This is a genomic window from Bacillus capparidis (assembly GCF_017832095.1).
In the GTDB taxonomy this organism is placed as follows: Bacteria; Bacillota; Bacilli; order Bacillales; family Bacillaceae; genus Bacillus; species Bacillus gobiensis.
On the sequence record NZ_JAFDST010000003.1, the window covers coordinates 56,894 to 114,564 of the forward strand.

The window sequence follows — 57,671 nt, forward strand, 5'->3', positions numbered from 1 at the left end:
ATTAAACTAAAGAATTTTATTGATGATAGCTATTTAAGAGAAGCCATTAAACAACAAGAAACGCCATACTTAACAGATGAAGAGCTTCAAGGAGAGTGGATTAAGGAGAGGGTGTATTAATGGTTGCACTTACAAAACGTATAACAGCATTAAAACAAAATGCCGGCCATTATCTTGTTCGAAGCTTAGCTGTTATAGTATTACTTCTTGTGTGGCATTTCTTGGTGATTAAAAACACCAATTGGCCCCTGCAATTCGGAAATCTTCCACAACCTATAGATGTATTAACTGTGTGGTATCAGAAATTATTTGAAGCTGCATACTACCGGGATATCGCAGCCAGCACCTTACGTGTATTAGCTGGTGTTGTCCTAGGAATAGTAAGCGGGGTGCCGTTAGGACTTTGGATTGGCCTTTCGCGCACGAAAATAAGCGAAGCGCTTTTTACGAATCTCGAATTGTTTCGTCCAATTCCGCTTATTGCCTATTTGCCGATTGCGATGATTTTGTTTAGTACAATAGAAAGCAGTATTATTTTCATTACATTTATTGGGGCTTTTTTTCCTATTTTTATTAATACGATGGATGCGGTAAAACGCGTGCCATCATCATTTGTAGATGTTTCAAAGTGTTTAGGTTGTGGTCCAATTCGATCCATTTGGAGAATTTACCTTCCAGCTGTTTTGCCGCAAATGTTTACCGGGCTTTCAGTCGGAATTGGGGCATCATGGATGGGAGTTATTACAGCTGAAATGATGTCTGGGCAAAAAGGGATCGGTTATGCAACGTGGTATGCTTATAACTTAATGGATTATAATCTTTCAATTATTGGGATGTTCACAATTGGTATTCTGGGGTTTACTTCTGTAGTTCTTATTAGAAGTATCGAAAGGTACATCATTAAATGGAAATAACATTCAAATGTTGGGAGAGATCATTATGCTTGTTACACTCGAGAATGTTACAAAGGCATATCATGCAGGCGGGCAAAATGTAGAAGTACTTAGTAATCTATCAATGTCTATTCAAGAAAAGGAATTTGTTTGCATAGTAGGGCCATCAGGAAGTGGAAAAAGCACAATCTTAAAAATGATAGCCGGAATTGAAGAGACAACGAGCGGGAATATTCGTTTTGAAGGTCAAAAGATTGCCGGTCCTTCTCTAGAAAAGGGATTTGTCTTTCAAGATTATGCGCTGTTTCCGTGGTTAACGGTCAGAAAAAACATTTTATTTGGCCTGGAAATGGCCAATGCAAATTCAGTATTAAAGAAAAAACGTTTAGAAGAATATTTGGATTTACTTGATCTGGAGAAAGCTGTTGATCTTTATCCATCTCAATTATCAGGAGGGATGAAGCAGCGAGTAGCGATAGCGAGAGCTCTATGTTTAAAACCGAAATTGTTACTAATGGATGAACCTTTTGCAGCCCTGGATCCGTTTTTGCGTCAGAAATTACAGCTAGAGCTTTTACGTATTTGGAACGCTGAAAATATAACATTTGTTCTTGTTACACATGATATAGAAGAAGCAATTTATCTCGCTGATCGAATCATTGTTCTAACACCATCACCAGGCAAAATTAATGAAATAATATCAGTCTCTTTACCGCGTCCCCGTCTTCGAACAAGTCAGGAATTTATTCAAGTTCGAAATAAAATTCTAGATTTAATTACGCCGCTAAATTTATTAGTATCATCTTATATTTAAAGGTGGGAAACTCAAATGTTAATCGAGCGTTTAAATCTAATGGATATGCAACAAGCAATGAATTATTTAGGTGTGAGTCGTGCGACAATTGACCGTTGGAGAAAGGATAAAGATCTACCATTTTTTAAAATCGGTAAAGAAGTGTTATTTAATAAGAATGAACTTGAAGAATGGATATATGCACATTCTATTAAGAAACAAAATGAGGTAACTACGGTAACAATCGGATATCAAAGCGGAACCGCACACATGTGGACTGCTTTATTAATGAAAGAATTAAAATATTTTGAAGAAGAATTGTATGTTCACTTCCCAAGTCAACGAGTCTTGATAAAATGGTGCAACGCGTCAAGCGGGTTGGAGTTAGTAGAATTAATGATAAAAGGAGAAGTGCAAATTGCATCGTTAGGTGATTATCCTATGACAATTTGTAATGAGCTTAGTAAATTACTGCCAAATTTTAATTCAGTTATTTTAGGTTTTGATGGAAAGACAAGAAATGGGAGCGGTATTTCTTTTGTTACTCCAAAAGACAAGAAAAACAATTTAGAAGTATTGCTGCAATCTCCTATATCAACGGTTTCTAATTCAAGTGCTTATATCAGGCTGCAGTCGTTTCTATCAACACTAGGAGAAGAAGTTCATCCAAAAGTCGTTTACAAGCCAATGAATGAAAGTATGGAAAGTATTGTACAGCAACAGATTGGTTGTAGTGTCATGTGGGAACCCTATCCTAGCTTGATCAGCTATTATGGGACAGGAGAAATATTCGTTGACGAAGCAAAAGGAGGAGATTATTTAACTGGAATTGTTTCTGAAGAGAGCTGGATACGTAATCATGAAGGAGTGACAATTTCATATTTAAAAGCTCATTTACGTACACATCAACTAATACGAAATAATCCTGAAAAAGCTGCTCAAATATTGTCTGTATGTACGAACATACCTTTTGATGTCGTTTTTCAAATCATATCAAAAGTGCGTTGGGATTCTACTATATATAACCGTGATTTAGAGACATTAAATAAAATTAGTTCAAATACAATGAAGCACGTAAACGATAGTAATCCTTTTTTAGTGAAAGCCGAATATTTACAGTCGGCCATCGAAGAATTGAATTTACCAGTGATACAGCAACCTATAATACAAGGGGAATGGTCGATAGATATTTTGTATTAAACATTCGAACAATTAAATCCAAAACTAATTTGGTTTTTTTTAATATGCTTTTCGGTGAATTAAAGGGAGCGATACTTTAAGCTGTCCAAGGAAAGTCTTTGGAAAACAGTACTTTTCCCCGTTTTTTTGTTGAGCCTGTATTCTTCAAACATGCCATCTTTACCAATGATACGAAGGTCTATATACGAGTGTAAATCGGAGTTTTTTTTCTAATGAATCTCCGTAAAAAATCAGCTAATACATATCATCATTTAATAATTCCTTTTGATCAATATTGTACGTAAAGTAGTAAACGATTGAACTGAGTTTCCCTCCTATAACCAAGCTGGCCTTCAACTGCAACGTCCAATTTTTTCTCCGTTTAAACAGTTCTTCATAAAACAGAAGAGATTTTTCCAGTTCATTCACATAAATTGGTGTCGAGATTTTATAAAGCTGCATAATCGTTTTCTCCTTTTCTTTGGGCAATTAATCTATTTTAATAATTTAAAAAAATTTGGAACTATTGTACAAATTGTGTAACGAAAAATCAAATCAAAAGTATTTATCTCGGGCACTGCTCGACTGGATTAAACTAAATTTAAACTTCAGGTCATCTTAATTTTCCTTTCGGGATATAGAATTAGGTTATCAAATGAAGGGGAGGAAGATTTATGAAAAATCAAAAATGGTTGTTGTGGCATTTGCAGTTACGTTGTTAGTCCCTTCTTCTACATTTGCAAGCAGCACGTTTGCTGCAGGGGAATGAGATTATCTAGGGAGTGATGTCTTTACAAATCAAAGCAAAAACTTTAAATCAGGTGGAGGCAATTTTGCGATTTGTCTTAGCGCAGATAGTAAATCAGGTTATTATCAGTTATTTGAAGAAGATCCGTTTAATCCAGACGATAAGGTAGGATCTGGCCTCTATTTTAAGACAGCAGGTAGTAATGATTTCGATGCGGAAGGCTGTCATATCTTCAGAGATATCGGTGGATTTGTCGATGGCACTGATGATCAAGCCGAATTTTCTTTAGCAAAATACTCTAGTGGAAATTCAAGTGTACGTGCTTGGGATTGATTCGTAAAAGCCAGAATGAATGATGGTGAAAGGCGAACCGATTGGCTGTGAGGTAAAGCATTGATTTATAGAGAAAACTCGATACTTACCGTGCAGCTTCTTGGTTTGTTTATGCAGTGAACAAAAAACGTGATAGAGGGGTCTACATGAGAAAAGCGATATTAATGGTCACTATTGCCATTTTTCTTATTGGAGTGATTCATATTGCGGTGACTCCAATGACTTTTAATTCGTATATAATCGATGCTCTTTGGTTTGCGAGTGCTGGTTTTACGCTCATTTTTCTTGCTTTTTTAAATTATATTGTTATTAACATCAGGCAAAGGCAGACAAGAGTTTTTGTTGTGTGCCATATAGCGAATATTCTGTGTGCAATTTTGGTCGCGTTGATCCTTACGATTGCAGTTGCACCTCATATAATCTTCTTGTTTGTTTTATTAGTTTCTGAAACCTTGCTTGTCATGAGGTTTCAATTCTCTTCATAACCACTATTACTCTTTTTATTTGCTCTTGTATCAAGGTGCGCTATTTGTTGGATAATACTTTATTTTAAAGCTGCACTTACAATTAAGATTGATAGCATTGTAATAATACCATGGCAGGATCTACTGTAACTTTAAGAAGGTATAAAGACCTATAAACGCATGCGAAAAAATGGAGCTTCAAGAAATGAAGCTCCATAGCACCATCCTTGCTATATTTTCAACTCTGGCATAAATGCTGCAGGATTTAAAGCTGGGCTTTCGAGTATGATAGCAACCATACCTGTATCTGTTCCTACTTCATGCCATTCACCAGTCGCCCAAAAAGGTGCATGCCCTGCTGAAATCGAAACTTTCTCTCCATTATCTTTAGACACCCATCCTTCTCCTTGAACAACAAGAAAAAGCTGACTGATCATAACTTGCTGACGTCCTGTAGAATCTCCTGAATCAAAATGAGCACTTACAAGATTCAGTGTTTCAGGACTCTCGTCAACAATGATCCTAGATAAAATGTAATTATCATTCTCTAAACCTTCTACCGGTTTTCCAACTTCCCTATCAAATCTAAAAATTCTCATTTTTTGAACGCTCCTTCATCATTTGAAATAAAACGTAGAAATGATCCATCCTCAAAATACAATGAATGTTAGTAAGATACTCCCCCATCGGCAGCGTCTTTTCTATTAACTTCCTCAAGTAAATCCCAAATGAATTTGCCAACTTCTATAGCAATCCCAATCATTTGTGCAATATTAACCTTTGGAGTCCACGCATGTATGACTGCCAATCTTACTGTCCGGTTAGCAATAGATGGATCAATGTGTTCACTCCATGGTTCAAGACGATCACTTCTTCCAATCTTTGTCCCATCGACCCCATACCTGCGCTGGGCTGTCGTACCAATCACAACACCATTTTCATCTACCATTAATACCTGTACGCCTCCTGTGTAACCACCAAACCAAGTTACACTTCTTGTGCGCGTAAATGCATTGATAACCCCTTCTGCATTTAACGTTGCATCTGTGGTCATATAATGACCTGCACCTAGATACGAATCTACATGAACACTAGCTTCCATAAGAGTTTCATACCTCCTTTTGTAAATGACACACAAGGATATGATTATGTGCGGGTCTATAGAAAGGTGCCTAAAGCACTATGGTGTTTTGAAATTTTTTACAGGGAAGCAATTAGATTATTCAAATTTTATACAACATTAATAAGCCTCCCTATATTAATAGATAGGAAGGCTCTAGGTTTATTAGTTCAAAATTGAGGCTGCACCGTTTTATCTTTTTAGATTTTTTTTCTAGAATAGTATTTTTATGGCAATTAAGAATAATATCTGGAGAGATGATAAAACGTGTTTTCATTGTTGGTTATAGATATTATTTAGTGTGCTGATATTCACTGCAATCGTTACATAATTTATCGAGTGGTCGAAGGCACAGGCTTTTTGTTTACCCCAGAAAACGAGTTTTGCAACACTAGCTGCAAATATTATTTCTTTCAAATAATTTCCACGTGTGCTCTGCCATGAATTGAGGTGAACGCGGCATATGGTTCAGAATCCACCACTCTACGGTTCCAACGAAGGCTGAGGCCGTATATTGTGTAATCAATTCGTTATCCATGCCCTGATTGATGCCCTGCATATCGAGCTTCTCCTGAATGGTAGTAGTAATGATTTTCAACATGCATTCCCGGAATGTCGAAGTTTTTGGATTGGAGAGCATAGAAGAAAAGAATAGAAAATTCTCCTCGAAATAAATAAATAAAGACTTCATCGCTTCAATTGCCTCAACCTGATTACCTTTTTTCTGCATAAACTTGGTGAACGTGCATGAAAGGATCATTTTGTCCAAATGGTCCTTTATACATTTATTGAGCAGGTCATATTTATCCGTGTAGTGAAGATAAACGGTTCCCCGATTTACATCGGCTCGTTCAGAAATATCATTAATTGTGATTCGATCGAATTCTTTCTCGGAAAACAGTTCTAGAAACGCCTTGTTAATGGCTGCTTTTGTTTTTAGGATTCGTCTATCAGTTTTGGTTGCGGTCCCCATTATTCAAATTCCTCCTTTAGTTAATCAACAATTTTCATACAGTTGTTGTATATCAAACAAAAGCGTATATATTAACGATTGAATTCACTTCTTTTCTTTCTATAATAATAATCAACGGCAGTTAAATATTCAACAAATGTTTAAAAATATTGCATGAAAAAACGCTGTCGAATAATGAGATATACAGTAAGGAAACAACCAACAAATCTCTTTAAGGAGCGATGGCAATTGGAAAATTTGAAGTCTAAGGTGATCATTATAACGGGAGCATCTAGCGGAATTGGAGAAGCAGCAGCTAAGTTATTGGCCAAAAACGGAGCAAAACTTGTTTTAGGTGCAAGAAGAGAAGAACGTCTAAAAACCATCGTGAACGAAATTGAACAGGAAGGCGGTGAAGCTGTTTATTTACAAACCAATGTGACTTCTGCAGAAGACATGCAAAAGCTGGCACAGTTTGCATTGAAACAGTATAGCCGAATCGATGTTCTTGTAAATAATGCTGGAATAATGCCAAATTCTGCGTTGAGTGAACTGAAAATCCATGACTGGGATCAAATGATTGATGTGAACATCAAGGGAGTCCTGTACGGTATAGCTTCGGTTTTGCCGACAATGAGGGAACAGAAATCAGGACATGTTATCAACATTTCCTCGCTTATGGGTTATAAGGTCATTCCAACTACAACTGTATACAGCGCCACCAAATTTGCCGTTCGCGCCATTACGGAAGGGCTGCGCCAGGAAGAATCGCCGACCTCTCGTATCCGGACGACCAATATCTCACCGGGAATGACAGCGACTGGGGCGGTTAGTGAACCTCAATTCCAAGATTATCCGAGCATTTCTCCAATCAGTGTCGCAAGAGCAATTGCACATGCAATTAATGAACCTGAGGATGTCGGAGTTAACGAAATTGTGATTCGACCGACGTTGCAATCAATATAAACCTCTCTTTTGACTAAATGCAGTTAGAATGAGCCAATCCGCTGTTTTCATGTAAGTTGCGAATCTCTTCTTAATAAAAAATAAAGCGCACCACTTATTCTTAAAAGTGATGCGCTTTTACTACAATTATTTAAAATTCTTCATAAGTAGCAGGATCTTGATCGTTAATTCTGCCATCTGGGCGAGTTAATTCAGCGATAATTTTCATTTCTGTTTCATCTAGGGAGAAGTCAAAGATTGATATATTTTCGAGTTGTCGTTTAGGAGATGCAGATTTAGGAATTGAAATGGCCCCGATTTGATAATGCCAACGTAAAATAACTTGAGAAATCGTCTTGTTGTGATTGTTAGCTATCTGTTGAATCGTGTCATTGCGCAAGACTTCACTTGCTCGAGCCAATGGACTCCAAGATTCTGTCGCAATGTTTTTCTCTTCATGGAACTTTCTTTGCTCTTCTTGGTTGAAAAATGGATGTAATTCGATTTGATTAATACTTGGCAAAACGCCAGTTTCCTTTTCTAAATGCTCAATATGTTCAGGTAAGAAATTGCAAACACCAATAGAACGAATAAATCCCCATTTTTTAGCATCAATTAATGCTTGCCAAGCTTCCACGTAGTGATCTTGCTTAGCGTTAGGCCAATGAATAAGATATAAATCATAATAATCTAGATTTGCGCGGTATAAGGATTCTTGAATGGTCGTCACAGCTTTATCATAAGTATGATAGCGACCTGGTAATTTTGATGTAATTCTTAATTCTTCTCTTGGAGTAGAACTGCGTCGAACGGCTTCACCTACGGTTCCTTCGTTTTCGTAATTATAAGCAGTATCAATTAGTCGATAGCCTACGTCAATTGCACTTGTTATCCCATTGGCACCTTCATTTCCATTCAGTTTATATGTACCAAAACCGATAGCTGGCACGGTAAGACCATCATTAAGTGTGATCTCTGGAATTGATTTACTCATAACTGCTCACTCCTTTCAATAATATTTTAAGATTTGGGACATATATGAATCAAAGTATTTGCTTGAATAAGAAAGAGTAGAAGCTTTCAAAACCAGCTAAAGCTTGAAATTGAAAAACTCTCCTCAGAACATGGATATAGAAAAGTGGTAGAAAACGGATGCGACTCAATTTGCTCGAAATAAGAAAATTTCCGATAGTTTTTGATTACCAAGAAGGTACTCAAAAAAAGGAGAAGGCCCGGAAAAGTGATAATTTTAAAAATTTAGATGATTCTTTTTTTATATCATGATAAATTTTGGAATGTAGTAAATATTGATATAAAAGGAGAAAAGAATATGAATATCAAGATTGAAAACTTACCGAAATACCGAATTGCATATGTGCGACAAGTTGGTCCATACGGTCCCGATAATGTCCAAGCGATGAAAAAATTAAAAAACTGGGCTAAGGAGAACAATCTTCTTGCCAAAACAGCAATAATACTTGGAATTTCGCAAGACAACCCTGAAACAACTTCTCCTGAAAACTGTCGCTATGATGCCTGCATCGTTATTTCAAACGATTATCAAATTAATGATTCCGTTAGTGAAAGTGAACTTCCTGGCGGGAAATATGCTATTTACAAAGTCAAACATACAGCTGAAGACATTCAAAAAGCGTGGACTGAAATTTTTTCCGAACTACTAAACAGTGGCTATCAAATTGATACCAAGCCGATTTTTGAAAGATACATTGATGATATGGTTTATAGTGATTATTGTGAAATCTGCGTTCCTGTAAAAGTCGTTTAGAGCTCGTCAACCCTGATTGAAAATTATTTAGTCTGAAATGGTAAACTTTCACAACTTGATGGCCTGAACGTCTGCAGTGAACTCATTCACATCAGACGGATTCAGGTGAAGGTAACCCATGAGTACAATCATTTTTGTTCATCTTTTTTGCTTAATTAAATTGGAAAACTTCTTCAAAGCTCATTCGCGGTACTCGCTCGTCGGCTCGTGGAACGTCGAAACTTTGCGACGTTCCACGAGGAGTGCGATGATCATTCGATCTGTCGTCCTCACGCGACCGTGAGCACGATCTTGCCTTGGATGTGCCCACGGGCGGCTCGTTCGTGCGCCTTGCGAGCATCGGCAAGTGGAAACGTGCTGTCGATGGCGACGCGAACCATCCCGGCATCGAGCAAGCGCCCGAATTCCGCCAGCTGCGGGCCGTTCGAGCGCACTTGGGTCATCGAGACCGTAACGCCTAGCTTCGCGGCCTCCTCGGCGTCGGAGAAGCCTAAGAACACCGGGAACAAAGCGCTGCCACGCTTGAGCGTACGCAAGAAACGACCGGTGGTGGGACCACCGAGGGTATCGAGGACGAGATCAACGTCATGCGCGACGTCCTCGGGAGGGCTCTTGGTGTAGTCGATGAATTCGTCGGCACCGAGCTCGCGCAGGAACGACTCATGCGTGCCCGATGCCACCGCGATGACGTGCGCACCCTTCCATTTAGCCAGCTGCACCGCGAAGTGCCCCACGCCGCCCGCGGCACCATTGACGAGCACCGTCTTGCCGTTGAGCGGCACCGGACGATGCATCTCCGGTTGAAGCGGGTTCGGTTCATTGTGCCCCAGCTCGATCAGGAACTGCCACGCGGTGAGGCCTGCCATCGGCGCCCCTGCGGCGTGCACGTGATCGATGCCAGCCGGCTTGAGTGCAAGGTCAGACGCTGGCGCGGCGACGTACTCGGCATAAGCAGCGCTCTCCCCAAAGCTAGGAAAGCGAACCATGCCGAAAACTTCATCGCCGACGGAGAATCCCTGCACATCCGTGGCTACCGCCTCGACGACGCCCGACACGTCCGACCCCAGAATGACGGGAAAGGGCACCGGCGGCCGCCACTCAGGAGGAAGCATCTTATACCCGTCGCGCAGGTACCAGTCGGGGGGATTGATGCCAACCGCGTGAACGCGGACAAGCACTTCACCCGGCTTCAGCTCGGGAAGCGGCGCCTCCTCATAACGCAGTACCTCAGGGCCGCCGAATTCGTGCAGCCGAATCGTCTTCATCGTGTCTGTAGACATCGCTTTTCTCCTTTCACGCAGATGTGTTATCCTTACTAGAGCAGTGCTCCACATAAACAGATCACTGCTCCGTTTATAATTATACGGAGCGCCGCTCCGATTGTCAAGGAGGAGGCACATGAGAGCCGATGCGAAGAAAAACTATGAGAACATACTTGAAGTCGCGAGCGTCGTTGTAGCCAAGCATGGCGCCGATGCATCGCTGCGCGACATCGCTCGCAGAGCTGGCGTCGGGCTCGGCACATTGTATCGTCATTTCCCGACGAGAGAGGCGCTGCTCGAAGCTTTGCTCCGCGCAGGCTTCGACGAGCTGACGGCAAAGGCACGTGAGCTCGAAACTGCGAGTTCACCCGATGATGCACTCGTGTCGTGGCTACGCGACGTCATTGCATGCGCGGGCAACTATCAAGGTGTTGTGGCGGCGATGATGGCAGCCATGGAGGACACGAAGTCCGCACTCCACGCTTCGTGCGTCACGATGCGCACGGCAGGCACGCGGCTTCTCACTCGCGCTCAGGCCGAGGGTCTAGCGCGTACCGACATGGATGGTGATGACCTGTTCTCGCTAGCTGCTGCGCTCGCGTGGCTCGGCGACCAGCCCTCGTCCGCGCCACGAGCTGAGCATCTCTTCAGTATTATCGCGAGCGCGATCTTGACGAATCGGGCGAGCAGCGATTTCAGGGCGCAGCCGCCACTCTAAAGCAGGTCGCACGCGTGGCGGAGGTCGGCATCGGCACTCTCTACCGTCACTTCCCGACGCGCGACGCACTGATCGAGGCGGTGTACCGACAGGAGACCGATACGCTGATTGATGCGGCCGCACAACTGATGATGGAGCGGGAGCCGGTGGCGGCGCTCCGCGAATGGCTGCTGCTATTCGTGGATTTTCTTGACACCAAGAAGGGCATGGCGGAGGCACTTAGTACGTTGATCCGCGGCCCAGATCCCTCTACAGCGGAACTCCGGCCCGCCTCGCCGCTCCTATCGCGGCTCTGATCGACCGTGCAGTCAAAACGGGCCCCAAAATTGCATTAGTAACTTACAGGTTTATCTTACCGTTTTATCCGCAATAATAACGCTTTCATTACTTTTTTTAATAGTACTTTCACGAATTCCTCAGGTCTCCAACGTTATGGGTGGGCAGCGGATCGGACTTGCCGTTCATGATAGTGTTTAGTACCTAAACGCTATTAGCGAAACCGATCCCATACAGTAAGTTCGATTATGTATATGTCTTGCAATAATTCGTAAATTTTCGCCGCAGGACATGCAGACTCGACCACTGAGAGTTCCGATGGAGTATCTCTTAAATCTCTTTGTTATTAATAATGCTCTAGTGAAAGTTTTGAAGATTAGGTTCTGTAAACTGCAGGCAAAAAGATTCAATAAAATTTCGAATGATAGGAGGTATTTCGATGGCACCGCTTATCGTGCTTGTCGTTGTCACGCTGGCGCTCCTCGGCGCAGGAGCAATGGGGGTGAGCCGTCTGCGGCAATGGCCGGTTGCTCTTCGAGGCGGATTAGCTGCTATGTTTGTGCTGACCGGCGTGATTCACTTCGTCGGGATGCGTGAGGAACTCATCAGTATGGTTCCGCCAACCTTGCCAAACCCCGGCTTGATCGTTACCATCACAGGTCTGCTGGAGTTGGCCGGCGCTGTAGGATTGCTGTTGCGGCCGACTGTCTCATGGGCAGCCGGCGGGCTTACTGTCCTGCTTGTTGTGATGTTCCCGGCCAATATCTACATACCCCTCGAAGGACTCACAACTAATCCGGCAGATGCTCTGGTTCCTCGCATCCTGATGCTGCTTGTCTTCCTGACAGCGACCATTGCAATCTTGGCAACCCACAAGCGACCTCGGTCTAAAACGAAGTCACCGGTTGTAACGGATAACTCACTAAACTGACTGCAGGATTCCTGGTGTAGATTTTGGAAAGAAATTTTGTCTTGCTAGTTTGAGTTGCTAAATGATACGATTGCTTAGTAAATTTTGATGGGTAAAACGTTAGAGAGAAGCCGGTTGAAAGTAAATTAATTGAATATTTGTATTTCCCTATATCATTCTTCGTCCCTCTGTGAAAAAGTTTTGCCTATTGAAGGTGAAATAAAATGAGAACATTACATTTGGGTAGTTTTTTAATTCAATAATATTCGGGATCGGATACAGGTGAGAATTCGGTCTTTTTTTTATGGAAATCATTATTCTCTTTTGCCAATAGGGTGAAGCTAAGAGGTGAAGGGTTTGGGGAAATCGGAGGAAGTAGTTTTTTGTTTTTATATATTAATTCATATACATTTATTTCTGTGTGTTTCCTGAAAAGAATATCCTTCAGGGTGTTTATTATTAATAAATAGGTGTTTGGAGATAATAATGAAAGCAAGAACCTTTCTAATAGATAGAAATGCTTAATAAAGATGTGAAGAATGTTTTTAGGAGTAAACTTTTAAGGTAAATTGAAAAAAGTAACGCCTGCTTCTTCATTTCGAGACCGAACCTGAGAGCGTATTGCAGTATGCTTGAATTTGGTCTGTTAAACGTGTAAGAGGAGGAAATGAAGTGGGAAATCAAGAACTGAAAAGAGGACTGGAAGCACGTCATATTCAGATGATTGCATTAGGTGGTACGATTGGTGTCGGATTATTTATGGGTTCGGCCAGCACAATCGGGTGGACGGGTCCGTCTGTCCTGCTTGCTTATGCGATCTGCGGAATATTTATATTCTTCATAATGCGCGCAATGGGAGAAATGTTATATGTAGAGCCAAGTACAGGTTCGTTTGCGACCTTTGGTCATAAGTACATACATCCATTAGCAGGTTATATGACTGCGTGGAGTAACTGGTTCCAGTGGGTTATCGTTGGAATGGCTGAAATAATTGCAGTTGGAACATATATGAAGTACTGGTTCCCAGATATGCCTGCTTGGATACCAAGTATCATTGCAATGGTTATTCTTGGAGCAGCGAACTTAATTTCCGTTAAATCATTTGGTGAATTTGAATTTTGGTTCGCGATGATTAAAATCGTTACGATTGTATTAATGATAATTGCTGGGATTGGCCTTATTTTCTTCGGATTTGGAAACGAAGGCGGCGCAATCGGTTTATCAAACCTTTGGTCACATGGCGGCTTCTTTACAGGCGGCTGGTCAGGATTTTTCTTTGCTCTATCTCTTGTTATTGCAGCCTATCAAGGGGTTGAACTAATTGGGATTACAGCCGGCGAAGCAAAAGAGCCTCAAAAAACATTAACAAGCGCGATTCAAAGTATTATTTGGCGTATTTTAATCTTTTATATAGGTGCTATTTTTGTTATTGTCACAGTTTATCCTTGGAACCAGCTTGATTCACTTGGCAGTCCGTTTGTTTCGACCTTTGCAAAAGTAGGAATTACAGCAGCCGCCGGTATTATTAATTTTGTCGTCATTACAGCAGCAATGTCCGGCTGCAATAGCGGTATCTTCAGTGCAACGCGTATGCTTTATACATTGGGAGTGAATGGACAAGCGCCTAAATTTTTTAAGAAAATCTCCGGTAATGGTGTCCCGTTATTTGGTACGATTGCTGTTCTTATTGGTTTAGCAATCGGCGTTGTTTTAAGTTATATTTCGCCGCCGAATATATTTGTGTACGTGTACAGTGCAAGTGTGCTGCCGGGAATGATGCCTTGGTTTGTCATCCTTATTAGTCAAATTCGGTTCAGAAAAGTAAAAGGAGCCGAAATGGCAAAACATCCATTCAAAATGCCTTTTGCGCCTTTTACCAACTATTTGACGATTGCCTTTTTAATTATGGTATTAATCGGTATGTGGTTTAATGAGGACACACGTATATCGCTTGTTGTAGGAGTTGTGTTCCTAGCTCTCGTTGTCATTAGCTACTATGCTTTTGGAATAGGCAAGCGTGTTCCAGTAGAAACTCAAATAGATGATGAGCAGAGTAAGTAATATCCAGCTTTTTAAAACACATAAGAATGTTTTTTCTATTAATTATGTTTTACAACAAGCGTGCGAAACTACGGTTTCGCACGCTTTAGTTAAAAATAAATTAAAAGAATTGAACTGCGACAGGACGCGCCCAACCAGCGGATGCCTTATCAATTTTAACTGGGAAAGCAAAGACATAAAAACCAGTAGCAGGCAATTGCTCAAGATTAGCGAGCTTTTCAATTTGACAATAAGGAATTTTACTTCCAGCAAAGTGTCCTTCCCAAATGATGGAGGGATCTTTTTTATTCTCGTAGCGCTTGGCGGTATGATTAAATGGTGCGTCCCAGCTCCAAGCGTCTGTTCCAACCAGTCGCACACCATGCTCAGTTAAATACAGCGTTGCTTCGCGACCCATTCCACAACCACTTTCTAAGAAATCTTTTTCCCCATATTTTGCACCAGCAGATGTATTCACAAGCACAATGTCACCAGGGATCAATTTATGGTTAATGCGGCTAAGTTCTTCTCTAATTTCTTTCGCAGAGATGACATGTCCATCTTCAAAATGTCTAAAATCTAATTTAACACCAGGGCCATGAAACCAATCAAGAGGAACCTCATCTATAGTCAACATTGGCTTGCCATCATCTGAAACAGAACGATAGTGATAAGGTGCATCAATATGAGTTCCAGCATGCGTCGTCATATTAACTTTTTCTACTGCCCAACCTTCATTACCAGGAAGATCATTGGAAGAAAGTCCAGGAAAGCTTTCTATAAGTTGTTCAGCTCCTTGTTTATGATCGAAATAGTCAATTTTGGGTAGGGCACCTGGTGGGTCAGATGGAATACCGGCTTTTAAAGGTACTGACAGATCTACAATTTGACGAATATTCATAAAATTTTCTCCTTTGCTACATAATAGGATATTTTATGGGACATCTAAAGTTTAATTAAGATCCGAACCATGAACAAGTTGCATTTGGTATATAAATATAATAAATGCCGCCTTTTAAAAAAGACGGTCATCCAGTGCTGTATTATTTAAAAAGTTTCCCTTATTACTATTTAAGTCGGGAGAAAAAAAGCAGAGAGTGTTCAGCTATTCATCTTACTAATTAAATTATTAGTAAGATAGAATGCATTGCATATGTACGCATGAAATTCTTGGTATCGGGAAGAGATGGCCCACGCCAAAAACGCTTCTAAAAAGCAAGAAAAGGATAAGATCAAGCGGGAAAAAGGAGAAGGAGGAATTTATTGATTTATGAAATTGGAAGCGGAAGTCCTCGTTTTAATAAAAAAGTCAGCCTATTCCTTAAAAAAACGAGTGCGCTTAATTTCTTCCAAATGGATCCCGGATAGAGTTTGCAGTATTTCAAGACCCTGATCGGTTACTTCGATCAATACACTCCGGCCATCCTCCGGATTTGGCCTCCGTTTTACTAGGCCAAGCTGTTCGCATCGATCAATTAGACCTACACAGGCGTGGTGAGTAATTTGCAAACGTTCCGCTAATTCACGGGGTGTGACATAATCCCGTCCGGGAAATCCTTTAACGGCCAATAACAGCTGATGTTGTTTGGGAGTGAGACCATGACTTCGTGCAGCAGCTTCACTAAAGTGAAGAAATTTTCTTATTTGATATCTAAATTCCGCTAAGTATTCATAAACGTCCTTTGACAAGGGTGCTTTCACAAAAGTCATACCTTCCTATTAAACATGATGCTTCTATCTTATCATAACCATAAAATACTAGTAAACTGCGATAATATTCCATGTTAGAAAACCTGACACGTTTATAGAGGTATTCTTGACTTCTATATAAAATAGAACAGAACTAAAAGTGTCAGGAGGAGAGAATCGTGAGTAAAAGAAAACTAGTGTTAGTCGGGAATGGAATGGCAGGGGTCAACTGCATTGAGCATATATTGAAGATTTCAGATGAATCATTCGATATTACTATTTTTGGAACTGAGCCCCACCCAAACTATAATCGGATTCAACTCTCTTATGTACTTGGAGGAGACTCGAAATTTGAGGATATCATCATTAATAACTGGGATTGGTATAAGGACAACAACATTCAGCTGCATACCGGCCAAACGGTAACGAAGATTGATACTGAAAATCAATGTGTTTATACCGATGGAGGCATCGAGCAGAAGTACGATGATTTGATTTTGGCTACCGGTTCAAACCCTTTTATGCTTCCTTTGCCAGGTGTTAATTTACCTGGAGTTATATCGTACCGAGATATAAAAGATTGCGAGATGATGGTAGAAGCTTCTAAAAAATATAAGAAGGCAGCTGTCATCGGAGGCGGCTTATTGGGATTGGAAGCGGCTCGCGGCCTATTGAATCTTTCAATGGACGTCACGGTCATCCACGTTTTTGATACGTTAATGGAACGCCAGCTCGATCCAACTGCTAGTAAATTACTTCAGGCTGAGTTGGAAGATCAGGGCATGAAGTTCTTGATGAGTAAGCAAACCGAGGAGTTATACGGTGCCGATCGTGTGGAAGGACTTCGTTTTAAAGATGGAAGCGAGTTGGATGTAGACTTGGTGGTTATGGCTGTGGGGATCCGCCCGAATGTCGCTTTGGCTAAAGAGCATGGCGTTGAAGTGAACCGCGGGATCGTCGTCAATGACTATCTAGAAACCAATGTTAAGAATGTTTACTCGGTTGGAGAGTGTGCGGAGCATCGCGGTACAGTATATGGCTTGGTCGCCCCGCTGTATGAACAAGGTGCAGTGCTTGCCAAACGTATTAGCGGAGTGGAAACGAATCCGTACGAAGGATCGGTCTTATCTACGAAATTGAAAGTGTCAGGCGTCGACGTATTCTCAGCTGGCGAATTTGTCGATCAAGAAGATACGCGGGCTTATCGTTATCAAGATGATTTCAGCGGAGTCTATAAAAAGGTTCTCGTCAGGGACGATAAGGTGATCGGTGCGGTGCTCTTTGGAGATACAAGCGACGGATCACGTTTGTTCCAGATGATTCGAAATGGAGCAGATGCTGCAGAATTGAAGCCTTTGCTTAGCAGAGAAAGCGACGGCGAGAAGAGCGGTTCTTCCAATTTAGTAGCTGACATGGCGAACGATGAATTGATCTGCGGCTGTAACGGTGTGACCAAAGGAACTATTGTCCAAGCGATCGAAGAGCAGGGATTGGATTCTGTAGAAGCAATTAAGGGTTGTACAGGAGCTTCCCGATCCTGCGGAGGATGTAAGCCGTTGGTTCAGGAGTTGCTGCAGTGCACGCTGGGAGATAGTTTTGAAGCGGACGAAAAAGAACCAATCTGTTCCTGCACCACGTTAAGTCGAGATGAAGTCGTGGAGGCAATTCGTTCGATAAATCTGACCACTAGTAAAGAGGTTATGAATGTTCTGGAATGGAAAAACGAAGGTGGATGCTCGAAATGTCGTCCAGCTCTGAATTACTACTTGGGTATGGTTTGGCCGGAAGATCATGAGGATGAGCGCCATTCTCGGTTTGTCAATGAGCGGCTTCATGCCAACATCCAAAATGACGGAACGTATTCCGTTGTTCCACGGATCTATGGAGGAGTTACTAATCCTGAACAACTGCGGAAAATTGCCGATGCTGCCGATAAGTATCGTGTTCCGATGGTAAAAATTACAGGAGGTCAGCGAATCGACTTATTAGGCGTGAAGAAAGAGGATCTTCCTAATATGTGGGCCGATTTAGATATGCCTTCTGGTCATGCTTACGCGAAAGCCTTACGTACGGTAAAGACTTGTGTCGGAGAAAACTTTTGCCGATTTGGCACACAGGATTCGATCCAAATGGGGATTGATATGGAAAAACGTTTCGAACGCCTATGGACTCCTCACAAGGTAAAAATGGCTGTATCAGCTTGCCCGCGTAATTGTGCCGAATCTGGCATCAAGGATATAGGTGTCGTGGGAGTAGATGGCGGCTGGGAGCTTTATGTCGGCGGAAACGGCGGTGTCCATTTGCGTGGCGGTGACCTGTTCGTAAAGGTCAAAACGAAAGAAGAGGTCTTGGAATGGTCTGCGGCATTTATGCAGTATTACCGAGAAACGGCGAAGTATTTGGAAAGAACGTCTCACTGGGTGGAACGTGTCGGCTTAGAAGAGATTAAGAAGGTTCTTGCAGATGCGGATATGCGTCAAGAACTAATTGAGCGGATGGATAAAGCGTTGGCTGTAACCAAAGATCCGTGGAAAGAAGCCATTGAGGAACAAGAAGTACGCAAAATGTTTGATACTGTAAATGTCAAATAGGAGGGGGAAGTCTGATGGGTGTTAAAACACAAGTGAAGGTTGGAGTAGTTAACGACTTCGTAGTAGATGTAGGCAAGGTTGTAGAAGTACAGGGAATTGCTTTGGCGGTTTTTAGACTTTCCAATGGTCGTTTCAAGGCAGTAGAAAACCGCTGTCCTCATAAGGAAGGTCCGCTGGCAGAGGGAATCGTTTCAGGGGAATTTGTATTCTGTCCGCTCCATGATTGGAAAATTGATTTGGAAGGCGGCCAGGTCCAAGCTCCGGATCACGGATGTGTGAAAACGTATAAAGTAGCAGTTGAAGGTGACGACGTTTATATTCTGACATAATATGGTGAAATAAAAAGAAAAGAGGTGCTCGTATATGGGGGAACAAGGCAAAGTTTTTTTTGTAGGGGCTGGACCTGGAGATCCGAAGTTAATCACGGTTAAAGGGATGGAGGTACTTGGCATAGCAGATGTGGTGGTTTATGATCGATTGCTTAGCATGGAGCTTCTGGCATATGCACCAAAAGAGGCGGTGCGAATCGATTGCGGAAAACGAAAGGACCATCACACCATTCCACAAGAGCAAATTAATGACATCTTAGTCGATTACGCTAGGCAGGGAAAGACCGTTGTCCGATTAAAGGGCGGGGATCCGAGCATATTTGGCCGTGTCGGGGAAGAGGCGGAGTATTGCGCTGATCACCACATTCCTTTTGAAATCGTGCCTGGTGTTACATCAGGCATTGCAGCCCCCATATACGCTGGCATTCCTCTAACCCACCGGAATCACGCAGCTTCTGTGACGTTTGTTACCGGACACCGCAGAACGGACAAAGATGCACCGGATATCCCTTGGGAGCATTTGGCTAAGGGTGTCGATACTGTCGTTTTCTACATGGGAATGAGCAATCTGCCCAGAATCCAGGAGCAATTAATGATGTACGGCAGACAGGCCGATACCCCTGTAGCTCTCATTCGATGGGGAACGATGGACAAGCAAGAGGTACTTAGCGGCCAATTGTGGAATATTGCTCAAGAAGCCGAGCAAGTACAATTTAAGTCTCCGGTGATTATTGTGGTGGGAGAAGTGGTGAAATTAAGAGAAAAGCTGGATTGGTTTCAATCAAGCGGCTGTATAAAAGAACTTCAATACTTTTAATTGATTAGCATATAAATAGCGATTTTGTTCTGGGTGATTGTGGAATACTTTCTTTGAAAATAATAGATGTGATTATGAGAATTTTTATTAAAAGCACTGTACGTGTTCTGAAGGACAAAAAAAGCAGGGAAGCCAAGGAAAAGTCCTTCATAGGAGTTCTGAAGGACAAAAAGGAGCAGGAAAGCCAAGGAAAAGTCCTTCATAAGGGTTCTGAAGGACAAAAAGGAGCAGGAAATCCAAGGAAAAGTCCTTCATAAGGGTTCTGAAGGACAAAAAAGAGCAGGAAATCCAAGGAAAAGTCCTTCATAAGGGTTCTGAAGGACAAAAAGGAGCAGGGAAGCCAAGGAAAAGTCCTTCATAAGGAATCTAAAGGACAAAGTGCAACTTAATAACTTAGAAGCTTCTTTTTCTGGTGAATCTCTTTCCTTTGAAGGTAACTTTATTTTTACATCTATACAGCATTATGGATAGGAGTTCGAATATGTATAAGGAAACGCTAGAAACAATGGGGAATTTAGCAGAACAAAAAACAAAGATGATTCTGGAATATCCTATGCGTTATTTATTATCATCCAGTCTTGCAGGTGCCTATGTGGGATTTGGCATTGTCCTTATTTTTATCTTAGGCGGGCAATTTTCGGCTGTGAAGTCTCCGTTCACTACAATGATCATGGGTGTGTCTTTCGCGTTAGCTTTGCTTTTGGTGGTGTTTTCTGGAGCTGAACTATTTACTGGAAATCATATGATTTATACAATCAGCACGTTATCCGGTAAGTCAACCATAATAGATACACTTAGGAATTGGGTATACTGTTATGCTGGAAATGCTTTTGGTGCTCTCGTATTGTGCTTATTAATTATCGGATCAGGAATTTTTTCTAACCTTCCGATGGATCATTTTCTGTATGAAGCTGCCAACAAAAAAATGCACTTATCTACTTCTAATCTATTTTTTCGGGGAATCCTTTGTAACTGGCTGGTATGTTTAGCCATTTGGATGGCGATGAAAACCAAAAGTGAATCGGCTAAAATCATTCTTATTTTTTGGTGCCTATTTGCTTTTGTTTCCTCCGGATATGAACATAGTATCGCGAATATGACCGTGCTTTTATTGGCGTTGCTATTGCCACATCCCGAGACCATTACTTGGGCTGGACTCGTGCATAATCTAATACCGGTAACACTCGGAAATATTGTTGGCGGTGCATTGTTTGTTGGTGCTGCATACTGGTTTATCGGGCAGCCGAAAAGAAATCTGGCAATCAGAAAATCAAAAGGTAAAATTAGCATGGTGAAATAAAATGAGGGAAAGAGTCTTCTTGTGAAAGAGGACTCTTTTTGTTAAAATATGAAATTTTTAAACGATCTTCTGAATCTATAAATTGAATGGGTGAATTGTGATTGAGATTAATACCTTAAAACGTTAACGGAAGTTTCTCTTTTAAAAGCCATACATAATGGAAATCTCCATGGATATCAGCTTGCATACTTAATCCCACATATGTTAGTTCATCGTCGCCATATGCTTTATCAGAGCCTGTAACTTGATAATTCTATGTTGTATCAATTCCTTTTAACTTTAAAACATTAAAGGAGTAGCAGGTTCAGCTAATACAAATGTATTCTTGTATTGCGGATATTCTTGAGGCAATGTATCTAATGAGAAAGTTCGAACCTCCGTATACGGATTTCCGGAAAATTCTCGCTCTAATAATTGAATAGGAATTAGAATGATTGTATTCTTGAATTTTTCTTACCCGGTATAAATCCCATCCCCATTCATTAGGCTGCAAGCAATTATCCTTCGCTTTAATTCATATTTTTTTAAATGATATACGAGAATAAACAAGGCTTATCTACTAAAGTATTAATAACTAAACGCCGTTTATGACATGGTATATCATCTATGATGAATTATTGTTTGTTGAATTGAATTCTATATTTCCATTTCTGACTTTGGAAAAAGTTTACAGTTACATCAATAGGTTTTAATAAACTGTCGAAAGAAACTCTAGTACTATTTAATACAGGTATACCTGCCTCAATCTTTAAGGTTTCAGCCACATCTTTATTTGCTGATACTGCTTCAATCTCTTCTTTTATCGATGTGAATTCAATGTTCTGTTCCTCATTCAATAACTGGTCTATAGAAATAAATGTAGAATCCTTTTTAAATATCTCTAGTGGAAGCTCTGGGGTTAAAAAATGTTCTAAATAAATAATAGGTTCTCCATTAAAAAAACGTACCCTTTTTAAGTGGATAATTTCCTCGTCGCTATTTATCTCAAGAAGATTCGCGTAATAAGGGGACTGGATTTTATTTACTTCAATGGTTCTTGCTGAAATCTTTTTCCACTCTTCTTTATATAATTCTTTAAATCCAGTCATAGTGGTCCATTGACCGATGGGCTTATAGTTTGCTACAAAGGACCCTTTTCCTTGATAACGGTAAATGAATCCATCCATTTCAAGCTGTTTTAATGCCTGCCTAACAGGAGTACGACTAGCTTTAAATAACTTTTCCATTTCCGATTCTGAAGGCAATATATCTCCGACTTTATAGAATTGATTTTCAATTTTATCAACTATCTCATCATAAATGATTTTATGAAGAGGTTTTTTACTCATTATTTCACGCATAAAAGGTCTCTCACTTTCGTTTAATGTAAGATATATATGATAATTTTGAATGAAAAAATCAAATTGTATTGCTGTGATATATTAATGTAAGTATAGCATATACCTAATAATACAATGGAACGCTGAATTTAGCTTAAATTAATAAAACTTATAATTGATGCAATTGTAATACTAATTATAATAAGCTTATGAAGGTGTAACTATATAAAGAGGTTCATAGTTAGATATTCTAACAGTAACTATGACACCACTTGTAATACTAAGTATAATAAGTTCATCAACTAATAAGATCAAATATTTATTTTAAGGATGTGATTCAACTGAATTTTAATTGAAATTGTGAAAGTATGACTGATATTTTCTGATTAGTTTTAAAATTCAATCGAAAATATGCTACAGGAGGTTTTTATGGAAAGGTTAGATACGGGATTTTTGTTTAGTAATGAAATTCTAAACGAAGTTAGAAAGAAGTTTAATTATATTGAAGAAGACCCTATACAGCAAAAAAAGAGAATATTTTTTGATAACGCAGGGGGATCTTTTCGATTAAAGAGAGCGACAGAGATTTTTACGAAGCTCGATTCAATTCCTGATTGTCCTGAGAGAGAACATGAAACCGCAAAATATTTAATTGATATTCAAGAAAAGGGAACAAATGATATACGTACTATAATCAATGCTAAAGATGGAAGTATTGCAACGTATCTTACTGCCTCTCAAGCAATATTCGAAATCACAGGGATTATTGCGGAAAATATTGAGGGAACAAACATTGTTACGACAGCATTGGAGCATCCTTCAGCGTTTGACTCAGCGAAGTTTTATGCAGATAAGTTAGGTAAGGAATTTCGTGTTGCCAAGACAAACCCTGTTACAGGTGGGGTAGATGTAGAAGAAATAATGAAACTTATAGACAAGGACACCAGTCTGCTAAGTGTTATTTATGCATCAAATATTTCTGGTGCTATTTTAGACATCGAAACGATTGTTACAGAAGCAAGAAAGATCAATCCAGATTTGTTTATTATTGTGGATGCCGTACAACATGCGCCACATGGTGTGATAGATCTTAAAAAAACACCTGTTGATGCGATGAACTTTGCTCCTTACAAATTTTTTGGTGTCAGAGGTTGTGGAATTTCTTATCTATCTAATAGAGCTGCCCGTCTACCCCATCACAAGCTTACTGGGAAAGAAAAGGGTGAATGGGAACTTGGAAGTCCAGCACCGGCCCATTTTGCTGTCGTAAGCGAAATTGTTGACTACGTGTGTTGGATTGGGTCCCAATTTATTACAAGTCAAGATAGAAGAGATTTGTTTGTTGAAGGAATGAGTAAGATCTCCTTACAAGAAAGGACTTTGCTCGATATCCTGTTAAATGGAACAGCTAACCTTAGAGGATTAAGAGATATAACTGGAGTAACCGTTCATCTTGATTATAAAGATTTATCAAAAAGAGACTTCATTGTCGCAATTAGTTTAGAAGGTTTAGATTATAAAGAAGCTGTCCGCCAATATGAAGAGGAAGGAGTAATCTTATATGCGCGCGTGGCAACAAGTATTTATTCAAAAAGGATACTCGAATCCTTTGGAATGAAAGGTGCGCTAAGAATATCTCCATTACACTGCAATAGTGTTGAAGAAGTGGAGAAATTTTTATCAATAACTAAGAGGATTGTAGAAAAGAACAGAGCCTAGTATAAACAAGGTTATTTCAAGACAAATCAAAATATTATATTTAAGGGAGGCAATCATGAAAAAAATTCCTTTATGGCTTCAAATCGCAATTGCTCTGGTATTAGGCCTAATTTTAGGATCTATAAATAAAACGTTGGGTGCAGAGGCGAAAATTTTAGGGGATGCTTTTATCCACATGATTAAAATGACGATAGTGCCATTAATTTTCCCTTTAATTGTATTAGGTATCGCGCAAATTAAATCGTCGAGAGCACTAGGGCGACTTTCTATTAAAGCTATTATCTATTTTGAAATTGTTACAACTTTAATTATTATTATGTCATTATTACTTGCAAACTTCACGCACATTGGAATGGGAGCAGATCTTTCAGATGGAAATAAAGATGCTCTGGATGGTATTGTTGGAAAAGAAATTGATTTTAGAGAATTTTTACTTCATATAATACCTTCTAATATATTTGTTGCCTTTTCTGAAGGGAATTTATTAGCCATAGTCTATTTTGGTGTTTTCTTTGGACTTGCTCTTCGATCATTAAAGGGGAAGGCGCAGGCAATTGAAGATGTACTTGAAGCTCTTTCTAAAGTAATGTTTAAAGTTTTAGAATATGTTATTAAATTTTCTCCTATTGGCGTTTTTGGTGCTATTGCTTATAGTATGGCTACCTATGGATTTGATAAATTAAGTACCCTGCTTGATTTAATCCTTGTTACATATGCCGGGCTAGCTATTGTTTTGTTGGTTATCTTTCCAATTATAGCCCGCATCTACCGTATTCGTTATTTAGAATTAATTAAAGAGATTAAAGATTTATTATTGATAGCATTTACCACTAGAAGTTCAGAGTCAGTATTTGCTCCTCTTACGGCACGTTTAGAACAATATGGAGCAAAAAATTCAGTCGTCTCATTTATATTACCTCTTGGTTATTCATTTAATCTAGATGGAGGAATGGTGTATATGGCGCCTGCTATCATATTTTTAGCTAATGCTTATGGCATTGATCTCTCAGTAGTAGAACAGATTCACATTGTTCTATTGCTTGTGTTACTTACGAAGGGAGTGGCAGCTGTCCCTTCAGGAGCTATCGTTATCCTAACAAGTGTTTCTGCCATTATAGGTTTACCACTTGAAGGTATTGCTTTACTGATGGCTGTTGATTTTATTATGGATATGGCTAGAACTGCAACTAATGTAGTAGGAAATGCCTTGGCGACAGTAGCTATGGCAAAATCGGAGGGAATGTTTCGTGAAAAACAAACGATAACTTCAACTTCCAATCAAGATGCTGCAACGGGGCAAACGTGAAGATAGCCTTTTTCGCAGAAGGTTTAGCTCAGGATATTCGATTTGATTTTTCTAATTGTTCCTTCAAGAAGCCAGTGATTAACTTATCAAGCTGATTTTGTAATCATAGTGGGGTATCCTCTCTTTCTGGAATCTCGTCAATTCCTAGAGTATCCTGCTTTTCTTCGTTTGAGAAAGCCTTCTTAATCCTAAGCCAACCATATGAACAATTTTTTCTTCCGAAAGCGGTTTTGATTAGCCTCAATTAACGCTGCACATTAGGAGAATAAGTGTTATTGACTTTTCAAAAAGGAACTCTATAAATACTGTGTGTTAAAATCTTAAGGAGGATTATTAAAATATGTATTCAATGAGACTTCGATTCCAATCTTTGAACCAGTAATTTAATACGTTCAAAGACTCTGTTTGTGTATGCAGAGTAAACGGGATTAGTCTGCCCTTTTTTAATAATCTTCATTTCAAATACAAATATGTAAAGTGAAGAAAGGTGGATCATTCTGCCTTTCTTTTTTGTATAATTTTCTTAGCAAAAGAAATATTTACGATTCTGTGAGAAAGAAATTAGGCAGCTTTAAAAAGTTATTGGAGAGATTTTACATGATGATGTTACTTTTCTATTAATACGAGCTTAGCAAGAAAAGCTCGTATCGGTGAAGAATCGATACGTAAATTTAGGAGGTATCGATTACTAATGGAAAATCAAAATTGGAAAAGGATATTTTTTGCGTTATATACAGGGCAGTTCTTTTCATTACTGAGTAGTGCTGCTGTTCAATTTAGTATCATTTGGTGGTTAACAGATACAGCAGGCTCACCACTTTTATTAGCTTTGGCAGGGGTAGCAGGCTTTTTACCACAAGCATTAGTTGGCCCGTTAGCTGGAACAATTATAGATCGTCACTCTCGTAAAATGATAATGATACTTGCAGATATGATTGTTGCATTAGGCAGTTTACTATTATTTACATCGATGTATTTTAGTGAACCCAGTATCGTGTTAGTAATACTCGTGTTAGTCGTTCGTTCACTTGCAACTGCCTTTCATATGCCGGCAATGCAAGCCTCTGTGCCGCTGCTTGCACCTGAAAAGCACCTGACAAAGGTTGCAGGCTGGGGACAGATGATAAGTTCGGTGTCCAATATCAGGACCGGCAGTGGGAATGTCATTACTTGCAGTTAGCTCGCTTGAATGGGTGTTATTGTTCGATGTATTAGGTGCTGTTATTGCTTGTAGCGTTTTACTGTTTATTCACATCCCAAGAGTACCGAGAACGACAGAAGAGGTGTCAGGCAGTTTTATTGGTGAAATGAAAGAAGGATATCGTGTGATTGTGAAACATCGCCTTTTACTGAGGTTAACAATAGTAATGACAGTTGTAGCTGTCCTATACATTCCTATAGGCACTTACTTTCCGCTTATGGTACGTAATCATTTTGCAAAAGGTGTAGTAGAAGCAGGAATTGTTGAGATTGCATTTGCGATTGGATTAATTGTAGGAGCTTCATTGTTAGGTGTATTAGGGGATCGTTTTGATAAAATTAAAACAATGGCAGCCGGGATGATGCTGATAGGCGTTGCATTATTTATTTCTGGTTTGCTATCACCGTCCATTTTCTATGTGTTTGTTGTACTGAGTTGTTTGGTTGGATTATCTGGTCCATTATTTTCAGCTCCATTCTATTCGTATATCCAGTCGGAAATTGAACCTCATTTACTTGGGCGAGTATTTAGTTTTGTTACAAGTTTATCGTTACTTACGGTTGGATTGGGGTTAGCTGGAGTATTTACGGAATTAACGAGTGTTGCCGCACTATTTACTATAACCGGTGTTCTGATTAGTCTAAATGCAGTGATGGCTATGAAGCTTAAGTGAGGAGAGGGGGAAAGAAAGATGCAATTCTTATTATTCTATTAATACGAGCTTGAAATAGAAGCTCGTATCGATCCTAGCTATCGATACGAAATAATAAATTTCGGAGGTAGCGAATATGGAACAAATATGTTTTGAATTAGAAAATGTCGAAGTGACATATTTAGATAAAGAAGTATTAAAGATTGAACGATTAGCTGTACATCAATTTGACCGGATTGGCATCGTCGGGAAAAACGGTGCAGGGAAAAGCACGTTATTAAAGCTGCTTGCTGGTAAAATTCAACCGACAAGTGGAAAAGTTAATTGTTACGTAGAGCAAGGTTATTTTGAGCAGCTTGAAGCTCCTGCAGTTGCAGAAGCTGATGCGGCGTTACTCGGAAGACTGGGAGTTCCGAAAAATTCTGATCAGTTAAGCGGCGGGGAGCAAACAAGGCTGAAGCTTGCACAATTGTTTACGCATTATTACGAGGCGTTACTAATCGATGAGCCGACAACACACTTGGATCAAGGCGGTATTACTTTCTTACTTGATGAATTACGATATTACTACGGAGCACTTGTGTTGATTAGTCATGACCGCGCTGTCCTAGATGAGCTCGTCACAACGATTTGGGAAGTACGTGACGGCAAAATTCAGGTTTATACCGGCAATTACAGCGAATACATGAAACAGAAGCAGCTAGAACGTGATCAACAGAGCCAAGCTCATGAACAATTCATCAAAGAAAAAAGCCGACTTGAAAAAGCAGTACAAGAAAAAATGAAAAAAGCTGAAAAAATCACTCAAGCAGGAAGTATGTCGAAAAAAGAAGCGAATGCAAAACCGTACAAGTCGTTTATGACGAAATCGAAAGGCACGAGCCAAAAAGCCGTACAGCGCGCCGCAAAAGCGATTGAACAGCGAATGGAAAAACTCCAGGAAGTCGAAGCCGTACAGGCGGAAAAGAAAATCATGTTTCGCCAATCAAAAGCATTGGAATTGCATAATAAGTTTCCGGTTATGGCGGACCGATTAACTCTTCAAGTTGAGGATAAAGTGTTATTGGACGAAGTGAGCTTCCAGCTGCTTGGCAAAAAAATAGCGATTTCAGGTGCAAATGGCAGTGGTAAAAGTACATTGCTTCACCATATTGCAAATGGCGAGGCTGGTTTAACCATTTCACCAAAAGCAAAAATCGGTTATTTCCGCCAAATGAGCTATCAATTTTCAAGTGATGAATCGGTACTGCAATTTGTAAAAAATCGCTCAGAATATGATGAAGGATTTCTAAGAAGTGTTTTACATTCGATGCAGTTTGTCGGTACTGATTTGCAAAAAAGTGTAAAGTCATTGAGTGGTGGAGAAGCGATACGCCTCCAACTTTGTCACCTGTTCTTAGGGGAATATAACATTCTATTGTTAGACGAACCTACCAATTTCTTGGATATTCATGCGATTGAAGCATTAGAGCGGTTTATCGCTGCATATGAAGGAACGATTGTATTTGTCTCTCATGATCAAGCGTTCATAAAAAATGTTGCAGACCTGCAGTATCGTATTTTTGCGGAAACATTGAATCAAGTGTGATTGAAGTTGTCTGAATCAATTAAAAGCTAAAGCATACCTAAAGGGAGATTAATAAGAAATAAAAGCGAAGGCCGCCTTTGACAAGGCGGTCTTCTTGCTTGATATAAACTTAAGATAAATGTAAACGCTTTAAAAATATTCGTAATATTTTCAATTTGCTTTTATATTCCATTGACTTACTTTTGCATTGCGTTATATTATATATCGTATAATGTTAGAAATCCTTACAAGGAGTTGCGTTATTATGAAAAAGATTGAAGTGATAATAAGACCCGAAAAGCTCACTGAGACGATTAAAGGGCTAAAAAATATAGGTATTACTGGTTTTACAGTATCTCAGGTAGTCGGACGAGGAAAACAAAAGGATACCCAGGGAGTTTACCGTGAAACTGGAGATTGTCCTTTCGGATCATATGGTCAAGCCAACGATTGATACCATTATTGATTCTGCCCAAACAGAAGAAGCGGGCGACGGTAAAATTTATGTTTATCCGATATTTGAAGCCTATAACATTCGAACAGGCACAAAAGACTTTGATATTGATGACGTAGTTAATCTGGGAGGGTAACTTTTATGGAACTTATCTATTTAAACACCGTATGGATTGTTATCGCTGCGGCAATGGTATTGTTCATGGAGGGTGGCTTTAGTTTACTGGAGGCTGGTTTTGTTCGAACGAAAAATGCAGTCAATGTAACTATGAAAATATTTGTCGATTTGACAGTGGGAGTCTTAGCATTTTGGTTAGTTGGATTTGGAATTATGTATGGGCAAGATGCTTTTGGATTGATTGGTACGACTTTATTTGGAAGTCCGGAAAAGATTGCTCTTTCGATTGAATTACCAAGTGCTGCTTATGTATTGTTTCAAATCGGATTTGCAGTAGCTTGTATTTCTATTGTGTCAGGTGCCGTTGCTGAACGTATGAATTTTAAAGCTTATGTATTAACAGCAGCACTTATTTGTCTCATCATTTATCCTCTATCAGGTCATTGGATCTGGAACAGTGATGGTTGGTTAGCGCAATTAGGAATGAAGGATTTTGCTGGTTCGGCTACGATTCATGCGGTAGGTGGATTTATTGCTTTTGCAATGGCAAAACTGCTGGGACCGAGAAATGGAAGATTTAATTCAGATGGCAGTGCCAATGTATTTGCACCCAGCAACATTCCATTAGCTTCTGCAGGAGCGTTTATTTTATGGTTCGGCTGGTTTGCCTTTAATGCAGGAAGCACATTAGATGCTTCTAACACTAGTCTTGCATCGATTGCCCTGAACACAATGCTGGCAGGAGCAAGTGGAGGAACGGCTGCCCTGTTTATGACGTTGAAGAAATTCGGGAAAGCTGATCCGAGTATGACCATTAATGGCGTGTTAGCAGGCTTGGTGGCGATAACTGCCGGATGTGCTTTCGTCTCTCATTTGAGTGCGATTGTCATCGGTGCAATCGGCGGTCTAATTGTGATCTTTGCGACTTTATTAGTAGATCAGCTCAAAGTGGATGATCCAGTGGGAGCAGTCGCTGTACATGGATTTACTGGCGTATTCGGAACCATTGCAGTTGGATTGTTCGATACATCTGAAGGTCTTTTCATGACGGGGAATGCTTCTCTTCTATTAATACAAGTATTAGGTGCAGCCGTAGTAGTTGTTTGGGGTCTTGTCGGCGGTACGATTGTTGCGAAAGTATGTGAAAAGACAGTCGGTTTCCGAGCAAGTGAACGTGAAGAGGAAGAAGGTCTGGATATGTCATATCATGGAATTCCAGCTTATAATGAATTAGAACGGTTCACAGATTTGCCGTCCAATTTATACGATTTTGAAGAAACAACAGGTATCACGGTTGCTCCTGATGATACGAAAGAAAATGCCGGGTAAGTTAATTTTAAATCTAGTAAAATAACTAATACTAAAATTGAGCTTTAGATTTAAGTTTACGGCGTCTCTACTAAAAGTAGAGACGCTTTTTTGCCGTAGATTGAAACTTGAAGCGTTGGTGTTCGTAGGATATAAAAGAGCATGCGTGGTCGGACGTACGATTACCATAAAATACCTGAAATTAAGGGTGGTTAATATGATAAAAAATAAAAAAATGATATATTTTGCTCTCATTTTTTTATTGCATCTATGGCGTTAAATTTCCCTTTTCCGCACGAAAGTCCTTATGGTGAGGCAGTTGTTGAGGTGCTGAATATACCTGTTCAGACAGATGATGGATTACAATTTGTTGGAGTTGTCTCATTAATACTTTTGATTACGGGTTTATTTTTACTGGCGAAATCATTAGAAAAATATCATGGGCGAATCGTATTGATTGCTATTATTATCTCAATTTTTGCACCGTCGATGATTGCCGGTTCCTATCAAAGAACATTTGCAACAGGCATTTACGCTGTTTCCTATGACCGTGGCCTAAGTAATTGTGGCTTTGATATGATTAATGAAAGAACATTACACGGGGAATGTGAGCTTACTTTTGATAATTACAGTAGAAATGATGTGGGGTTCACTGTTGAATTTTATGAAAATAAAAATGATTATCCAATGGTCTCGCTCTTGAATAACAATGCGCCTTATGAGGTGAAGTTAAAAGCAAATGCGAGAAAACATGTGAAGATCGAATCTAATATAGATGTGTCGAATACAGAAAACCACATTGATAATGGCAGTGCAAGAAACGTGGATATTATTATTAAGTCGGGAGAAAAAAGCAGAAAATTATGAGGGGAATCCTTAACTTGATCTAAATGGAGACATGTACTATGGAATTAAGAGACTATATTAACAATATCTTTCCCGGGCTCGTTTTAAAGCAAGTCTTTATCATCAATGGGATTTAGGTATTCATTTTGAATTCGCTCAGGGTCTCTCCCCATTTAAAAGCGGAACAGACGAACTAAACTCAGACTATTTTAATCAAGTATATCATCAAGCATTGTCACTTTTTCATGATATTTTCTCAGCTGATGATAAAATTCTATTTGTATCAAATATCTATCAGAATAGGAATCATGCAAAAAGAAGTAAAAAGAAAGTCAAAATCTATAACCATTACATAAAAAATAAAAATGTCCTGTTTCGTTTGAAGCAAGAAACTCTTCCCTATATGTTTGATGATGAAGATGATGCTGAGTCGTATTGTACCTGCCAATTTTCTTTAGAATGCCGCAAACAAGATATACGAGATCCTTTGCTGAAAGCAATTTGTAACCAGGATTTCCAGTCATTAAAGCCAAGATTTAATGACTTAAATTATCCAGATGAATTTTTTATTAACGTTACGAAAGGTGTTATCTTTTTTATTTATGATGATAGAGGGTGTGAAGTCATAGCGAATGACATAGAGACGATACGACCGTTATATGAGAAATACACGAATTGGGTTGATGAATATTATCGTGAGGAGATTAATCAACGTTTTAAATAATCTTTCTGCTTATAGGTTTTGAAATAATCTTAAAAGCGAGGTATTTCAAATGAATCCAAGGATAAAGGAATTAATTGATTATGCAAAATCAAAGTTTAGATTAGATAACTACTATTTAAAAACACATAGTTTCGATCGGAACGTAAACATTTTCAATGATACGCTATATACACTATGTATGGAGTGGTTTCCTAATCACGTACTTGAACAAGAGGATGGTTAGAAGGTACAGCAGTTATTTGTATTGACGTGAAAAGCCGTAAATTTAAGAGTGTTATTTTTGTCCGAGGTAAGTCTTATGCAGATGATGAGGCATTTTCTAATCTTCATAAAAACGACATTATTAAATGGATTGAGCAGGAAACAGGGTTAGCGTATGGTCGCCAATTTCAACTGGAAAAAGAAGAAAAGGGGAGGCTGTTTTTTAAAGAATGTATAGATGGTGCGGCTGTTTCTCCTTCAGGGTCAATTGAAATTGAATTTGATCAGGAAGGGAAGCTCACCTTTTTCTCTGTTCATGGTCAGTTTCCTTCTAAAGAAAAAGTAAAAGAAGAGACCAATTCACTTTCCCTTGAAATGGTAGAACATATGGCAAAAGAACAATTGAAATTGATTGAATTTCCTTCATTTAAACAGAAAAGGTTATTTCCCGTTTACGCGGTGGAAGAAATTTATGTCATGAATGACCAGACATCGACCATTCCGTTTGAACTTATTGTAGATATAAAGTCACTTTTGAAAATAGACCAAATCATTCAATGGGATACGCCGTTAAATAAACCGTTTGATAGAAAAGAGATTAACTTGATTGAGGATGTGACAGCAGAACAAGCATTTTCATATGAACCATCTCCTGAATCATTTCCAATAACAAAGGTAGAACAAGAGAAGTGTGTAATGGCAGTGAGAGACTTTTTACGTCAGGAATTTCCTAACGATACTGGAAAATGGATACTAAAGACTTTACATCGAGAGAATGGCTTTATCCATGCAACTTTGAGAGCAACTAATCAAGACATTCGTGTATTTCAGAGAAAACTTCTGGTCATGATTGATGCACAGAGCATCCAAGTATTAAATTACATGGACAACAAACTGATGTGGGAATTTCTTGATCAATTTCTACCACCTGAAAAAGTAACAATAGATATAGAAGAAGCGTATGAAAAAATCAAAGAATTATATGAGCTAACACCAATCTACGTCTACGACTTTAAACAAAAACAATATGTTTTATGCGGAAAATTAGATTGTCAATATGGGGTCAACGCAGGAAACGGTGATGTAATTACATTAGATGACTTGTAGTTTTATTGATTTAGAAGGATAGAGTGGCCGTTGTATTTTTGGAGAGTAACGAAGTATGATCCAGTTAATAGGGATGCTGATAGGACTTTTTCCCAGAATGAGGGTATATTTATGTCAAGAAACTTTGGCACAAATATACCCTCAAATTTTGATAACAAAATTAATAAAGCGTTTTCTTTAATTAGAAATGACAGGTTGAAATGTGATTGTATTGCTTCAAAGTATAAAAACCCTATTTTGAATAGCTCTTCAAATGACTTCCTTTTTATATATATCGATTCCGAATAACTTTCAATATATGTTTTATGAACTTTTATCATGGGTACGCTACAAATATACCTTAAATTTTAGTTAAAAAGGAGCGGTAGTTATGTCTGATCTTAAAAATCCATTAACACAGTATTTTCACGATGAATTCCCTGAACAGTACCAAGAACCACCTGGATTACAAGGACAAATGAATCCTCTGCCAGACTGCGGTGAAAAGAGTTACAAAGGTTCTGGAAAACTAAATGGCAGGAAGGCTCTTGTGACTGGTGGTGATTCTGGTATTGGACGTGCTGCTGCTATTGCTTATGCCCGAGAAGGAGCAGATGTCGCGATCAATTATTTACCGGTAGAAGAGCCTGATGCTGAGGAAGTAAAAAATCTGATTGAAGCCGAAGGGCAAAAAGCAGTCCTCATACCTGGTGATTTGAGCGATGAAACCTTCTGTAAGGATTTAGTTGAAAAAGCAAATGCTGAACTCGGCGGATTAGATATATTAGCATTAGTTGCTGGTAAACAACAAGCCGTAGAGAATATCGCTGATCTTTCAACTGAACAAATCGAAAAAACCTTTGCCATTAATGTTTTCTCGCTATACTGGGTAGTGAAAGCTGCGTTACCGCATTTACCTGAAGGTGCTTCTATTATCACAACATCTTCAGTAGAAGGTTACAATCCAAGCCCAATGCTATTAGACTACGCAGTTACCAAGAAAGCCATTATTGGATTTACCCAAGCACTAGGCGGTCAATTAGCTTCCAAAGGAATCCGGGTAAATTCCGTAGCTCCTGGACCGTTTTGGACACCGCTACAAATTTCAGGAGGCCAGCCAAGTGAAAATATCCCGAAATTTGGTAAAAGCACACCGCCTACCCCACAAAAACGCGCGGGTCAGCCAGTGGAATTAGCAGGTATATACGTTTTCTTAGCTTCTGAAGCTGCAAGCTATGTTACAGGTCAAGTTTACAGTGCAACTGGAGGAACTGTCACCGCATAAGCAATTAATGAAGGAGCTGTCATATTTAACATATGTGACAGCTCCTTCTCTTTTTTTAGATAGTATTTAAGGTTTGCAAGCGGCGCTGAAAACATGGGACTTTTCCAATAATAGTTGCAATGACATCCTATTTTAAATATACTGTAATTAGTTGCAATGACATCCTATTGGAGGTGATGTTTTAGTGGACAACAATAAGATTAAGCTTTCAAGCGAGAGCGCTGGGGCGCCGCCTGGCATGTACATTTCTGCTATTTACCGTCATATGCAAATCCTAATTTCTGCTCAGCTTCAGCCATATCGAATTGGAAGCGGGCAGTATATTTTCTTGTTAACGATTGCGAGAAAAGAAGGGATTTCGCAAAAAGCGTTAAGCGAGAAGCTTCTAATTGACAAGACAACGACGGCAAAGGCGATTAAAAAACTGGAGGCAGAAGGGTATGTAAAAAGGGAAACAGATCCCGCCGATAAGCGTTATAGCTTACTTTACTTGACGGAATCAGGTAGAGCGGTTTTACCGAAGGTTCAGGCAACATTGCATGATATCAGTAGAAAAAGCCGGACTGGCATGGATGACGAGGAATATAAGCTTATGCTTTCTCTGCTGAAAAAGATGCTGAACAACGTTAGCGAACAGGTTCGCCAAAGGGAGAAGGAGCTATAAGAGCTATCAATAGAATCAAGGGATGGGCAAACATTTTTCAAGACAAAGGGGTGTGAACAGATATGAAAAGACCATTTGAAGTGGATTCTACGGAATACCCATTCAAGGATCATTGGCTGCCTTATCGCGACGGATACGTTCATTACATTGACGAAGGACAAGGGCCGACAGTTCTTCTCCTTCATGGGAATCCCACTTGGTCTTACCTCTATCGAAATATAATTAAGGAACTGCGCAGCGATTTTCGTCTTATCGCTTTAGATTACCCGGGGTTTGGTATGTCAAAAGCACCTTCCAACTATCGTTTTACGCCACAAGAGCAATCGGATGCAGTCAATGATTTTATTCGTCGTTTGGACCTAAAGAATTTTGTTTTAGTAGTCCAGGATTGGGGAGGACCGATCGGATTTAACTACGCGGTTCGGAACAGGGAAAACTTACGCGGCATCGTCTTAATGAACACCTGGGCCTGGCCTGCGACTCTTCTGCCAATGAAGATTTTTTCTATGGCGATGGGGGGATTGCCCTTCGGATACTTGCTTCAGACTCAGCGAAACTTCTTCGCCAAAACCATTGTTCCACACGGGATTTACCATTCTGACAAAGTCACGGAAAATTTGAGAAAGGCATATACCGATCCTTTCCCAACACCTAAATCAAGAATACAAACATGGATCTTCCCCAGACAGATTCGGAAAGCCCGATCTTGGCTCGCGGAAATTGAATCTAAACTACCCGAGCTATCTGATTTACCCGCCCAAATCCTCTGGGGTATGAAAGATAGCGCAGGTTTTCCGCTTGAAGAAATGGAAAAATGGCAGAGATACCTCAAAATGAATGAAACCGAGCCACTGAGTGACGCCTCTCACTACGTGCAAGAGGATCGACCAGATAGAGTGGCAGCTTCGATTCGAAGAGTTCTTGAAAGAACGTCGTGATATGAAGGAGGTGAGGCTGAATAATCACGTTTTCTGTAAGGTAACTTTGTATATTTATATTAGAAAAATAGGAGGAGTAATATGAAAACAATTCTTTGGGCAACATTAACTGCTAACGGTAACTATGCGCAGTCCAGCCCAGAAAATCCGCCCAAAAAGGAAGTGTTAGACGATTTTGCAACCCAAGCCAAAGCTGTTGGTAACTTCATCGTTGGACGCCGGACGTTCGAGGGAGTGCAGGTGGAGGAGGGCCTTCTCCGTTTGCCGATCTTGACATTGTTGTTCTCTCTAAGAGTGTCAAAGAAATTCCTGGAGTAAAGGTTGTAGAGTCCCCGCAAGACGCCTTAAACTACTTACAAGAAAAAGGACATAGAACAGCCCTTCTAACGGGCGGTGCTGATCTGCACAATGCTTTTTTGGAGCAAGGACTAGTTGACGAAGTAATATTCAATGTTGCGCCTGTTTTGGAGGGGAAGGGACTCAACCTTTTGCTTGATACAGCCAACTACCAATATAAGGATGTTCAGTTGTTGGATTTCAAGTCCCTTGGCGGCGGTGTCGTTCAGTTGCACTACTCGGTAAGTCATTAATAATTCTATTTCGATAAAAATGTCCAATACCCATATCAGGATGCCTCAGCGGCTAAGAATAACATCCGACTCCTAAATGTACAGGTAGTCGGTTATTTGTGTTCAAAATAATTTTTTAAGTGTACAAGTTCACTATCGTCCTTCATAGTCAGGGGACTAACCCCAAGCTTTCAAAATGCAGATGACTAAAATACGGTGAATTTTATATAATTTTAGAAAAATAAGTGATAGAGTTCATTCTTTATGTTACGTTCTTATTATGATGAGAGAGTAGATTTCTTTTATTAATATTATCTAAACAAAAACAAGAAGTTTGTATGATATAAATAATGACTTGGAAGTTTTTATTAAATACAATGAAAGAAACAACATAAAACTTTTTATTCTGAATATTAGATTTTCTAGTTAGCTTATAAGTGAAAAATTTTGTGTGCTTAATGAAGTAAGCTACTTAGAAAGAGGGGAAGATATGGTTAAAATTATATTAGATTGTGATACGGGAATAGACGACGCACTAGCAATTGGTTATGCAATAAATTCACCTGAAATTGAATTGCTGGGCATCACTGCTTGTTATGGGATGGCACCAGTAGACTATACTTTTCGCAACACAAAAACAATTTTGTCTATGTTAAATAGTAACGTTGGTGTTTGGAGAGGATCTGAGAAGCCTCTTATACTAGAAAAGGAATATGATGGTAAAATTCATGGAATGGATGGGTTAGGAAATATGTTAGGGTCAGTTAAAGAATATGATCTAGAAGATTGTCCTTCCACGCATGCCGTAGATTATATAATAGAACAGATTCATAAATTTAAAAAAGAATTAACTCTGGTTGTAACAGGGCCTTTAACTAACTTAGCTAAGGCTGTCAAAAAAGATCCGGAAATTGTTCAACTAGTTGGAAGGGTAGTAACAATGGGAGGGGCTCTGACTACTCCAGGCAATGTTAGTAAATATGCAGAGGCAAATTATAGAATTGATCCTCATGCAGCAGATTTTGTATTTAAATCCGATTTGCCTATAACTATGGTTGGTTTAGATGTAACGAGAAAAACTTTATTGACTGAAGAGGATGTTGGAAAATGGAGAAGTAAGGATACTGAAGTTTCTGGTTTTTTCGCTGATTTTACTCAGTTCTATCTAGATGCTTATAAAGAACTACATCCTTATTTAAAGGGATGTGCTTTACATGATCCATTGGCAGTTGGAGTAGCTAAATTTCCTGATTTAGTGAAAACAATACCGATCCATATTCAAATAGATACAGAGGAAGATGGAATAGGGAGAACGATTGAAGATTTATATCGAAAAACCCCGGATACGCCTAATACAGAAGTTTGTATCCAAGTAGATACTGAAAAATTTATGAATGATTTCTTTAAGTGTATCATCTGAATTTTAATCAATTTTAGGCATGGGTAGTTAAGAGAAAAAGATAAGCTTAAGATGTTTGTAGAAACAAGTGCATCTCGAGGATAACCATAAAGTACTCCCTTATAAGAAGAGGCGTTTTGGCTAATAAATAATAGTGACTTGAAAGGGAAAATTTCTGTACCTTTTTTAACAAAGAATGGTGAATATAAGTGGGAAGATGATGATGGAATTTATTTGCTTTATGAATACATTGATGGAGTAACAATTGGTGATCAAGCCCTAACCGAGGATCAAGTTTGCCAACTCTCAGAAATCATAACAGAGCTTCATTTATTTGGAGAAGAAATACCAATTCACACGAATTCTGTGAAAGAAGATTTTTATGTACCATTTTTGCAACAGCTGAGGAATACATTGGACAAGGATTATGGAGATATCCCAAATGATGTAAGGGAAATAGTGGCTCCCCCACACATTGAACAAATTAATCATCTGATTGATACTGTTGAAAAGCTGTCTTTATGTTTGAAAAACAGTCATTTAAGAATGGTCTTGTACCACACAGACCTTCACAATTGGAATCTTATGCAATCAGAACAACAACTGATTTTGATCGATTGGGAAGGGTTGAAATTAGCCCCCGTTGAAGCTGATTTAATGTTCTTAATAGACAAGCCATACTATGATATATTTTCAAGCATCTATCAGAAATCCCATAAGAATTATAAAATCAACTCCAATGCTATGCAGTTTTACAAAGGAAGACGTAAATTGGAGGATATATGGGAATTTATTGAACAACTTTCATTTGACAAACAAGATACACAGGAAAGAGCTAGAATCATAAACTATTTAATAGAAGAACTGAATGATGTTTGAGAATGAAAGAAGAACTGAATGATGTTTGAGAATGAACTGCACCTTTCATTCCATCAATGCTACTTTTTTATAAAATCGGTTTTTTCAGCCAAACTTTACTTCAAACTACATATTAAAACACTTTCCTATTAGTTGATAAAATTAATAAACTATGGCAGTCTAATTAGATATTGATCTTTACTTAACTTATGAGGATGTTGAAATCGTTGGACAAAGAACAAATAAATTGCATCGAATCAGCTCATAGTGCCGTTCAACTTTTAAAGGGAAAATGGACTTATTATGTGATTATAGAGTTACTAATGAATGATATAAAAAGATTTAACCAACTAAAGAGTTCCTTAGGTAATGTAAACACGAAAGCATTAACGGATACCCTTCGATTTTTGGAAGGGAAAGGTATGCTTATCCGTACGGTTTATCCTACTGTTCCTGCAACAGTAGAATATGAACTTACACTAAAGGGGAAAGATTTTGGAAGGATACTTCAACAAATGAAGGACTGGAATGATAAATGGGAGATAAAAGAATAAAACCCACTTTTCTGCACAATGAAAAGTGGGTTTATTCTTTTATATTGCAGGATTATTAATGTAATCAAGAAGTATTTTATGATGTACAATCTTCCAAGTATCGTTAAATTTTTTTAATTTCGTTTGATAGTATCCACTTTCCCTAGGAGTAATCGAACCTCCTCTTGGTGTATCTTTATCCACTAACTCATTATTTGCTTGAACTGAAAACATGACGAACTGAGCATCAATTGTTGCCTCATTTTCTTTAATTTCTACTATGCGATCCATCGTAGCATGATGGCTCCAGCCACCTTCAGGATGGTCTGGCATTAGTGTTTTAAATAGTTGTACTAGTTCAGCAGCTCCTGTCATCTCTCCTACTTTAACTCGTTGATTATTGTAGTTATCATAAGTTTCTATTAAGGCATCTTCTGTAAATAAGAGAGCTAAAGATTCACCGTCTCTTGCATCAGTAGCTCTAACATATCTTGATAACAAATTGTTTACTGCAGTTTCTTCTGTCATCGACTTGTCCCTCCTAAGAGATAAATAAATACGATATTTGATATTACATTTATAAAATATATCAACATGAAAACACGTTTCAAAGAAGGCAAATTTTTAACCTAACTTTATAATAGTAAAGCTAAGTGTAGCGAATAGTATTGAGAAGTTAAAAGAATTTATGCTTTGAAAGCAAGAATCAGGCTGCCGTTTACATCGGCAGCCTGATCCTATTTTGTTAATTTTCAGCAAAGCCTAACCCTAGATTATAAGCTTGCGTCAGCAGGTTTTCCGTATGTTCGGGTTTCCCGTCTAAAGTTTCATATAAAAATTCAACCTTTGAATTCGGAATGCCTGCGTAATTAGCCAAAGAAACATTGAGGAAATGAGAGATCATTTTGTCGTATTGCCTTTTCTCCAGATGCTCAGGTGAAGCACCAGCCAGACTAAGCCACAATACTTTCTGGTGATGAAGCTTGCTTGAGCCATACGCAAAACCGTAGTTCCATACGCGATCAATATACCCTTTAAGCATGGCAGGCATGGAGTACCACCAAAGCGGGAAAATATACGCGAGCGCATCGTGCTACTTCATTCGTTCGATCTCAGCTTCAACTTCAGGAGAATATTTTTTATTAGCATTAGTCCAATCAGGTTCGTCAGCTTCTCGTAATACTGGATCAAAGCCGCTGCGATGCAGATCCAACACCTCTGTATCGTGACCTGCGTCTGTAAGACCTTGTACAAATCGATCCGCAGCCGCAAAGGTCAAAGAGTTTGTTCTGGGATGCGTGACAACCGTTAATACTTTCATTTTAGTACACACCTTCCTCTTTGCCGAGTAGGTTCCGCAACCTTGTCGAGATAGTGGGCGCCTCTTGGCTGTTTTTTTGTCAAATCAAATTCTAAAGCATGACACTAGTGTTAATGTCAACAAAATTTTATGGCTAAGAGAAGTCCGAATAATTAAAATGGAGAAGAAGTAGTAGAGGGATTAAAAACCAAATTTATAAAGTTATAAAAGTTTATTATTAGGAGGTAAAATGCTGTTACATAAACTAAAGGTGTCTATAGCTACATATTGGATCTCATGTTTCATCGTATTTTTTATAATAAGTCCTACTGAGTTCGTGAACACTGATTTTCATTCAAGTAAGAGTATACTTGAAAGCTTCCTATTGGTATCTTATGTAATGTTTTTCGGTGTTTTTTCTATGCTTAGCCAATTGCATTATTTACTGAATTTCTAATTAAAAAACTACCTGAAAATAAGAAAGCATTAAAATTTATTGTTTATATTTTCTTTGCATTATTGTTCGCTATTATTTTTATTTTTTTATTATTTGGTATGAGCTTTTTTTCAATTTTAGTGGCATTCTTATATTTTATTGTGGATGAATTCTTACTAAAAGATAAAGAAAGTCGTATATATCAAATTACACTTCGTACATCATATATTATTTTTGTTATATTTTGGGGCTATTTATATTTAAATCTATGATAGAAAGTCAATTATCGTCTTGATTTAGACTTAAATGGCAAAAAGCTGAATATTCCGCGAAACAAACTCGTAAGTTCGTTATACATTTCATATATGTATTTTCTTATATGCGTTGAGGAAATAAGAATAAACACCTTCCAAGTTTAGGGAGGTGTTTATTGAAAAGTAGATTGTAATAGAAAACTATTAAGGTGCGTATCATCTTATTCCGTTCTTATCCCCCGCTTAACCCGAATAAAGGCAATGAATTCACATAATTCATCCGAATCCAACGGGACGTTATCTATCGAAAGATATTGTTTTTCATTATAAAGCATATCGGTGATTTCAATTGTAGGTTGACACTCGCGGCCGAATAAATGATCGATCGATACTTCAAATAGATCGGCAATTTGAATAAGAGCTTGTAATGGGGGACGTCGATACCCCGATTCATACCCGGCATAAGTACTTTTCGCAATCCCCAAACGGTCAGCCGCATCCTGCTGAGACCAATTATTCCTTTTTCTTAACTGTTCCAATTGTTTAAGCACGATTTTCTACCTCCGCTTGCTACATTATACCATGGCTCTTTTTTATCCAAAAGATAAAAGTACTCATTACGCGTACAAACATTGATTTTTTCACCGATTTAGACGTATAATGTACTCCATAAGAACACAATACGCGAATTTTTAATATATAGAAAGAGGTTCCTCATGAAAAAAATTCTACTCTTGGCTACAGGTGGAACTATTGCGTCAGTAACTAGTGATGATGGCCTTGTTCCTGGTTTATCTGCTACCGAATTGCGTCAATATTTTCAATATAATAATGATGACTCACCAGTTGACGTGACGTGTAAAATCTTGATGAATAAAGATAGTACCAATATGCAGCCTGAAAATTGGGTTGAAATTGCTGAGGCAATTGCTGTCCATTATGATGATTATGATAGTTTCATAATCACACACGGTACAGACACTTTAGGTTATACATCAGCTGCGCTGTCTTATATGCTTCAAAACTTAGGAAAACCTGTCATCCTAACAGGATCACAAGTTCCTTTAAGCTTTAAAAAGACAGATGCTAAAAAGAACGTCAGAGACGCGCTGCTTTTTGCCCAAGAAAATATAGGCGGTGTCTTTGTCGTGTTTGATGGCCGAGTCATTATCGGTACACGTGCTGTGAAAATTAGAACGAAAAGTTACGATGCTTTTGAAAGTATTAATTATCCGTATGTAGCATCAATAAACAATCAGACTGTGGAATACTATTGGAAACCGGAAAAAACGGATAAACCCTTTCAGATTGATACGAAATTATGTGCAGAAGTCTTTTTGTTAAAGCTTTATCCAGGTGTAAATCCTGACATTTTTGATTTTATTAAAATGAATTACAAAGGAGTCGTGATCGAGAGCTTTGGGAATGGCGGATTACCCTTTGAAGGACGAAACCTCCTCCCTAAAATTAAGGAATTAACAGAAGTCGGGATCGCTGTTTTAATATCCACTCAATGTTTGGAAGAAGGTCAGGATATCTATTTATATGAAGTAGGGCGAAAAGCTGCGAACTACAATATCATTGTTTCAGGCGATATGAACACTGAGGCTGTCATACCGAAACTGATGTGGGCATTAGGACAAGCGAATCAGCCGAAAGAAGTGAAACAGATTGTCGAAACACCAATCTGCTGTGATCTGTCAGAGGAATGGGATAGTTAATGGTGGGGAAGATTCTTAGATTTCTTATTTTTAATATTGGTATTTTTCTAGTCTCATTTAATATCTATCTTTTCCTTGCACCAAATGAGTTTGCTGCAGGTGGTTTAGGCGGCTTAACCATTGTGCTGCATTCTTTCTTTCCTAATCTGCCTATTGGCCTTTTGATGCTCATCTTAAATGTCATACTCTTTGCGATAGGGTTCTTTTTTCTTGGGTTTGAGGTTGGAATCAAAACTATTTACGCAAGTTTAGCTTCATCCCTCATGGTCTGGGGAATGGAGAATATATTTCAGCTTTCCGGTCCCATTTCGGATGATAAACTCATTCAAATTGTGATAGGTACCATCATTGCCGCATTTGGTTTGGTGATTGTATTCAGTCAGAACGCCTCAACAGGCGGAATGGATCTATTAGGAATGATTGTGAATAAATATTTCTCGGTTGATATTGGGAAATCAGTTCTTATGTTTGACTTTTCTATTGCTATTTTGTCCGTTGCTGCCTTTGGCTTAGAGAATAGTCTATATGCCATTTTTGGTATTGTTTTTCGTGGTGCCCTTATCGATTATTTTGCTAAACAATTCAGCAATCGAAAGGAAGCTGTAATTGTCAGCCAGCATTGTCATCAAATTAAGTCATTTATCACAAACGAATTAGGCATAGGTGCGACTGTTTATTCCGCAAAAGGCGCTTTCACCAACGAACAAAAAGAGGTGATTCATACCGTTGTAAATCGTCGCGAGTTTATGAAACTGAGAAAGTATATTAGTCGAATTGATGAGAGTGCATTTATCACAGTTCACGGAGATACCGAAGTAATTCATAACCAATTTAGGCACAGTACCTAGAGTTCTTATCATAAAAAAACCGCAGAAACAGCATGTCCATTATGCTGTGCTTCTGCGGTTTTTCAAATTGAAAATTTTTTGTCTTCCGCATAGATATGATGGCGGAAATTACAAACAGGAAATTTTCCGGATAGATTTCTCCTTTTACTTTCAGACGGATATTCAAGCCTGCTCGGGTGCTGTCAGCTTATCTAAGTCCTTGTCGTAAAGTGAATCCGGGTTATTTACACAATTCCCGCTAATGATCCAAATCAACTAGTAAGAGCATAAGTTAAATAGTCTAGTGCTAAAAAAAACAAAATAATGAGAAGTAATAATGAAATTTTAATTTTCTTTAAGGTGTAATTTAAATTTTTTGCCGAAATATATTAAAACACCTATAAGAAAAATAAAGGTTAGATTAGCAGGAACACTATTTTGAAAACTTAATAATTGTATTAGAAGAGAGGATAATAAAAATGCCAATATTATCAACGGGTACTTAAAACTTATTTTGGTGCTCATTTAATGCCCTCCTTATTTTAAGGTTTCAATAGTAAAGTTATAGTAGTTATCAAGATTCATGTTATTTGCATTTTTCACTTTAATATAATACTTACCTTTTTTCAATTTTGCAGAGAAATCTTCCCCCGTGTCAGAACCAAACTAAATATCTATCTTTAGAATCTATTTTAAAATTAATCCAAAAAAACCGCAGAAGCAGCATGTCCATTATGCTATCTTCTGCGGTTTTTCATTTAAACATTTTTTCGCTGCTACGAAGTATGATGGCGGATATCACTATTTTCTCCTTTTACTTTCAACCAGATATCCAAGCTAGCTCGAGTGCTGCTCGGTTATCTACGATCAGCTTATCCAAGTCGGTGTCATAAAGAGAATCGGGTACGTTATGCGAGAAAATCTCAAGCACGCAAGGACCTCGGTAGCCTGCATCATAGACACTGTGAAGAAGCTTGCCGGTAGGGATTTCTCCGGTTCCTACACTTCGCCGGTCGGCACTTGATTGTGGCGTCCGCCAATCGCTGACCTGCAGTAAGAAGACATGTTTTGGTTCAGACTTGATGCCCTCGATGAGGTGATCATCTTGCCAAACGTTCCATAGGTCAAGGCAAATGCCGACATTGTCCCTGTCGATCTCTTGAATAATATCCTGTGCCTGCTTGTAAGTCCAGATCGCTGTTTCCAAGTTGAGCAATATTGGGTTTAATGGTTCGAGTCCGATTTTTACTCCGTGGTAGTCGGCAATGCTGGCAAGCTCCTGGTGATCGGCTATGACCTGGCGGATCGTATCTGCCATGTTCCCTCCTGTTGCCGGTCCGGTATTCGTGACGAACACCGCACCTGGTGCATAAGGGGCGATGCGCTCAATCGATTGGCGGAAGCTTTTCAATCGCTCTTCGCGTCCAACAGGCTGGGGCTGATCTGCACTCGGTGTCATAGTCCGCACCTTCGGCTGAACTGAACTCACCGTTAAGCCGGCGTCAGCAAGAAGCTCCAGCTGGCTGCTCATACGATCTGGATCCAGTTTTGACTCGCATACCTCGATGGCTTCCACACCGAGCCGGGAATAGTGCGCCACATCCTCTTCAAAAGACCAAGGCTGAGTGCTAAATTCATTCACTCCATAATAAAAAGGGAATTTAGAAGGGTTCATCATATACCTCCTTCGTTAGACATGAATTGGATCACAGAATCGTTGAACTTTTCAGGTTCATCGAGGAACAGAGCGTGACTGCTGTGCTCGAAAAAGACTGTCTGGGCACTTGGAATATTCTCCCCGACCCAAGCAGGTCCCCGCCATGAGAAGACTTTGTCTTGACGCGCCACCATCACCAAACTCTGAAGGTTGATTTCGGGAATCAGGTCGCGCCAGTCATAACGGGTATGGTCGGACATAATCGCGTTCCGGGCAGATGCCGGTGCTTTTGCCATCTCAGCAAGCATTCTTTCCCGCTCATCCTGTGCTGGCTCAGTCTCCATGATTGTCTTGATCTGGTTTTTGTCAAAGTTAGAGGTATCCATTTCGACCTGCGCTTTAGTGTAAGCGAATGATGCGTCGTCATAGCAGGTTGCATGGGCATATTTCCAATCGAGCCCATAATACTGTCTGGGCGACTGCTCCACAAACACTGCCTGTTTAAGCCTTTCTGTCCCAAACAGCTCGAAATAACTCCAGATTACAGGGCAGCCCAGCGACCAGCCTAGAACCGTAACATCCTGTAGGTCAAGGGCAGCAAGAACATCATATAAGTCTCTTGCCAGCCGCGGCACCCGATATCCGTGTGAAGGCTTATCGGAGTTACCGTGCCCGCGAAGGTCAATTGTGATTACGCGTGCATGTTTTGCCAACGACTCAACATTTCTGTGGAAAAAACGGCCGGAAAAGCCCCATCCGTGGATCATCAGCAAGGGCCTGCCATTCCCCATCTCTTCATAATAAATGTTCGTGCCGTCGTTTGTTTCAATGGTCGGCATGTTAAAATCACCTGCTTTCTAATACTAATAAATGATAGCTTTGAACCATTAACACACAGCTACTCTACCCTGCGGTGTAGGTTGTTAAACGAAAACGGAGCTTAATACATTTTTCCCAGTGATTTGATGGAAGATTCATGAAAGTTTTCTCTTGCACCTCCAGTAGCGTTAGGTAGTATGATCGAAGTAACCTTGTGCTAACACAAAATGGATGGGGCATTGAAAATGAGCCATGGTAAAAATTATTCAATCGGTGAATTTTCTGAAAAGACGGGTACGTCCATTTGGACATTGCATTATTACGACGAGATTGGTTTGCTCAGAGCTGAAAAGTATCCCAGCTCGGGACATCGTATATATTCAGATCAAGATGTACTAACGCTGCAAAAGATTATCTGCCTCAAGTTTTTAGGATATAGTCTGGATGAAATAGGGGTTTTGATCAACAAGTCAAGCTTTGATTTAAGCTTGAACGAAACGTTGCTAATGCAAAAAAAGACGATGGAGGAACAAAAAGAGAATCTCGAGACTGCTTTAAGAGCGATTGGCCGAATCATGACTCTTTTAGAGGATGAAGGGGAGGTGGATAGCGCTATTTTAATGAGTTTAATCAATAATCTTCAGACGGAGAAGGAACAACGCTTGTTGCTTCGGCAGCATATGCCTAAGGAAGTTGTTGATCAGTTATTCGATAAGCCTGAAGAAGAATTGGTCGCATTAGATAAAGAATTTATCAATTTGTGCAAAAAAGTTAAACGGTTAATGGGAAAGCCCGTTCATGATCCAGAGGTACAAGAATTAGTATTTATACATATCAAGTCAAGCTTGGATTTTGTTGGTGAAGATGCGATGCGAGAATTCAGCGGATTGGAAATGACGAAAGCAGAAGAACTTGAAAACAAGTTTCCCTCTCCATTTTCAAAGGAAGAAGAAGAGTGGCAGCAAGTAATGGAATAATTTATGTCCCAGAATGACCTGGATGATCCCGATACGCATTAGCATTAGGGAGTTAGAGATTAGTGAAATAGACAATTGTCATGCAATTGTCTATTTTTGTCTGAATGATAGCCCATTTGTCTGCAAAGCAGTCCTAAGCTTAGGTAAAGAAGCGGATCCCATCCCGTGAAATTGTAAAATCTCTTTTTCACTATAGTTTGATAGCTGTTGTAAAGAGGTTATCCCATTGTTTTCTAATGCTCGTCTGGCTGGTGCTGAGAGAAGTGAAAGAAATCCACTTTCAGGTTTCCTTTCTTCCTCACAAACCGGGCAGGTCGGACAGTCGCTGCTCTTATAGTATTGGTGTCCTTTGTTGCAAGTTCTTAAACTTTTCTTTGAAGTTGTCATTTTAACTGCCTCCTTTTTCTTAAGAATTTTATTAGTTTTGACATGACTTCAGCTGATTTAGGAGGAATTAATTTTGTATTTTTTGTTCCTTCAATAAGTCAAAAAGCACATTGGCCATTATCTCCCCAGCCGTCTTAGGAGCAACCTTTCCTGGCAAACCTAGCGCCCACAATGCCTTAATTCCTTGTTTTTGGGCAAATTGAAAATCGGTTCCGCCAGGCTTGGAAGCAAGGTCGATGATCAATGTATGATCAGGCATTTTAGAAATTATGCTTGAAGTGAGTACCTGTTTTGGAATTGTATTAATACATATATCATTCGCAGAAACCTCTTTTTCAAGAGTGTCGAAGAAAAGCGGCTCTAATCCCATTTCAGTAATGCGGGCAGCATCAGCAGCGTTTCTTACGCATACTTTCACTTTTGCGCCGATAGAAGAAAAAGTACGTGCCACAGTCATTCCAACTCTGCCGAATCCTAACACCAAAAGGTTAGATCCATGGATCGTGACATCAGTATGTTCGATGGCGAGCTTCAATGCACCCTCGGCTGTAGGGATCGAATTTAAAATGGCAACATCATCTCTATCAAATATTGTGACCAGACTTCTATTGGTTGATTTCACTATGTCATCTAAGTATGGAGTGGAAATACCAGAGTACAGAACACAATGATTTTTAGTTTTAGATATGATTTCTTTAGTGATAAATACATCGTTTTGTGAGAAGCTTGCTTCAACTTTACCCTTTTCGTGTATACCTGAGACAGGTAAGATAATGCTGTCTACTATACTGAGATTGATGTCATCTATCTTTACTTTACTTGCGTTTTCGAACTCAGATGGTAAATCCTCAAAACCTGTCAGAAATACTCTTGCATCTGCTCCTGTTAGTTTCTTTATCAATTCGATATGTCTCGAATCGCCGCCTGCTATTAAAATATGCATGCCGTTTAACATATCTATTCCTCCTTTGAAGTTGAGTTTCTTCTATATAAAAATACAATTTCTTATTCAATACTATCAGCTGAATTCGCAATAAAAAAATTGCCTGGAACTTAGTTTATTATATTTCCAAAGTGGGTGGAAATATTTTAACAATGGTCGGATATATTTCAAGAATGGGACGATAAATCGGAAACTTGGGCTGATATCCCTTGCTGCTAGAGAGAAATCACTTTAATAAGGCAGGAAAGTCTTTGTAGAATAATATAAATATTGGTAAAATAAAAGGCGGAGAGCTGAAATTCTAAGGAGGAGAATGATGGAGTTTTTTGGTTGGATTTTAATTATTGCCATTGTAGTGATTACTATTTTAATTTTATCAAAGAATCAGCCGCGGATCAGAAGAGAAAAATACATTGGAGAATTCCAGTCAGAAATTCACAAATTAGAAGTGGAAGCCACCTCTTTAGTGGATAAAGAATTAATTCAAAGATTAGATAGGGCGCTGAGAAATGCTTATATGGAAAAAGTGAATACAGAATTTCGAATGAGGCATAGAAACTGGAGCCAAAAGAAGGTAAACGAGTACTGGAGAGAGCTTAAACGGTATTTTATCCTCGCGGCAGTGTTTAAAAAGGTGGAAATGTTTGATAAAAACGTTGATGAATTATGGCATCTTATGCTTGATTATGAGCAGGAATACCAGATGTTCAGCAATGGTTTCATCGGGAAGCATCTAAACCATAATCCTCATGGAGAGCCTGTTCACAAGCCGGAAGAGAGAAAAATTTGAGGTCATGTATATCCAATTATTTAAACTGGATTCTAAAACCCCTGCGATCTGGGGAAATTTTTTTAATGAAGGCGAAGGACGCACATTTGTCCAATCGATCACTTCAAGCTCTATGGAGGATTTAAAAAAGAAATATTTAGTTGATCAACCAATTCCGGAAGCGGAAAAGACGTTTGAAGCATTTATAGATCGTATAAAATCAGAAGCTAATAATAGTTTCTCTGCGATAAAAAGAAAAAGTAATAAATTTGAAGGATCGCGGGATGTGCCTATGGACTTAAGCCTTTTGTATTTCCTGTTTTTATCGGGTGAATTATCAGAAGAAGATACAGAGCTATTCAATTTAGGGACAGAGGAACAGATACAAGTTGCAGGTAATTCAATTTTTACAGGCGGTCATTCAGGTGATAACGATCATCATTCACATCATGATAGCTCCTGTTCCTCTTGCAGCAGCTGTTCTTCATAAATGTTTCGTTACTGAATCGTATTTCGCCAATATCTCATGAAGTATCCGCTTGATCTGACTGATTAGTTCAGGCGGATCTTTCACTGTGGCCTCATTTCCTAAGCCGATGAAAAACTTCGCTAAAAACGGTATATCATGCTTTGAAAAGCTACCCTCCAGCCAACCAGTGCCATCGTTGCGAGTGTTCAGTTTAGATGAAAGCCATATCTCAGACTCACACCTCCTGATACCTTCTTTGGTTAGTTCAGCATAAACGCTGATAGTCGCCTGATCCGCATGGAGAAACAGTTCCCTATTTTCTAAATTCACATGATGAAGATCGATCGACTCCGGAGTGGACGCTTCATTTATTGCTGAATGAATTCGGTCGCACCGGAATATACGAAAGTCACCTCGGCTGAAACAATAAGCTGGACAGTACCATAACCCGTTGCTTGCATAGATCCCAATCGGCTGTATTTGCCTGCTTGACTTTCCTTTTTTCGATTCGTATTCAATAAGAAGAACTTTTTGATATATGGCGGCTTCCAGCAGAATTGATAAATGGGGGGAAGTCAATTGTCTCATTGGAGTGAGAAAATCAACACGATTCTTCATTTGGTCAATCCGATCACGGACGTCACCAGGCATATAGTTATAAAATTTTTTCAATACAGAAGAGATTTCCGTTTCAAAAGGTATGAATAAATAGTGACGCAATGCATGAATCGCAAAAAATATGGAAACAGCCTCTTCCTCGGTAAAAGCGATGGGAGGAAGAATTCTTTCATTCAATACCTGGTAGCCGCCGTGAGGCCCCACTTCCGAATACAAAGGAACCCCTAACTCACTCAATTCCTGCAAATCTCGCAATATTGTCCTTGTTGATACACCAAACTCTTGGGCAAGCTCTTTGACTGTAAACTTCCTCTTTCTATTGATAGTCATCATCAATTCCAACAGCCTCTTCGATTTTGACATCACATGGCTCCTTTATTTTTTATTCATGACAATCTTTGTCACCATTATAAGCTATACTTTAAATGTAATCTAGCAGGTGAAAGGGGAGAGGCGCCTGCAATCTGCTGTGGAAATATTAGTGCTTAAATCAAAAATAAAACCTAAGGAGCTGTTTTATTATGACAACCCGATTAAATGCCTATATTATGCTGGAAGGAAACGCTAATGAAGCGATCCGATTTTATGAACATGCCTTGGATGCCAAACTTCTATTTAAACAAACATTTGGAGAGGCGCCGGAAGACCCTGGATTTCAAATAACTGAAGATATAAAAGATTACGTGGCGCATGCTGTTTTAAAAGTTGGTGAAACTGACCTTTTTGTCGCCGATCAATTGCCAAGTCAGCCTTTGCAAAGTGGAAATAAAGTGACTATCTGTATTACAACGAATGAAGTGGAAAATGCGAAAAAACTTTATGAATCATTGCAGCAAGGCGGCAAAGTAAACACACCCCTGCAAGAAGCCTATTTTAGCCCAGCTTACGGTGTGATAACAGACAAGTTTGGTATAGAATTTCAAATTTTCACGAAGAAAAGCTAAATGGATATTCCGATTATTAGAGCTCTGCCATAAAAAGCAGGGCTCATTTTAGTGCAATTTTTTAGTGAGTAACAGGCTTTTTTTCTAAAATATGTGAAACTTACAGACTAATTTCAAAATAACACACGAAATTTTCATGAATAAAGTCCTGTTTTTTGAACTAGATCTTTTCACCTGCTCTACTTGACGAAAATATTACAAAAAATATATCAATATCAAATCATGGAAACGATTACTTTGTTGTGAAGAGTTATGTTAAAACTATAGAGTTACTTAAGACATAGGGGGAATTTTATCATGAGAGACGTAATTAAAGACCCGTTTAGATGATCCGACTTTTCACATCAAAAAGATCTATCATTTATTAATAGTTAACAAGCTAAAGCATTAGATAAAGATGATACCTTTTTGTCTCATAAAATTAATTTGTATGTTATAAAAATAAAATTACTTATGACCTTCGACACGGATAAATCTAATTAAGAATAAAAACACGTCGAATTTTGTTACATTTGATCGAATTGACGCGGATAATGTAACAGGTTAATCTTTGGTTGAAACGAAGTCGTGTTTGATATTTAGATTCAAAGATGATTTTTTCCACCCTTCTGCTAATTTAATAAATTCAAATGCAAGCTGTACATTTTACATTGAAAAGTTTTGATCACATATCTTCTATATAAAGTTAGTAATGTACAATTTGCAGCACAAATCGAAATAATCATTTATTACTTTAGCAAACAAATCTAAATACTCAGCACAGAGGCCGTTTCCAGGTCTAAGAAAATTGGGAATCTTCAATTTTTTTAGATACATTATTTAAGGGAGAGAGAGGTATTTTATGAACAAGTTTGTAAAGAAAGCAACAGCATTAACCTTTACTACAGCTTTATTAGTCAGTGGCGGAACTCAAGCTTTTGCGCAAGAAAAGGACAGCAAAGATTTCAATGAAAGCTATGGGATTTCTCATATCACACGTGAGGATATGAGTAAATTGCCTGTACAGCATGGCAACGAAAAATTTGAAGTTCCAAAATTCGATGAGAAATCAATCAAAAATATCCCTTCCGCAAAAGGATTAGATGTATGGGATACTTGGCCTCTTCAAAATGCTGATGGAACAGTGGCAGAATATAAAGGCTACGAAATCGTTTTTGGCTTGGCAGGTAACCCTAAAGATTCAAATGATACATTTGTTTACATGTTCTATAAGAAAAAAGGCGACAATTCTATTGAGAACTGGAAAAACGCTGGTAAAGTATTTAAGCCAAATGATAAATACGCACCAAACGATCCGATTCTAGACAAACAATCAGAAGAATGGTCAGGTTCTGCAACCTTAACAACTGAAGGTGATGTTCGCTTATTCTATACAAGCCGTCAGAAAATGGAGCCAGAGGCTGGACAATTTGGTAAACAAACCTTAACAACAGCTAAAATCAATGTATCTCAACCAGATTCTGATCAGCTGAAAATTGATGGTGTAGAAGATTTCAAAACGATCTTTGATGGAGACGGGAAATACTATCAAACTGTTGAGCAAGCTTTCGGTAATGGAGATTATTCTGATAATCATACATTAAGAGACCCTCACTATATTGAAGACAATGGCCGTAAATATCTTGTTTTTGAAGCAAATACTGGGACAGAAGTTGGTTACCAAGGAGAGGAATCTCTGTATAACAAAGCTTACTACGGTAATAGCGAAGCATACTTCCAAGCAGAAAAAACGAAATTGTTGCAAAGTGATAAAAAGGATTTAGCAGAAATGGCAAACGGAGTACTTGGAATTATTGAAATCAATGACGATTATTCTGTAAAGAGAGTAATGAAACCGTTGATTGCATCTAATACTGTAACTGATGAAATTGAAAGAGCCAATGTATTTAAAAAGAATGGCAAATGGTACTTGTTCACAAGTTCTAGAGGATCTAAAATGACTACTGACGGTGTTGATGCTAAAGATATTTACATGTTTGGCTACGTGTCAAATTCTTTATCTGAAGGATACAAACCTTTAAATGATACAGGAATGGTACTGCACCATAGACTTGATCCTAAAGACATTACTTGGAATTACGCACACTTTGTAATTCCGCAAAAGAATAGTGATAATTTTGTTGTCACAAGCTACATGACCAATAGAGGGTATTTTGAAGACCATCAATCTACCTTTGCTCCAAGTTTCCAACTGAACATTAAAGGATCAAAAACATCTGTCGTAAAAGACAGCATCTTGGAACAAGGACAAGTAACAGTTGATGGTGAAGGCAAAAAGAAGTAAATAAAATTAAGGATAATATGTAGTGGGCTGGTGGAATATCCTGGAGAAAATGTCGGTTATATACCGACATTTTCTTTTTTGTTTAAATGTTAACTGCTGCCTAAGAAAATATCCTGATGGCAAATGAGAATATTAATGACTATTGTAGCATCATTAGATGATGTACGAAGTAACTAGATGGCTTATAATGTCACATAGTTTCTTGGAAATGAAAGGGTTTACTTTTACGAATATTACAATACTAGATAAGTTTTCGTATGCTTATCGACCCATTTTTCAATATAATACTTTTATCCTGTGGTTTATTTACAAAAATAATGCCATAAAAATGATTATGTGAAATTATGAAAACCTTTGCTTTTTTTAACCTTTAAGGGTAGAAATGATATTCAAAAATATTTATAGATAATCTTAAAGACGAATATTAAATGTATAAAAACAATTAAAAATGTTATTTTTTACGTATTTTTGATTCGATTAAATCTTTAAATAGTCAAACGTTCGTTGTAACCGCATAAAAAATATAGTTGTAAAATCTAAATTATGTATAAAAAACGACCTTTTTTCAGTGCTGGATAAATAGAGAAAGAAACTAAAGAAATTGTTATAGTAAAATTAACATGAGATTAATAAAACATTTAAATCTATAACAATAGTCGTAGTTATATAGTATTGAAAATGAATAAAAGTTGAATCTTGTGACCTTTGATCGATTTGACTCAAAGAAATTATCCAGTTAATCTTGGGTTGAAGCAAAATCGTGTCTGATATTTAGATTTTAGGAGATTATTTTCCCCCTAATCGGTTTCTGACTTAATAAATTCACTTGCAAATAAGTACATATGAAACATTTAAACTGGCCAGGCCTCATGAACTTATTATTTAGATATTCGTTCTATTTTAGTGGGGAATGTTACGGTACAATTTGCAGTCTTGATTGGCAGTTATCAATTTAGGGAGGATTTTATTAAGTTAGCAAAAAAATCTAATAATCTAATACATAACACGAGGAAGTTTCATGATCTGAAAGATTGAGAAATTATCATTTTCAATTTTTTAGATACGTCATTAAAAGGAGAGGAATTTATGAAGATCAACAAGTTTGTGAAACAAGCAACAGCATTAACCTTTACTACAGCGTTGCTAGTAGGAGGCGGAACTCAAGCTTTTGCGAAAGAAGCAGAAAGCAGAGATCACAATGAAAGCTATGGAATTTCTCATATCACTCGTTCCGATATGCTTAAACTTCCTCAACAGCATGACAATGCACGTTTTGAAGTACCGAAATTCGATGCCGATTCAATCAGAAACATCCCTACTGCACAAGGATACGATAAGAATGGCAACTTTACAGAATTAGATGTATGGGATAGCTGGCCGCTGCAAAATGCTGATGGCACAGTAGCAGAGTACAATGGATATCATCTTCTATTTACTTTAGCTGGAAACCCTAAAGATCCAAACGAAGCGTTTATTTACTTATTCTATAAAAAAGCTGGCGAAAATTCTCTAGACAGCTGGAAAAATGCTGGTAGAGTATTTGACGATGCTGATAAATTCAAACCAAATGATCCACATCTAAAATATCAAACTCAAGAGTGGTCAGGTTCTGCAACTTTAACATCTGACGGCGAACTACGCTTATTCTATACTGATTTCTCTGGTGCTCCTCAAGATGGCGGTACTGGTTACGGTAAACAAACATTAACTACTGCTCAAGTCAATGTATCAGAACCAAATGCTGGAACTATCCAAGTTGATGGTGTAGAAGATCACAAATCTATCTACGATGGTGGAGACGGCAAAATTTATCAAAATGTTCAAGGATTTATCGATGCTGGAGCTTATAATTCTGGCGATAACCATACTTTAAGAGACCCTCATTATATTGAAGATAAAGGCCGTAAATATCTTGTGTTTGAAGCAAATACTGGAACTGAATATGGTTACCAAGGCGAAGATTCTCTATTCAATAGAGCTTACTATGGTATGAAAAAAGATGCGTTCCAAGCTGAAAAGAGCAAATTGCTTCAAAGTGATAAAAAACATTTAGCAGAAATGGCTAATGGTGCACTAGGTATTATTGAAATTAACGACGATTATACGTTGAAAAAAGAAATGGAACCATTAATCACATCTAACACAATCACTGATGAAATCGAACGTGCTAACATCTTTAAAAAGGATGGCAAATGGTACCTATTTACAAGTGCTAGAGGATCTAAAATGACGATTGACGGAATCGATGATAAAGACATTTACATGTTTGGTTATTCATCAGGATCCCTAACTGGTAAATACAAGCCTTTAAATGATACTGGAATCGTATTGCACCACAGACTTGACAAAAACGATGTTACATTTAACTACGCTCACTTTGTCATTCCACAAAAGAATAGTGATAAATTCGTAGTTACAAATTACATGGTAAACAAAGGTCAGTTCGAAGACCGCCACACTACTTTTGGCCCAAGCTTCTTGCTGAACATTAAAGGTTCAAATACTTCAATTGAAAAAGACAGCATCTTGGAACAAGGTCAAATAACAGTAGACAGCCAAGACAAAAAGTAATTCCTGAAATACTTGGAATAGAAAAATGCCGACATCGTTCGGCATTTTTCTTTATGAAAATATGAAACCGCTAAAAACCATAAGAACATTTAATACCATATGCCAAATTAATGAAGGGAAAATACTTCCGGATTTGATCGTAATTCCTCCATAAAACAACCCGCCAAGAGTAAAACCAATACAGACACTCCATGGAAATCCGAGCGAATAATGCTGCAATCCAAAGCCTAAACTTGTAATCACAACTGCCCATCTTTCCCCTAACTGCTCTGAAAAACGGCTAAGAAGAGCGCCTCTCCATACAAGCTCTTCAAGCACTGCGTTTGTAATAGTAAATATGATCGTTAATAACCAAACTTCTTGAATAAATGACCATCCATTTAGAATAATAAATGGAAGAAAGATGAAAAAATTGATCGTTAACGCAATGAGCAGAAATGATTTAACTTTTGTTTGGTGAAAACCCGACCAGATAAAAGGGAAGCAAATAAACTCATTCCATTGCGGTTTTTTCCAATACCGTACGAACGGGACTTTGTAGAAGAAAGAGAATGCGAATAACGGAAGTAAAATAAAAAACAATGACAACCTGTTTAGAAATATATGCAATTCCCTTGGTTCGAGTTTTAATTGGGAATTCACTTGCAAATATGTAAAAAAACCGATGCCGAATAGTATGCTCGTAAGAACAAATAGTCGCAAAAGCTTATCTGAAGTAACGAAAAGATAAACTGCACAAACGCCCCAAATACTTAAAAGAAGGTAGTTGTTTGTTTGAAGAAAAATAAGTAATGCTGCAAATAA

At 38.7% G+C, this 57,671-nt stretch carries 57 protein-coding genes and 3 pseudogenes (1 of these 60 cut by a window edge); 42 read left to right on the plus strand and 18 right to left on the minus strand.

Going from position 1 to position 57,671, the window contains the following annotated elements:
* The 4 genes in view from JOC74_RS13825 to JOC74_RS13840 are tightly spaced (at most 25 nt apart) and all read left to right on the plus strand, a layout consistent with a single transcriptional unit that may run on beyond the window.
* On the plus strand, positions 1–120 hold the final stretch of the coding sequence (locus JOC74_RS13825; protein WP_053605266.1) for an ABC transporter substrate-binding protein. Its footprint begins 990 nt before the window's first position; only the last 120 of its 1,110 coding nucleotides appear in the window; its start codon lies beyond the left edge, outside the window; its stop codon occupies positions 118–120.
* Positions 120–914 carry an ABC transporter permease gene (locus JOC74_RS13830; protein WP_053605267.1) on the plus strand — a complete coding sequence of 265 codons (795 nt, stop codon included), beginning with the start codon at positions 120–122 and terminating at the stop codon, positions 912–914. The genes JOC74_RS13825 and JOC74_RS13830 overlap by 1 nt, the downstream gene beginning before the upstream one ends.
* Before the next feature lie 25 nt (positions 915–939).
* Positions 940–1,707 (plus strand): ABC transporter ATP-binding protein, encoded by a 768-nt coding sequence (locus JOC74_RS13835; protein WP_053605268.1) that lies wholly within the window; start codon positions 940–942, stop codon positions 1,705–1,707.
* A gap of 15 nt (positions 1,708–1,722) precedes the next feature.
* A complete protein-coding gene (locus tag JOC74_RS13840; RefSeq protein WP_211086187.1) occupies positions 1,723–2,886 on the plus strand; it encodes a helix-turn-helix domain-containing protein in 1,164 nt (387 codons plus the stop codon).
* 234 nt (positions 2,887–3,120) lie between these two features.
* On the opposite strand, the gene JOC74_RS13845 is transcribed toward JOC74_RS13840, so the two are convergent.
* Positions 3,121–3,327 carry a hypothetical protein gene (locus JOC74_RS13845; RefSeq protein ID WP_053605271.1) on the minus strand — a complete coding sequence of 69 codons (207 nt, stop codon included), beginning with the start codon at positions 3,325–3,327 and terminating at the stop codon, positions 3,121–3,123.
* A gap of 322 nt (positions 3,328–3,649) precedes the next feature.
* Between JOC74_RS13845 and JOC74_RS24465 the strand changes: the two are divergent.
* Together JOC74_RS24465 and JOC74_RS13850 are read left to right on the plus strand one after the other, a co-directional pair.
* Positions 3,650–3,946 (plus strand): annotated as a pseudogene (locus JOC74_RS24465) (YndA family protein); the annotation flags it as partial.
* Positions 3,947–4,092: 146 nt separating this feature from the next.
* Positions 4,093–4,431, plus strand: coding sequence for a hypothetical protein (locus JOC74_RS13850; protein WP_053605272.1), 339 nt, complete (start codon positions 4,093–4,095; stop codon positions 4,429–4,431).
* Positions 4,432–4,640: 209 nt separating this feature from the next.
* Here the strand turns inward: JOC74_RS13850 and JOC74_RS13855 are convergent, their stop codons facing one another.
* From JOC74_RS13855 to JOC74_RS13865, 3 genes are all read right to left on the minus strand, one after another.
* Complete coding sequence (locus JOC74_RS13855; RefSeq protein ID WP_053605273.1) at positions 4,641–5,009, minus strand: hypothetical protein; 369 nt, start codon at positions 5,007–5,009, stop codon at positions 4,641–4,643.
* A 68-nt stretch (positions 5,010–5,077) separates the two neighbouring features.
* Positions 5,078–5,512 carry a hypothetical protein gene (locus tag JOC74_RS13860; RefSeq protein WP_053605274.1) on the minus strand — a complete coding sequence of 145 codons (435 nt, stop codon included), beginning with the start codon at positions 5,510–5,512 and terminating at the stop codon, positions 5,078–5,080.
* A gap of 409 nt (positions 5,513–5,921) precedes the next feature.
* Positions 5,922–6,503 (minus strand): TetR/AcrR family transcriptional regulator, encoded by a 582-nt coding sequence (locus JOC74_RS13865; RefSeq protein ID WP_053605275.1) that lies wholly within the window; start codon positions 6,501–6,503, stop codon positions 5,922–5,924.
* 228 nt (positions 6,504–6,731) lie between these two features.
* Here JOC74_RS13865 and JOC74_RS13870 point away from each other — a divergent pair, with 228 nt between their 5' ends.
* Positions 6,732–7,448 carry an SDR family oxidoreductase gene (locus JOC74_RS13870; protein ID WP_053605276.1) on the plus strand — a complete coding sequence of 239 codons (717 nt, stop codon included), beginning with the start codon at positions 6,732–6,734 and terminating at the stop codon, positions 7,446–7,448.
* A gap of 130 nt (positions 7,449–7,578) precedes the next feature.
* Here JOC74_RS13870 and JOC74_RS13875 read toward each other — a convergent pair whose 3' ends face one another.
* The gene (locus tag JOC74_RS13875; protein WP_053605277.1) at positions 7,579–8,421 is read right to left on the minus strand and encodes an aldo/keto reductase; all 843 of its coding nucleotides are present in this window, start codon (positions 8,419–8,421) and stop codon (positions 7,579–7,581) included.
* Between the two features lie 336 nt (positions 8,422–8,757).
* Here JOC74_RS13875 and JOC74_RS13880 point away from each other — a divergent pair, with 336 nt between their 5' ends.
* Positions 8,758–9,213 (plus strand): AraC family transcriptional regulator, encoded by a 456-nt coding sequence (locus JOC74_RS13880; RefSeq protein WP_053606178.1) that lies wholly within the window; start codon positions 8,758–8,760, stop codon positions 9,211–9,213.
* A 269-nt stretch (positions 9,214–9,482) separates the two neighbouring features.
* Here the strand turns inward: JOC74_RS13880 and JOC74_RS13885 are convergent, their stop codons facing one another.
* Positions 9,483–10,493 (minus strand): NADP-dependent oxidoreductase, encoded by a 1,011-nt coding sequence (locus JOC74_RS13885; protein ID WP_053605278.1) that lies wholly within the window; start codon positions 10,491–10,493, stop codon positions 9,483–9,485.
* A 118-nt stretch (positions 10,494–10,611) separates the two neighbouring features.
* On the opposite strand from JOC74_RS13885, the gene JOC74_RS13890 reads away from it, so the two are divergent.
* The 4 genes from JOC74_RS13890 (at position 10,612) to JOC74_RS13905 (ending at position 14,440) form a co-directional block, all read left to right on the plus strand.
* Positions 10,612–11,193, plus strand: coding sequence for a TetR/AcrR family transcriptional regulator (locus JOC74_RS13890; RefSeq protein ID WP_053605279.1), 582 nt, complete (start codon positions 10,612–10,614; stop codon positions 11,191–11,193).
* Between the two features lie 14 nt (positions 11,194–11,207).
* The gene (locus JOC74_RS13895) at positions 11,208–11,489 is read left to right on the plus strand and encodes a TetR/AcrR family transcriptional regulator (RefSeq protein ID WP_053605280.1); all 282 of its coding nucleotides are present in this window, start codon (positions 11,208–11,210) and stop codon (positions 11,487–11,489) included.
* Positions 11,490–11,908: 419 nt separating this feature from the next.
* Positions 11,909–12,400: a DoxX family protein gene (locus tag JOC74_RS13900; RefSeq protein WP_053605281.1), complete on the plus strand. Its 492-nt coding sequence runs from the start codon at positions 11,909–11,911 to the stop codon at positions 12,398–12,400.
* Positions 12,401–13,051: 651 nt separating this feature from the next.
* Positions 13,052–14,440 carry an amino acid permease gene (locus JOC74_RS13905; protein ID WP_053605282.1) on the plus strand — a complete coding sequence of 463 codons (1,389 nt, stop codon included), beginning with the start codon at positions 13,052–13,054 and terminating at the stop codon, positions 14,438–14,440.
* Positions 14,441–14,540: 100 nt separating this feature from the next.
* Here JOC74_RS13905 and JOC74_RS13910 read toward each other — a convergent pair whose 3' ends face one another.
* Both JOC74_RS13910 and JOC74_RS13915 read right to left on the minus strand, forming a co-directional pair.
* A complete protein-coding gene (locus JOC74_RS13910) occupies positions 14,541–15,320 on the minus strand; it encodes a cyclase family protein (RefSeq protein ID WP_053605283.1) in 780 nt (259 codons plus the stop codon).
* Between the two features lie 413 nt (positions 15,321–15,733).
* Entirely contained in the window at positions 15,734–16,120 is a 387-nt protein-coding gene (locus JOC74_RS13915; protein WP_211086188.1) for a MarR family winged helix-turn-helix transcriptional regulator, read from the minus strand.
* A 167-nt stretch (positions 16,121–16,287) separates the two neighbouring features.
* Between JOC74_RS13915 and nirB the strand changes: the two genes are divergently transcribed.
* The 4 genes from nirB (at position 16,288) to JOC74_RS13935 (ending at position 21,145) form a co-directional block, all read left to right on the plus strand.
* A complete protein-coding gene (gene nirB, locus JOC74_RS13920) occupies positions 16,288–18,699 on the plus strand; it encodes a nitrite reductase large subunit NirB (RefSeq protein ID WP_053605285.1) in 2,412 nt (803 codons plus the stop codon).
* 11 nt (positions 18,700–18,710) lie between these two features.
* On the plus strand, positions 18,711–19,028 hold the full coding sequence (gene nirD / locus JOC74_RS13925; protein ID WP_053605286.1) for a nitrite reductase small subunit NirD: 318 nt from the start codon (positions 18,711–18,713) through the stop codon (positions 19,026–19,028).
* Between the two features lie 34 nt (positions 19,029–19,062).
* A complete protein-coding gene (gene cobA / locus JOC74_RS13930; protein ID WP_053605287.1) occupies positions 19,063–19,845 on the plus strand; it encodes a uroporphyrinogen-III C-methyltransferase in 783 nt (260 codons plus the stop codon).
* A gap of 481 nt (positions 19,846–20,326) precedes the next feature.
* Positions 20,327–21,145, plus strand: a complete 819-nt coding sequence (locus tag JOC74_RS13935) for a formate/nitrite transporter family protein (RefSeq protein WP_053605289.1) — start codon at positions 20,327–20,329, stop codon at positions 21,143–21,145.
* Positions 21,146–21,759: 614 nt separating this feature from the next.
* On the opposite strand, the gene JOC74_RS13940 is transcribed toward JOC74_RS13935, so the two are convergent.
* On the minus strand, positions 21,760–22,485 hold the full coding sequence (locus JOC74_RS13940; protein WP_053605290.1) for a GntR family transcriptional regulator: 726 nt from the start codon (positions 22,483–22,485) through the stop codon (positions 21,760–21,762).
* A gap of 408 nt (positions 22,486–22,893) precedes the next feature.
* Here JOC74_RS13940 and JOC74_RS13945 point away from each other — a divergent pair, with 408 nt between their 5' ends.
* The 18 genes and pseudogenes from JOC74_RS13945 to JOC74_RS14020 all read left to right on the plus strand — a co-directional run bounded on the left by JOC74_RS13945 (position 22,894) and on the right by JOC74_RS14020 (position 39,912).
* Positions 22,894–24,183 (plus strand): aminotransferase class V-fold PLP-dependent enzyme, encoded by a 1,290-nt coding sequence (locus tag JOC74_RS13945; RefSeq protein WP_053605291.1) that lies wholly within the window; start codon positions 22,894–22,896, stop codon positions 24,181–24,183.
* Between the two features lie 55 nt (positions 24,184–24,238).
* A complete protein-coding gene (locus JOC74_RS13950; protein ID WP_082364204.1) occupies positions 24,239–25,489 on the plus strand; it encodes a dicarboxylate/amino acid:cation symporter in 1,251 nt (416 codons plus the stop codon).
* A gap of 691 nt (positions 25,490–26,180) precedes the next feature.
* On the plus strand, positions 26,181–26,669 hold the full coding sequence (locus tag JOC74_RS23960; RefSeq protein WP_280882403.1) for an MFS transporter: 489 nt from the start codon (positions 26,181–26,183) through the stop codon (positions 26,667–26,669).
* Complete coding sequence (locus JOC74_RS23965) at positions 26,650–27,363, plus strand: MFS transporter (protein WP_280882405.1); 714 nt, start codon at positions 26,650–26,652, stop codon at positions 27,361–27,363. The genes JOC74_RS23960 and JOC74_RS23965 overlap by 20 nt, the downstream gene beginning before the upstream one ends.
* Before the next feature lie 115 nt (positions 27,364–27,478).
* Entirely contained in the window at positions 27,479–28,930 is a 1,452-nt protein-coding gene (locus JOC74_RS13960) for an Msr family ABC-F type ribosomal protection protein (protein ID WP_053605292.1), read from the plus strand.
* Between the two features lie 244 nt (positions 28,931–29,174).
* Positions 29,175–29,499, plus strand: a pseudogene (locus tag JOC74_RS13965) (P-II family nitrogen regulator).
* A 5-nt stretch (positions 29,500–29,504) separates the two neighbouring features.
* A complete protein-coding gene (locus JOC74_RS13970; protein WP_053605294.1) occupies positions 29,505–30,809 on the plus strand; it encodes an ammonium transporter in 1,305 nt (434 codons plus the stop codon).
* A gap of 306 nt (positions 30,810–31,115) precedes the next feature.
* Positions 31,116–31,655 (plus strand): hypothetical protein, encoded by a 540-nt coding sequence (locus JOC74_RS13975; RefSeq protein WP_225970277.1) that lies wholly within the window; start codon positions 31,116–31,118, stop codon positions 31,653–31,655.
* A 118-nt stretch (positions 31,656–31,773) separates the two neighbouring features.
* On the plus strand, positions 31,774–32,358 hold the full coding sequence (locus tag JOC74_RS24435; protein ID WP_446680341.1) for a DUF3885 domain-containing protein: 585 nt from the start codon (positions 31,774–31,776) through the stop codon (positions 32,356–32,358).
* A gap of 249 nt (positions 32,359–32,607) precedes the next feature.
* Positions 32,608–33,666 (plus strand): hypothetical protein, encoded by a 1,059-nt coding sequence (locus tag JOC74_RS13985; RefSeq protein ID WP_225970279.1) that lies wholly within the window; start codon positions 32,608–32,610, stop codon positions 33,664–33,666.
* Between the two features lie 370 nt (positions 33,667–34,036).
* Entirely contained in the window at positions 34,037–34,930 is an 894-nt protein-coding gene (locus JOC74_RS13990; RefSeq protein ID WP_053605295.1) for an SDR family oxidoreductase, read from the plus strand.
* A gap of 184 nt (positions 34,931–35,114) precedes the next feature.
* Positions 35,115–35,594, plus strand: a complete 480-nt coding sequence (locus JOC74_RS13995; protein ID WP_225970280.1) for a MarR family winged helix-turn-helix transcriptional regulator — start codon at positions 35,115–35,117, stop codon at positions 35,592–35,594.
* 62 nt (positions 35,595–35,656) lie between these two features.
* A complete protein-coding gene (locus JOC74_RS14000; RefSeq protein WP_053605296.1) occupies positions 35,657–36,532 on the plus strand; it encodes an alpha/beta fold hydrolase in 876 nt (291 codons plus the stop codon).
* Positions 36,533–36,613: 81 nt separating this feature from the next.
* A complete protein-coding gene (locus JOC74_RS23580; protein WP_225970281.1) occupies positions 36,614–36,850 on the plus strand; it encodes a dihydrofolate reductase family protein in 237 nt (78 codons plus the stop codon).
* Positions 36,838–37,122, plus strand: a complete 285-nt coding sequence (locus tag JOC74_RS23585) for a dihydrofolate reductase family protein (RefSeq protein ID WP_225970410.1) — start codon at positions 36,838–36,840, stop codon at positions 37,120–37,122. The genes JOC74_RS23580 and JOC74_RS23585 overlap by 13 nt, the downstream gene beginning before the upstream one ends.
* Before the next feature lie 469 nt (positions 37,123–37,591).
* Positions 37,592–38,521, plus strand: a complete 930-nt coding sequence (locus JOC74_RS14010) for a nucleoside hydrolase (RefSeq protein ID WP_053605297.1) — start codon at positions 37,592–37,594, stop codon at positions 38,519–38,521.
* Positions 38,522–38,659: 138 nt separating this feature from the next.
* Positions 38,660–39,379, plus strand: coding sequence for a phosphotransferase (locus JOC74_RS14015; RefSeq protein WP_053605298.1), 720 nt, complete (start codon positions 38,660–38,662; stop codon positions 39,377–39,379).
* Positions 39,380–39,585: 206 nt separating this feature from the next.
* Complete coding sequence (locus JOC74_RS14020; protein WP_225970282.1) at positions 39,586–39,912, plus strand: winged helix-turn-helix transcriptional regulator; 327 nt, start codon at positions 39,586–39,588, stop codon at positions 39,910–39,912.
* A gap of 39 nt (positions 39,913–39,951) precedes the next feature.
* Here JOC74_RS14020 and JOC74_RS14025 read toward each other — a convergent pair whose 3' ends face one another.
* The 3 genes and pseudogenes from JOC74_RS14025 to JOC74_RS14035 all read right to left on the minus strand — a co-directional run bounded on the left by JOC74_RS14025 (position 39,952) and on the right by JOC74_RS14035 (position 42,432).
* Positions 39,952–40,419, minus strand: coding sequence for a nuclear transport factor 2 family protein (locus JOC74_RS14025; protein ID WP_053605299.1), 468 nt, complete (start codon positions 40,417–40,419; stop codon positions 39,952–39,954).
* A gap of 217 nt (positions 40,420–40,636) precedes the next feature.
* A pseudogene (locus tag JOC74_RS14030) lies at positions 40,637–41,212 on the minus strand (NAD(P)H oxidoreductase).
* 890 nt (positions 41,213–42,102) lie between these two features.
* Complete coding sequence (locus tag JOC74_RS14035) at positions 42,103–42,432, minus strand: helix-turn-helix domain-containing protein (protein WP_211086189.1); 330 nt, start codon at positions 42,430–42,432, stop codon at positions 42,103–42,105.
* Between the two features lie 165 nt (positions 42,433–42,597).
* On the opposite strand from JOC74_RS14035, the gene JOC74_RS14040 reads away from it, so the two are divergent.
* Together JOC74_RS14040 and JOC74_RS14045 are read left to right on the plus strand one after the other, a co-directional pair.
* On the plus strand, positions 42,598–43,602 hold the full coding sequence (locus JOC74_RS14040) for an asparaginase (protein ID WP_053605301.1): 1,005 nt from the start codon (positions 42,598–42,600) through the stop codon (positions 43,600–43,602).
* Positions 43,603–43,604: 2 nt separating this feature from the next.
* Complete coding sequence (locus JOC74_RS14045) at positions 43,605–44,450, plus strand: YitT family protein (protein ID WP_376773394.1); 846 nt, start codon at positions 43,605–43,607, stop codon at positions 44,448–44,450.
* Between the two features lie 799 nt (positions 44,451–45,249).
* On the opposite strand, the gene JOC74_RS14050 is transcribed toward JOC74_RS14045, so the two are convergent.
* Together JOC74_RS14050 and JOC74_RS14055 are read right to left on the minus strand one after the other, a co-directional pair.
* The gene (locus JOC74_RS14050; protein WP_053605304.1) at positions 45,250–46,104 is read right to left on the minus strand and encodes a sugar phosphate isomerase/epimerase family protein; all 855 of its coding nucleotides are present in this window, start codon (positions 46,102–46,104) and stop codon (positions 45,250–45,252) included.
* On the minus strand, positions 46,104–46,925 hold the full coding sequence (locus JOC74_RS14055; RefSeq protein WP_053605305.1) for an alpha/beta fold hydrolase: 822 nt from the start codon (positions 46,923–46,925) through the stop codon (positions 46,104–46,106). The genes JOC74_RS14050 and JOC74_RS14055 overlap by 1 nt, the downstream gene beginning before the upstream one ends.
* A 225-nt stretch (positions 46,926–47,150) precedes the next feature.
* On the opposite strand from JOC74_RS14055, the gene JOC74_RS14060 reads away from it, so the two are divergent.
* Positions 47,151–47,882: a MerR family transcriptional regulator gene (locus JOC74_RS14060; protein ID WP_053605306.1), complete on the plus strand. Its 732-nt coding sequence runs from the start codon at positions 47,151–47,153 to the stop codon at positions 47,880–47,882.
* Positions 47,883–47,972: 90 nt separating this feature from the next.
* Here JOC74_RS14060 and JOC74_RS14065 read toward each other — a convergent pair whose 3' ends face one another.
* Complete coding sequence (locus tag JOC74_RS14065) at positions 47,973–48,269, minus strand: RNA polymerase alpha subunit C-terminal domain-containing protein (protein ID WP_053605307.1); 297 nt, start codon at positions 48,267–48,269, stop codon at positions 47,973–47,975.
* Positions 48,270–48,336: 67 nt separating this feature from the next.
* A complete protein-coding gene (dpsA, locus tag JOC74_RS14070) occupies positions 48,337–49,224 on the minus strand; it encodes a dipicolinate synthase subunit DpsA (RefSeq protein ID WP_053605308.1) in 888 nt (295 codons plus the stop codon).
* 304 nt (positions 49,225–49,528) lie between these two features.
* Here dpsA and JOC74_RS14075 point away from each other — a divergent pair, with 304 nt between their 5' ends.
* Positions 49,529–50,002, plus strand: a complete 474-nt coding sequence (locus JOC74_RS14075) for a UCP032817 domain-containing protein (RefSeq protein WP_053605309.1) — start codon at positions 49,529–49,531, stop codon at positions 50,000–50,002.
* Between the two features lie 4 nt (positions 50,003–50,006).
* The gene (locus JOC74_RS14080; protein ID WP_053605310.1) at positions 50,007–50,471 is read left to right on the plus strand and encodes a hypothetical protein; all 465 of its coding nucleotides are present in this window, start codon (positions 50,007–50,009) and stop codon (positions 50,469–50,471) included.
* Here the strand turns inward: JOC74_RS14080 and JOC74_RS14085 are convergent.
* Positions 50,466–51,431, minus strand: coding sequence for a helix-turn-helix transcriptional regulator (locus JOC74_RS14085; protein WP_211086190.1), 966 nt, complete (start codon positions 51,429–51,431; stop codon positions 50,466–50,468). The two genes, JOC74_RS14080 and JOC74_RS14085, sit on opposite strands and share 6 nt — an antisense overlap.
* A gap of 158 nt (positions 51,432–51,589) precedes the next feature.
* Here JOC74_RS14085 and JOC74_RS14090 point away from each other — a divergent pair, with 158 nt between their 5' ends.
* The 3 genes from JOC74_RS14090 to sacB (JOC74_RS14100) all read left to right on the plus strand — a co-directional run bounded on the left by JOC74_RS14090 (position 51,590) and on the right by sacB (JOC74_RS14100) (position 56,867).
* Entirely contained in the window at positions 51,590–52,012 is a 423-nt protein-coding gene (locus JOC74_RS14090) for a VOC family protein (protein WP_053605312.1), read from the plus strand.
* Positions 52,013–52,853: 841 nt separating this feature from the next.
* Positions 52,854–54,296 (plus strand): levansucrase, encoded by a 1,443-nt coding sequence (gene sacB, locus JOC74_RS14095; RefSeq protein WP_053605313.1) that lies wholly within the window; start codon positions 52,854–52,856, stop codon positions 54,294–54,296.
* A 1,086-nt stretch (positions 54,297–55,382) separates the two neighbouring features.
* Complete coding sequence (gene sacB / locus JOC74_RS14100; protein ID WP_053605314.1) at positions 55,383–56,867, plus strand: levansucrase; 1,485 nt, start codon at positions 55,383–55,385, stop codon at positions 56,865–56,867.
* A gap of 51 nt (positions 56,868–56,918) precedes the next feature.
* On the opposite strand, the gene JOC74_RS14105 is transcribed toward sacB (JOC74_RS14100), so the two are convergent.
* Entirely contained in the window at positions 56,919–57,449 is a 531-nt protein-coding gene (locus tag JOC74_RS14105) for a CPBP family intramembrane glutamic endopeptidase (protein WP_225970283.1), read from the minus strand.
* Positions 57,450–57,671: the final 222 nt, after the last annotated feature.

What these genes read in the sequence shown, in the direction of transcription:
- JOC74_RS13830 (WP_053605267.1), top strand. Translation starts at nt 120, where the DNA reads ATGGTTGCACTTACAAAACGTATAACAGCATTAAAACAAAATGCCGGC.
- JOC74_RS13835 (WP_053605268.1), top strand. Translation starts at nt 940, where the DNA reads ATGCTTGTTACACTCGAGAATGTTACAAAGGCATATCATGCAGGCGGG.
- JOC74_RS13840 (WP_211086187.1), top strand. Translation starts at nt 1,723, where the DNA reads ATGTTAATCGAGCGTTTAAATCTAATGGATATGCAACAAGCAATGAAT.
- JOC74_RS13845 (WP_053605271.1), bottom strand. Translation starts at nt 3,327, where the DNA reads ATGCAGCTTTATAAAATCTCGACACCAATTTATGTGAATGAACTGGAA.
- JOC74_RS13850 (WP_053605272.1), top strand. Translation starts at nt 4,093, where the DNA reads ATGAGAAAAGCGATATTAATGGTCACTATTGCCATTTTTCTTATTGGA.
- JOC74_RS13855 (WP_053605273.1), bottom strand. Translation starts at nt 5,009, where the DNA reads ATGAGAATTTTTAGATTTGATAGGGAAGTTGGAAAACCGGTAGAAGGT.
- JOC74_RS13860 (WP_053605274.1), bottom strand. Translation starts at nt 5,512, where the DNA reads ATGGAAGCTAGTGTTCATGTAGATTCGTATCTAGGTGCAGGTCATTAT.
- JOC74_RS13865 (WP_053605275.1), bottom strand. Translation starts at nt 6,503, where the DNA reads ATGGGGACCGCAACCAAAACTGATAGACGAATCCTAAAAACAAAAGCA.
- JOC74_RS13875 (WP_053605277.1), bottom strand. Translation starts at nt 8,421, where the DNA reads ATGAGTAAATCAATTCCAGAGATCACACTTAATGATGGTCTTACCGTG.
- JOC74_RS13880 (WP_053606178.1), top strand. Translation starts at nt 8,758, where the DNA reads ATGAATATCAAGATTGAAAACTTACCGAAATACCGAATTGCATATGTG.
- JOC74_RS13885 (WP_053605278.1), bottom strand. Translation starts at nt 10,493, where the DNA reads ATGTCTACAGACACGATGAAGACGATTCGGCTGCACGAATTCGGCGGC.
- JOC74_RS13890 (WP_053605279.1), top strand. Translation starts at nt 10,612, where the DNA reads ATGAGAGCCGATGCGAAGAAAAACTATGAGAACATACTTGAAGTCGCG.
- JOC74_RS13900 (WP_053605281.1), top strand. Translation starts at nt 11,909, where the DNA reads ATGGCACCGCTTATCGTGCTTGTCGTTGTCACGCTGGCGCTCCTCGGC.
- JOC74_RS13910 (WP_053605283.1), bottom strand. Translation starts at nt 15,320, where the DNA reads ATGAATATTCGTCAAATTGTAGATCTGTCAGTACCTTTAAAAGCCGGT.
- cobA (WP_053605287.1), top strand. Translation starts at nt 19,063, where the DNA reads ATGGGGGAACAAGGCAAAGTTTTTTTTGTAGGGGCTGGACCTGGAGAT.
- JOC74_RS13935 (WP_053605289.1), top strand. Translation starts at nt 20,327, where the DNA reads ATGTATAAGGAAACGCTAGAAACAATGGGGAATTTAGCAGAACAAAAA.
- JOC74_RS13940 (WP_053605290.1), bottom strand. Translation starts at nt 22,485, where the DNA reads ATGCGTGAAATAATGAGTAAAAAACCTCTTCATAAAATCATTTATGAT.
- JOC74_RS13945 (WP_053605291.1), top strand. Translation starts at nt 22,894, where the DNA reads ATGGAAAGGTTAGATACGGGATTTTTGTTTAGTAATGAAATTCTAAAC.
- JOC74_RS13950 (WP_082364204.1), top strand. Translation starts at nt 24,239, where the DNA reads ATGAAAAAAATTCCTTTATGGCTTCAAATCGCAATTGCTCTGGTATTA.
- JOC74_RS23960 (WP_280882403.1), top strand. Translation starts at nt 26,181, where the DNA reads ATGGAAAATCAAAATTGGAAAAGGATATTTTTTGCGTTATATACAGGG.
- JOC74_RS23965 (WP_280882405.1), top strand. Translation starts at nt 26,650, where the DNA reads ATGTCATTACTTGCAGTTAGCTCGCTTGAATGGGTGTTATTGTTCGAT.
- JOC74_RS13960 (WP_053605292.1), top strand. Translation starts at nt 27,479, where the DNA reads ATGGAACAAATATGTTTTGAATTAGAAAATGTCGAAGTGACATATTTA.
- JOC74_RS13970 (WP_053605294.1), top strand. Translation starts at nt 29,505, where the DNA reads ATGGAACTTATCTATTTAAACACCGTATGGATTGTTATCGCTGCGGCA.
- JOC74_RS13990 (WP_053605295.1), top strand. Translation starts at nt 34,037, where the DNA reads ATGTCTGATCTTAAAAATCCATTAACACAGTATTTTCACGATGAATTC.
- JOC74_RS14000 (WP_053605296.1), top strand. Translation starts at nt 35,657, where the DNA reads ATGAAAAGACCATTTGAAGTGGATTCTACGGAATACCCATTCAAGGAT.
- JOC74_RS23580 (WP_225970281.1), top strand. Translation starts at nt 36,614, where the DNA reads ATGAAAACAATTCTTTGGGCAACATTAACTGCTAACGGTAACTATGCG.
- JOC74_RS14010 (WP_053605297.1), top strand. Translation starts at nt 37,592, where the DNA reads ATGGTTAAAATTATATTAGATTGTGATACGGGAATAGACGACGCACTA.
- JOC74_RS14025 (WP_053605299.1), bottom strand. Translation starts at nt 40,419, where the DNA reads ATGACAGAAGAAACTGCAGTAAACAATTTGTTATCAAGATATGTTAGA.
- JOC74_RS14040 (WP_053605301.1), top strand. Translation starts at nt 42,598, where the DNA reads ATGAAAAAAATTCTACTCTTGGCTACAGGTGGAACTATTGCGTCAGTA.
- JOC74_RS14050 (WP_053605304.1), bottom strand. Translation starts at nt 46,104, where the DNA reads ATGAACCCTTCTAAATTCCCTTTTTATTATGGAGTGAATGAATTTAGC.
- JOC74_RS14055 (WP_053605305.1), bottom strand. Translation starts at nt 46,925, where the DNA reads ATGCCGACCATTGAAACAAACGACGGCACGAACATTTATTATGAAGAG.
- JOC74_RS14060 (WP_053605306.1), top strand. Translation starts at nt 47,151, where the DNA reads ATGAGCCATGGTAAAAATTATTCAATCGGTGAATTTTCTGAAAAGACG.
- JOC74_RS14065 (WP_053605307.1), bottom strand. Translation starts at nt 48,269, where the DNA reads ATGACAACTTCAAAGAAAAGTTTAAGAACTTGCAACAAAGGACACCAA.
- dpsA (WP_053605308.1), bottom strand. Translation starts at nt 49,224, where the DNA reads ATGTTAAACGGCATGCATATTTTAATAGCAGGCGGCGATTCGAGACAT.
- JOC74_RS14075 (WP_053605309.1), top strand. Translation starts at nt 49,529, where the DNA reads ATGGAGTTTTTTGGTTGGATTTTAATTATTGCCATTGTAGTGATTACT.
- JOC74_RS14080 (WP_053605310.1), top strand. Translation starts at nt 50,007, where the DNA reads ATGTATATCCAATTATTTAAACTGGATTCTAAAACCCCTGCGATCTGG.
- JOC74_RS14085 (WP_211086190.1), bottom strand. Translation starts at nt 51,431, where the DNA reads ATGTCAAAATCGAAGAGGCTGTTGGAATTGATGATGACTATCAATAGA.
- JOC74_RS14090 (WP_053605312.1), top strand. Translation starts at nt 51,590, where the DNA reads ATGACAACCCGATTAAATGCCTATATTATGCTGGAAGGAAACGCTAAT.
- sacB (WP_053605313.1), top strand. Translation starts at nt 52,854, where the DNA reads ATGAACAAGTTTGTAAAGAAAGCAACAGCATTAACCTTTACTACAGCT.
- sacB (WP_053605314.1), top strand. Translation starts at nt 55,383, where the DNA reads ATGAAGATCAACAAGTTTGTGAAACAAGCAACAGCATTAACCTTTACT.